At 74.4% G+C, this 57671-nt stretch carries 46 protein-coding genes, 1 pseudogene and 1 riboswitch (2 of these 48 only partly in view); of the genes and pseudogenes, 29 read left to right on the forward strand and 18 right to left on the reverse strand.

The window, feature by feature from the left end:
* Positions 1-335, forward strand: partial view of a hypothetical protein gene (locus ACFZCD_RS20210; RefSeq protein WP_391832667.1) — the end only. The gene continues 865 nt to the left of window position 1, outside the view; 335 of the gene's 1200 nt are visible here — the last part of the coding sequence; its start codon lies off the left edge, out of view; its stop codon occupies positions 333-335.
* 21 nt (positions 336-356) lie between these two features.
* On the opposite strand, the gene ACFZCD_RS20215 is transcribed toward ACFZCD_RS20210, so the two are convergent.
* Complete coding sequence (locus ACFZCD_RS20215) at positions 357-1181, reverse strand: SAM-dependent methyltransferase (RefSeq protein WP_391832669.1); 825 nt, start codon at positions 1179-1181, stop codon at positions 357-359.
* A gap of 177 nt (positions 1182-1358) precedes the next feature.
* On the opposite strand from ACFZCD_RS20215, the gene ACFZCD_RS20220 reads away from it, so the two are divergent.
* The 3 genes from ACFZCD_RS20220 (at position 1359) to ACFZCD_RS20230 (ending at position 3374) form a co-directional block, all read left to right on the forward strand.
* Positions 1359-1964, forward strand: a complete 606-nt coding sequence (locus tag ACFZCD_RS20220; protein WP_391832671.1) for an RNA polymerase sigma factor — start codon at positions 1359-1361, stop codon at positions 1962-1964.
* Entirely contained in the window at positions 1964-2653 is a 690-nt protein-coding gene (locus ACFZCD_RS20225) for a hypothetical protein (protein WP_391832673.1), read from the forward strand. Before ACFZCD_RS20220 ends, ACFZCD_RS20225 begins: the two co-directional genes overlap by 1 nt.
* Positions 2654-2825: 172 nt before the next feature.
* Positions 2826-3374 carry a cupin domain-containing protein gene (locus ACFZCD_RS20230; RefSeq protein ID WP_391832675.1) on the forward strand — a complete coding sequence of 183 codons (549 nt, stop codon included), beginning with the start codon at positions 2826-2828 and terminating at the stop codon, positions 3372-3374.
* On the opposite strand, the gene ACFZCD_RS20235 is transcribed toward ACFZCD_RS20230, so the two are convergent.
* Positions 3334-4152 (reverse strand): ABC transporter ATP-binding protein, encoded by an 819-nt coding sequence (locus ACFZCD_RS20235; protein ID WP_391832676.1) that lies wholly within the window; start codon positions 4150-4152, stop codon positions 3334-3336. The genes ACFZCD_RS20230 and ACFZCD_RS20235 overlap by 41 nt on opposite strands.
* Positions 4153-4319: 167 nt before the next feature.
* Between ACFZCD_RS20235 and ACFZCD_RS20240 the strand changes: the two genes are divergently transcribed.
* Entirely contained in the window at positions 4320-5315 is a 996-nt protein-coding gene (locus tag ACFZCD_RS20240) for an ABC transporter substrate-binding protein (protein ID WP_391832678.1), read from the forward strand.
* Between the two features lie 50 nt (positions 5316-5365).
* On the opposite strand, the gene ACFZCD_RS20245 is transcribed toward ACFZCD_RS20240, so the two are convergent.
* Positions 5366-6493 (reverse strand): amidohydrolase, encoded by a 1128-nt coding sequence (locus ACFZCD_RS20245; protein WP_391832680.1) that lies wholly within the window; start codon positions 6491-6493, stop codon positions 5366-5368.
* Between the two features lie 137 nt (positions 6494-6630).
* Between ACFZCD_RS20245 and ACFZCD_RS20250 the strand changes: the two genes are divergently transcribed.
* From ACFZCD_RS20250 to ACFZCD_RS20260, 3 genes are read left to right on the forward strand one after another with little or no spacing between them, the layout of a single operon-like run.
* Complete coding sequence (locus tag ACFZCD_RS20250) at positions 6631-13887, forward strand: amino acid adenylation domain-containing protein (RefSeq protein WP_391832682.1); 7257 nt, start codon at positions 6631-6633, stop codon at positions 13885-13887.
* Positions 13888-13891: 4 nt separating this feature from the next.
* Entirely contained in the window at positions 13892-14095 is a 204-nt protein-coding gene (locus tag ACFZCD_RS20255; RefSeq protein WP_391832684.1) for an MbtH family protein, read from the forward strand.
* 5 nt (positions 14096-14100) lie between these two features.
* Entirely contained in the window at positions 14101-15510 is a 1410-nt protein-coding gene (locus tag ACFZCD_RS20260; protein WP_391832686.1) for a DHA2 family efflux MFS transporter permease subunit, read from the forward strand.
* Positions 15511-15581: 71 nt separating this feature from the next.
* On the opposite strand, the gene fes is transcribed toward ACFZCD_RS20260, so the two are convergent.
* The 4 genes and pseudogenes from fes to ACFZCD_RS20280 form a co-directional block, all read right to left on the reverse strand.
* On the reverse strand, positions 15582-16811 hold the full coding sequence (fes, locus tag ACFZCD_RS20265; protein WP_391832688.1) for an enterochelin esterase: 1230 nt from the start codon (positions 16809-16811) through the stop codon (positions 15582-15584).
* A gap of 106 nt (positions 16812-16917) precedes the next feature.
* A complete protein-coding gene (fhuB, locus tag ACFZCD_RS20270; protein ID WP_391832690.1) occupies positions 16918-19110 on the reverse strand; it encodes a Fe(3+)-hydroxamate ABC transporter permease FhuB in 2193 nt (730 codons plus the stop codon).
* A gap of 14 nt (positions 19111-19124) precedes the next feature.
* Positions 19125-19268 (reverse strand): annotated as a pseudogene (locus ACFZCD_RS20275) (short-chain fatty acyl-CoA regulator family protein); the annotation flags it as partial.
* A 143-nt stretch (positions 19269-19411) separates the two neighbouring features.
* Positions 19412-20014 (reverse strand): histidine phosphatase family protein, encoded by a 603-nt coding sequence (locus tag ACFZCD_RS20280; protein WP_391832692.1) that lies wholly within the window; start codon positions 20012-20014, stop codon positions 19412-19414.
* A gap of 287 nt (positions 20015-20301) precedes the next feature.
* Between ACFZCD_RS20280 and ACFZCD_RS20285 the strand changes: the two genes are divergently transcribed.
* From ACFZCD_RS20285 to ACFZCD_RS20320, 8 genes are all read left to right on the forward strand, one after another.
* Positions 20302-20529, forward strand: a complete 228-nt coding sequence (locus ACFZCD_RS20285; RefSeq protein ID WP_391832694.1) for a CbtB domain-containing protein — start codon at positions 20302-20304, stop codon at positions 20527-20529.
* A 21-nt stretch (positions 20530-20550) separates the two neighbouring features.
* Positions 20551-21312 carry a CbtA family protein gene (locus tag ACFZCD_RS20290; RefSeq protein WP_391832696.1) on the forward strand — a complete coding sequence of 254 codons (762 nt, stop codon included), beginning with the start codon at positions 20551-20553 and terminating at the stop codon, positions 21310-21312.
* A gap of 196 nt (positions 21313-21508) precedes the next feature.
* Positions 21509-22453 (forward strand): D-alanyl-D-alanine carboxypeptidase family protein, encoded by a 945-nt coding sequence (locus tag ACFZCD_RS20295; RefSeq protein WP_391832698.1) that lies wholly within the window; start codon positions 21509-21511, stop codon positions 22451-22453.
* A gap of 534 nt (positions 22454-22987) precedes the next feature.
* On the forward strand, positions 22988-25027 hold the full coding sequence (locus tag ACFZCD_RS20300) for an ABC transporter ATP-binding protein (RefSeq protein ID WP_391832700.1): 2040 nt from the start codon (positions 22988-22990) through the stop codon (positions 25025-25027).
* On the forward strand, positions 25005-25220 hold the full coding sequence (locus ACFZCD_RS20305) for a hypothetical protein (RefSeq protein ID WP_391832702.1): 216 nt from the start codon (positions 25005-25007) through the stop codon (positions 25218-25220). Before ACFZCD_RS20300 ends, ACFZCD_RS20305 begins: the two co-directional genes overlap by 23 nt.
* Before the next feature lie 438 nt (positions 25221-25658).
* Positions 25659-26309 (forward strand): DUF4360 domain-containing protein, encoded by a 651-nt coding sequence (locus tag ACFZCD_RS20310; RefSeq protein WP_391832704.1) that lies wholly within the window; start codon positions 25659-25661, stop codon positions 26307-26309.
* A 322-nt stretch (positions 26310-26631) separates the two neighbouring features.
* The gene (locus ACFZCD_RS20315; RefSeq protein WP_391832706.1) at positions 26632-27195 is read left to right on the forward strand and encodes an ATP-binding protein; all 564 of its coding nucleotides are present in this window, start codon (positions 26632-26634) and stop codon (positions 27193-27195) included.
* A gap of 161 nt (positions 27196-27356) precedes the next feature.
* Positions 27357-29447, forward strand: coding sequence for a SpoIIE family protein phosphatase (locus ACFZCD_RS20320; protein ID WP_391832708.1), 2091 nt, complete (start codon positions 27357-27359; stop codon positions 29445-29447).
* Here the strand turns inward: ACFZCD_RS20320 and ACFZCD_RS20325 are convergent.
* The 4 genes from ACFZCD_RS20325 to ACFZCD_RS20340 form a co-directional block, all read right to left on the reverse strand.
* Complete coding sequence (locus ACFZCD_RS20325) at positions 29410-30660, reverse strand: cytochrome P450 (RefSeq protein WP_391832710.1); 1251 nt, start codon at positions 30658-30660, stop codon at positions 29410-29412. The genes ACFZCD_RS20320 and ACFZCD_RS20325 overlap by 38 nt on opposite strands.
* 42 nt (positions 30661-30702) lie before the next feature.
* Positions 30703-31161, reverse strand: coding sequence for a hypothetical protein (locus tag ACFZCD_RS20330; protein ID WP_391832712.1), 459 nt, complete (start codon positions 31159-31161; stop codon positions 30703-30705).
* A 189-nt stretch (positions 31162-31350) separates the two neighbouring features.
* Positions 31351-32271 carry a ribokinase gene (locus ACFZCD_RS20335; RefSeq protein ID WP_391833116.1) on the reverse strand — a complete coding sequence of 307 codons (921 nt, stop codon included), beginning with the start codon at positions 32269-32271 and terminating at the stop codon, positions 31351-31353.
* Between the two features lie 139 nt (positions 32272-32410).
* Positions 32411-34909, reverse strand: coding sequence for a phosphoketolase (locus ACFZCD_RS20340; protein WP_391832714.1), 2499 nt, complete (start codon positions 34907-34909; stop codon positions 32411-32413).
* 383 nt (positions 34910-35292) lie between these two features.
* Between ACFZCD_RS20340 and ACFZCD_RS20345 the strand changes: the two genes are divergently transcribed.
* Together ACFZCD_RS20345 and ACFZCD_RS20350 are read left to right on the forward strand one after the other, a co-directional pair.
* Positions 35293-36102, forward strand: a complete 810-nt coding sequence (locus tag ACFZCD_RS20345; RefSeq protein ID WP_391833118.1) for a SigB/SigF/SigG family RNA polymerase sigma factor — start codon at positions 35293-35295, stop codon at positions 36100-36102.
* Between the two features lie 83 nt (positions 36103-36185).
* Entirely contained in the window at positions 36186-36407 is a 222-nt protein-coding gene (locus ACFZCD_RS20350; protein WP_391832716.1) for a hypothetical protein, read from the forward strand.
* Positions 36408-36471: 64 nt separating this feature from the next.
* Here ACFZCD_RS20350 and ACFZCD_RS20355 read toward each other — a convergent pair whose 3' ends face one another.
* Positions 36472-36714 carry a chaplin gene (locus ACFZCD_RS20355; RefSeq protein WP_391832718.1) on the reverse strand — a complete coding sequence of 81 codons (243 nt, stop codon included), beginning with the start codon at positions 36712-36714 and terminating at the stop codon, positions 36472-36474.
* Positions 36715-36970: 256 nt separating this feature from the next.
* Here ACFZCD_RS20355 and ACFZCD_RS20360 point away from each other — a divergent pair, with 256 nt between their 5' ends.
* Positions 36971-38464 (forward strand): SDR family NAD(P)-dependent oxidoreductase, encoded by a 1494-nt coding sequence (locus ACFZCD_RS20360; RefSeq protein ID WP_391832720.1) that lies wholly within the window; start codon positions 36971-36973, stop codon positions 38462-38464.
* 9 nt (positions 38465-38473) lie between these two features.
* Positions 38474-39130, forward strand: a complete 657-nt coding sequence (locus ACFZCD_RS20365; RefSeq protein WP_391832722.1) for a PhzF family phenazine biosynthesis protein — start codon at positions 38474-38476, stop codon at positions 39128-39130.
* Positions 39131-39378: 248 nt separating this feature from the next.
* On the opposite strand, the gene tsaD is transcribed toward ACFZCD_RS20365, so the two are convergent.
* Positions 39379-40428 carry a tRNA (adenosine(37)-N6)-threonylcarbamoyltransferase complex transferase subunit TsaD gene (gene tsaD, locus ACFZCD_RS20370; RefSeq protein ID WP_391833120.1) on the reverse strand — a complete coding sequence of 350 codons (1050 nt, stop codon included), beginning with the start codon at positions 40426-40428 and terminating at the stop codon, positions 39379-39381.
* Positions 40429-40572: 144 nt separating this feature from the next.
* Here tsaD and cbiE point away from each other — a divergent pair, with 144 nt between their 5' ends.
* The 3 genes from cbiE to ACFZCD_RS20385 are packed head-to-tail and all read left to right on the forward strand — an operon-like array spanning position 40573 to position 43876.
* Complete coding sequence (gene cbiE, locus ACFZCD_RS20375) at positions 40573-41841, forward strand: precorrin-6y C5,15-methyltransferase (decarboxylating) subunit CbiE (protein ID WP_391832724.1); 1269 nt, start codon at positions 40573-40575, stop codon at positions 41839-41841.
* Positions 41838-42593: a precorrin-4 C(11)-methyltransferase gene (gene cobM / locus ACFZCD_RS20380; protein WP_391832726.1), complete on the forward strand. Its 756-nt coding sequence runs from the start codon at positions 41838-41840 to the stop codon at positions 42591-42593. The genes cbiE and cobM overlap by 4 nt, the downstream gene beginning before the upstream one ends.
* A 47-nt stretch (positions 42594-42640) precedes the next feature.
* Positions 42641-43876 (forward strand): serine hydrolase domain-containing protein, encoded by a 1236-nt coding sequence (locus tag ACFZCD_RS20385; protein WP_391832728.1) that lies wholly within the window; start codon positions 42641-42643, stop codon positions 43874-43876.
* Here ACFZCD_RS20385 and ACFZCD_RS20390 read toward each other — a convergent pair.
* The gene (locus ACFZCD_RS20390) at positions 43873-45063 is read right to left on the reverse strand and encodes a cobalt-precorrin-5B (C(1))-methyltransferase (protein WP_391832730.1); all 1191 of its coding nucleotides are present in this window, start codon (positions 45061-45063) and stop codon (positions 43873-43875) included. The genes ACFZCD_RS20385 and ACFZCD_RS20390 overlap by 4 nt on opposite strands.
* Before the next feature lie 93 nt (positions 45064-45156).
* Between ACFZCD_RS20390 and ACFZCD_RS20395 the strand changes: the two genes are divergently transcribed.
* Positions 45157-45915 (forward strand): cobalt-precorrin-6A reductase, encoded by a 759-nt coding sequence (locus ACFZCD_RS20395; protein WP_391832732.1) that lies wholly within the window; start codon positions 45157-45159, stop codon positions 45913-45915.
* Between the two features lie 86 nt (positions 45916-46001).
* Here ACFZCD_RS20395 and ACFZCD_RS20400 read toward each other — a convergent pair whose 3' ends face one another.
* From ACFZCD_RS20400 to ACFZCD_RS20410, 3 genes are read right to left on the reverse strand one after another with little or no spacing between them, the layout of a single operon-like run.
* On the reverse strand, positions 46002-47516 hold the full coding sequence (locus ACFZCD_RS20400; protein WP_391832734.1) for a precorrin-2 C(20)-methyltransferase: 1515 nt from the start codon (positions 47514-47516) through the stop codon (positions 46002-46004).
* Positions 47513-48154 (reverse strand): precorrin-8X methylmutase, encoded by a 642-nt coding sequence (locus ACFZCD_RS20405; RefSeq protein ID WP_391832736.1) that lies wholly within the window; start codon positions 48152-48154, stop codon positions 47513-47515. Before ACFZCD_RS20405 ends, ACFZCD_RS20400 begins: the two co-directional genes overlap by 4 nt.
* A complete protein-coding gene (locus ACFZCD_RS20410; RefSeq protein WP_391832738.1) occupies positions 48151-49710 on the reverse strand; it encodes a cobalamin biosynthesis protein CobG in 1560 nt (519 codons plus the stop codon). The genes ACFZCD_RS20405 and ACFZCD_RS20410 overlap by 4 nt, the downstream gene beginning before the upstream one ends.
* A 148-nt stretch (positions 49711-49858) precedes the next feature.
* Positions 49859-49932, forward strand: a riboswitch (cobalamin riboswitch).
* 112 nt (positions 49933-50044) lie between these two features.
* Between ACFZCD_RS20410 and cobN the strand changes: the two genes are divergently transcribed.
* From cobN to ACFZCD_RS20425, 3 genes are all read left to right on the forward strand, one after another.
* A complete protein-coding gene (gene cobN / locus ACFZCD_RS20415) occupies positions 50045-53662 on the forward strand; it encodes a cobaltochelatase subunit CobN (RefSeq protein ID WP_391832740.1) in 3618 nt (1205 codons plus the stop codon).
* 121 nt (positions 53663-53783) lie between these two features.
* A complete protein-coding gene (locus tag ACFZCD_RS20420; protein WP_391832742.1) occupies positions 53784-55055 on the forward strand; it encodes a VWA domain-containing protein in 1272 nt (423 codons plus the stop codon).
* The gene (locus tag ACFZCD_RS20425; protein WP_391832744.1) at positions 55055-55816 is read left to right on the forward strand and encodes a hypothetical protein; all 762 of its coding nucleotides are present in this window, start codon (positions 55055-55057) and stop codon (positions 55814-55816) included. Before ACFZCD_RS20420 ends, ACFZCD_RS20425 begins: the two co-directional genes overlap by 1 nt.
* A gap of 40 nt (positions 55817-55856) precedes the next feature.
* On the opposite strand, the gene ACFZCD_RS20430 is transcribed toward ACFZCD_RS20425, so the two are convergent.
* A complete protein-coding gene (locus ACFZCD_RS20430) occupies positions 55857-56795 on the reverse strand; it encodes a trypsin-like serine peptidase (protein ID WP_391832746.1) in 939 nt (312 codons plus the stop codon).
* Between the two features lie 332 nt (positions 56796-57127).
* On the opposite strand from ACFZCD_RS20430, the gene ACFZCD_RS20435 reads away from it, so the two are divergent.
* Together ACFZCD_RS20435 and ACFZCD_RS20440 are read left to right on the forward strand one after the other, a co-directional pair.
* Positions 57128-57610, forward strand: a complete 483-nt coding sequence (locus ACFZCD_RS20435) for a helix-turn-helix domain-containing protein (protein WP_391832748.1) — start codon at positions 57128-57130, stop codon at positions 57608-57610.
* Positions 57607-57671: the 5' end (the start) of a hypothetical protein gene (locus tag ACFZCD_RS20440; protein WP_391832750.1), read on the forward strand. It continues 622 nt past the right edge of the window; 65 of the gene's 687 nt are visible here — the first part of the coding sequence; the start codon lies at positions 57607-57609; its stop codon lies off the right edge, out of view. The genes ACFZCD_RS20435 and ACFZCD_RS20440 overlap by 4 nt, the downstream gene beginning before the upstream one ends.

Consider the following 57671-nt stretch of genomic DNA (forward strand, 5'->3'; position numbering starts at 1 on the left):
GCGAGACGCTGCACCGGGGCGACGGCTGGATCCCGGTGAGCACCGCCGTGCTCCTCCTCGCCCTCCTCTGCACCACCTTCCTCACCTGGCACCGCGGCACCTGGCCGCCGCTGCTCGTGTACGGCACGGGCATCGTGGTCCTCACCCTGGCCCAGAGCAACTACTCGCACTCCAAGCTGCGGCTGCTCATACCCGCGGTCCTCTTCCTCGTCCCCGTCGCCCGCGGGCTGGCGGCGGCCCGCACCCGTACGGCGGTGACCGTGCTGTGCGCGGCCACGCTGTTCGGCTGCTGGTACGGGGCGTTCATGCTCACGGTGTGGAAGTACGCGATATGAGACGGCCGCGGTGCCGTGCCGCTACGGCTTGACGGCGATCGCCGCGTAACAGATCGCCTCCGCCGCCGTGGGCCGGCCCGCGCCCCCCGTCTCGCCGGGGCGCCAGCGGTGGGCGAGCGTGACGCCCGGCTCCACCAGCTCCCAGCCGTCGAAGAACCGGCGGAACTCGGCCTCGCTGCGCAGCTGGAGCGGCGTCCCGGCCCGCTCGTAGATGTCCGTGATCCGGTCCGTCACCGGTGGGGAGAAGTCGGAGGTGCCGTGCGTGACGACGAGCGCGCTGCCGCTGGGCAGCGCGGCCTTGAGCCGCTCGACGAGGGCGTGGGCGCGGTCCCGGCCGTCGTCGGGGACGAAGTGCAGCACGGCGTTGAGCGTCAGGGCCACCGGCCGGTCCAGGTCGAGGGTCGCGAGCAGCTCCGGCGCCCGCAGGATGCTGTCGGGGACGGTGGCGTCGGCCTGCACGTACGTCGTGCGGCCCTCCGGGCGCCCGCGCAGCAGCGCCGCGGCGTGCGCCAGGACGATCGGGTCGTTGTCGGTGTAGACGACGCGGGCCGCGGGGGTGATCCCCTGCACGATCTCGTGCAGGTTGGGCGAGGTGGGGATGCCCGTGCCGATGTCGAGGAACTGGGTCAGGCCCTCGCGCGCCAGGTGGCTGACGGCCCGGTGCATGAACGCCCGGTTCATCCGGGCCGCGTCCCCGGCCGCCGGGAAGACGCGGAGGACCTGCTCCCCGGCCTCGCGGTCGGCGGCGAAGTTCGTCCGGCCGCCCAGGAACCAGTCGTAGATGCGGGCCGAGTGGGCCCGGTCCAGCCGGAGGTCGACCACGGCATCCTCGCGGGTCTCGCCCATCTTCTCTGCCTCCCCTTGGCGTTACGGCTGCCCCGTACCTGTCCCCGGTCACAGGCGGGTAACCCCACCGGGGCGGAGAACCGGGTTTTTTACGGGGTTGCGGCACGGCGGGGGCTGCTTTTCCGGTTCATTGGAAGGACGCAGCGCAGACACCAGGACACGCGACGAGAGGCGCCCATGAGAGACAGCGGTCGGACCACCGCGCCCGCCGGGACCCCGGTCCCCTCCGAGCGCCGGATGGAGATCGCCTTCACGGCCTTCCGCGAACTGCACGAGTGCAGGTGGGGCGCCTACGCCTTCATGCACACCGGAAGCGCCGAAGCGGCCGCGGACATCACCGAAGCGGCCTTCGACCGGCTGTGCGTCCAGTGGCCGCACGCCCTGCGCCAGCCCTCCGCCGACTCCTACGCCTGGTCGCTGCTCAAGGAGCACGTCGCCGGCTGGCTGGCCCGGAACCGGCGCGGCACGGCCCTCGCGACGGCCGCCTTCCACCGCGCGGCGCAGGCCCGGGGGCCGGAGCGCGCCCAGCGGTTCCGGCTCCTGGAGAGCCGCATCGCGCTCTACGCGGCGATAGCCCGGCTGCCCGAGCGGCAGTGCGACGCGCTCGTCCTCCACCTGGTGATCGGCTACAGCGTGGGCCAGGTGGCCGACCTGCTCGGTGCCGACCGGGCGGCCGTGCGCTCCCTCATCGGCCACGCCAAACGCAAGGTCGCCGCAGCCTTGTCCGCATTAGAGGTCCAGCACTCCGGGCCGGAGGCCCGGGATTCCGGCAGGGGGAAGTAATGCCGCGCAGCCACGCCAGCGAAGGTGACGTCATCGAAGCCATGCTGACCTCGGACGCCCGCTCCATCGCGGTGGCGTTCGAGAGCCGGCGCCGCCCGCGCCGCCGGCCGGCGGGCCCGGCGCACCGCCCCGCGAGCGCTCCCGCCCCGGCGAGCGGCCCGAGCGCCCGCGACGAGGCCACCCACGAGCTCGACCTCGCCTGTGTCCTGGTGATCAACGCCGTCGAGGCGGCCGCGAGCCTCGGCCGGTTCGTGGACGACCGGGGCATCGACCCCGAGGGCGCCCTCGTCTTCGCCTGCCTGCTGCACGTCGCGGGGCACACCGCGGCGGCCGACTTCTGGTGGCAGTTCGCCGCCGGCGGCGGCAGCCGGACCGCCGCGTACTGCCTCCACCTCTCGCACCGCCGCAAGGGCGAGTTCCGCGACGCCGCGTTCTGGCGGGCCCAGGCCGCCCACGACCCGCAGGAGCGGCCCCGCCCCGCCTCCCGGGCGGACGGCCGCCGCCTGCTCCTGTCCGATTCCGCCCGCCACGAGCTCCTCGTCCAGTGGCACCGCGGCCTGACGCCCCACCTGCCCGCCGCGCTGGAGAGCGTCATCAACCGCCTCGCGGTCGACAGCGACGACGAGGACTTCGGCGAGGTCCCGCAGCCCGACCCGGGGCTCGTGGAGCGGCTCTCCCGTGACGTCTGAGCCGTACGGCCGGGCGGCGGAGGCCGCGGGGGCGGGGTGAGCGGCCGGGGCGGGCGTGCCTTACCCGTACGGGTGACGGACGGATGCCGTTCGCGGCGGACGGGAATTCTCCGGAGTATCGGACGACGTGGTTCCGCCACGTCGTGGAGCTCCGCCGGGAAGGACTGCCGCGATGACCCTCATCTCCGCCAGGGACGGTCTCGTCGTGCCACCCGGCGGGGGCCGCACCCTCGTCAACCCCGCCCAGCAGGTCACGTTCAAGGTGACGGGGGAGCACTCGAGGGCCGCCTCCAGCTTCGAAGTGGTCGTCCCGCCCGGCTTCGACGTCGGCGCGCACCTGCACACCCGCAGCGAGGAGCTCTTCTACGTGCTGGAGGGCGAGCTGGACGTCCTCGCCTTCGAGCCGCTGGTCCGGACGCCCGACCACTGGCGGGAGTGGCGCTCCGCGGCCGGCGACCGGTACGCGCGGGCCACGCCGGGCACGGTGATCCTCGTGCCGCCGGGCTGCCCGCACGCCTTCGCCAACCCGACGTCCGAACCGGTGCGGATGTTCTTCCAGGCCTCGCCGCCGCCCGACCACGAGCGGTACTTCGAGGAGCTGTTCGAGATCCTGGAGGCGGCCCCGCCGGTGGACCACGAGGCCATCGCGGCACTGCGCGTCCGCTACGACATCGAGCAGCTCACCCCGCTGCGGACAGCCGGGCCCGCGGCGGGCTCGTGACGGGTCCCCGGCGGGCGGGGACCACGACGGGGGAGCCGTCGGCGGGGGCCTCCAGGATGTCGGCCTCGATGCCGTACAGCTCGCGCACGAGAGCGGCGTCGACGACGTCGCGCGGCGCGCCGTGGGCGACGACCCGGCCGTCCTTCATGGCGACGACGGTGCCGGCGTAGCGGGCGGCGCTCGCGAGGTCGTGCAGGACCATCACGACCGTCCGTCCGGCGAGGGCCACCTCGCGGGCCAGTTCGAGGACTTCGACGGCGTGGCCGATGTCGAGCGCGCTGGTGGGCTCGTCGAGCAGGACGACCGGCGTCTCCTGGGCGAGGACCATCGCGAGCCAGCAGCGCTGGCGCTGGCCGCCGGAGAGCCGGTCGAGCCGGCGGCCGGCGAGCGCGGCGACGCCGGTGGCGCGCAGTGCCTCCGCGACGGCCCGCTCGTCGTCGCGCGACCACTGGCGGAACAGGCCCTGGTGCGGGTGGCGGCCGTAGCGCACGAGCCCGGCCACGGTGACGGCCTCGGGGGCAAGCGGTGACTGGGGGAGCAGGGCGATGCGGTGTGCCGCCTGCCGCTGCTTGAGCTGCCAGACGTCGGCGTCGCCCGCGTACACCCGGCCCGACTCGGGCCGGTGGAGGCGGGCGACGGAGCGCAGCAGCGTGGACTTGCCGCAGCCGTTGGGCCCGACGATCGCGACGACCTCGCCGGAGGGGATCGTCAAGTCGACCCCCGCCACGGCGCGGTGGCCGGGGTAACCGGCGACGAGCTGTTCGACGCGGAGCTCCACGGGCGGGCCTTTCCAGAAGATCGCCGGTTGTGTGGACCCTTCGGAAGGAGGGTCGTAAGGTAAGGCTAACCTAATGTCTATTGCGGGTCCGTGCGAGGGGTTTCCCGCACTTCCTGCCGGCCCCCTCCTTCCTTTCCATCCCTTTTTCCTCACGCCCGGAGTTTTCGATGACCGCATCCACCCGCCTCCTCCCCTTCGCCCCGCGCCGCGCGGTGCAGGTGCTCGCCGCCGTGGGGGCGGCCGCGCTGCTGGTCACCGGATGCGGATCCGGTTCGGACGAGGACGGGGGTGGGAAGTCCGGCGGCACCTCCGGAGCGAGCGGCGGCACGCGTACGGTCAAGGACGCGACCGGCACCGCGGTGAAGGTCCCGGCCAGCCCCAAGCGCATCGTGACGCTCACCCAGGAGGACCTGGACGCGGTGCTGGCGCTCGGCGTGAAGCCGGTCGGCATCACCAACGGCCAGGGGCTGAGCAAGCCGCCGGCCTACCTCGCGGCCAAGGTCAAGGACATCAACGTCGTCGGCAACCTGCTGCAGCCGGTGATGGACAAGGTCGTCGCCGCCAAGCCCGACCTCATCCTGGCCGGCGACATGCAGGACGAGCAGATGCTCAAGCAGCTGCGCGAGATCACCCCGGCCACACTCGTCACCATGGCGCCGGCCGACGACTGGAAGCTTTCCTTCCGCGGTATCGGCAACGCCCTGAACAAGATGACCGAGGCCAACAAGGTCATCGGCGACTACGAGGCCAAGGCCAAGCAGGCCGGCGAGGGCCTGGGCGGCAACAAGGGCGCCGAAGTCAGCATCGTCCGCTGGAACCCGGACGGCCCGAGCTGGATGGAGAAGAAGCAGTTCGCCAGCGGCGTCGCCCTGGACATGGGCCTCAAGCGCCCGAAGAACCAGGACAAGGACGGCAACGCCCACACCCCGGCGCTCAGCCTGGAGAAGATCAATGAGATCGACGGCGACTGGCTGTTCCTGTCGACCCTCACCTCCGACGGCGAGAAGGCGCTGAAGGACGTCCAGGAGAAGCCGGCGTACAAGGACCTGAACGCGGTCAGGAAGAACCACGCCGTGACGGTGGACGGTTCGGTGTGGTCGACGCGGGGCGGCCCGATCGCGAGCGAGGTCGTCGTGGACGACATCGTGAAGGCGCTCAAGTAACGCTTCCGTGTGCCGGACGGGCCCGGATGCCCGCCCGGCACACGGCCTTTTCAGCGGCTGCTCGCGAAGTCGGCGGCCGTCCAGGCCATTCCGACGGCTCCGTCGAGAAGGGCCTGCTCGCCGCGGGGCGAGACCGCCGCGTCGGCGAACTCCGCCTCGTGCGGCCCGCAGGCGCCCCCGGTGATGTCGAGCACCGGATGGATCGACGGCACGGCGTGCGAGACGTTGCCCATGTCCGTGCAGGCGAAGGGCTCCCGCTGCAGCGGCTCCGGCCGGCCCAGCGCGCGGGCGTTGTCCCGCCAGAGCGCGATGAGCCCCGCGTCGGTGCGGAAGTCGAGGTAGTCCGGCTCGGGGCGGGTCAGTTCGACCTCGCAGCCGGTGGCCAGGGCGCCCGCGCGGAAGCAGGCCTCGACACGCTCGCGCAGCTCCCGCAGGTCCTCCGCGGCCGCGGCGCGTATCTCGTACTCGGCCGTGGCCCGGTCGGGGATCAGATTGGGTGCCGTGCCCGCACCGGTGGTCACCCCGTGCACCTTCCACTGCGGCGGCAGGTGCTGGCGCAGCAGCCCGAGGGCGACCTGGGCGACGGTGAGCGCGTCGGCGGCGTTGCGGCCCTCGTGCGGGTCGAGACTCGGGTGGGCGGCCTTGCCGGTGTACGCGACGGAGAGCGTGCCGAGCGCGAACGACCGGAACTCGGCGACCTCGAACGGGCACGGGTGCACCATCATCGCGGCGTCGGCCCCGTCGAACGCGCCCGCCTCCAGCATGAGCGCCTTGCCCGCGCCGCGCTCCTCGGCGGGCGTGCCCAGGACCCGTACGGTCAGGCCCAGTTCGCCGGCGTGCGGGGCCAGGGCGAGGGCCGCGCCGAGGCCGGCGGCGGCGATCAGGTTGTGCCCGCAGGCGTGCCCGAGGCCGGGCAGGGCGTCGTACTCGCAGACGATCGCGACCGTCACGGGCCCGCTGCCCGCGGTCGCGGCGAACGCGGTGCCGAGACCGTAGGCGGGCGCGGTCACCTCGAAGCCGTGCCCGCGCAGGAAGTCGGCGCACCAGCCTGCGGCGCGGTGCTCGGCGAAGGCCGTCTCGGGGTGCGCGTGGATGCGCCGGCTCAGCGCCACGAGGTCCCCGCGGTGGGCGAGTACGCGTTCGCGCAGGGCGGTTTTGAGGCCGTCGGCCGCGGTCATGGTGGGTGCTCCTGTTCGGTCCGCACGGTGGGGCGGGGCTCACGGATGAGGTAAAAATTAGCTTAGGCTTACCTAAGTCGACCTGCCGGGGTGCCGGTGGGGCCAGTTCGCTGTCATCCAACGGGAGTCCCCACGCCATGCGTCACCACGAGGCCGAGACGGCTCAGGCCGAGCTGCCGCTGCTCGCCGCCCAGGCCGGAATCCTCTACGCCCAGCAACTCGCCCCCGGCAACCCCGTCTACAACACGGGCGACTGCGTGGAGATCCGGGGCCCGCTGGACGAGGAGCTCTTCGCGCAGGCCCTGCGCCGCACCGCCGGCGAAGCCGAGACGCTCTCCCTCCTCGCCGTCCCGGCCCACCCCGCCGACGAGCACGCCGTTCCCACTCAGCGCATCACCCCCTCCCCGGAACCGGCGCTCCACCGGATCGACCTGCGCACCGCCGGCGACCCCCGGGCCGAGGCCGAAGCGTGGATGCGCGCCGACCTCGACCGCCCCGTCGACCTCACCCGCGGCCCCCTCGTCACCCAGGCCCTCTTCCGCATCGGCGACGAAACGCACTGGTGGTACCAGCGCGTCCACCACTTCGCCGTCGACGCGTACGCCCTGACCCTCATCGGCCGCCGCGTCGCCGAGGTCTACACCGCCCTCGCCGGCGGCGGGCAGCCCGCTCCCGCCCCCTTCGGCACGCTGCGCGAACTCACCGACGACGAGGCCGCGTACGTCGCGAGCGAACGCCACGCCGCCGACCGCGACCACTGGCGCGCCCGCCTCGCCGACCGGCCCGAACCCGCCTCGCTCTCCACCGGCCCCGCCGCGCCCGCGACCACCGTCCTGCGCCGCACCGCCACCCTCCCCGCCGGCACCCGCACCCGCCTGCAGGAGGCGGCCGACACGGTCAAGGCCACCTGGGCCGAGCTCGTCCTGGCCGCGACCGCCGGCTACGTGCACCGCATATCCGGCGCCCAGGACGTCCTCCTGGGCCTGCCGCTGACGAACCGCCGCACCCCCGCCGCCCTGCGCACCCCCGCCATGACCGTCAACGTCATGCCCTTGCGCATCGCCGTGCGCCCCCACGACAGCGGCGCCGCGCTGCTGCGCCGCGTCGTCCTCGAAGTCCGCGCCGTCCGCCGCCACCAGCGCTACCGCCTGGAGGACCTGCGCCGCGACCTCGGGCTCGCGGGCAGCGACCGGCCGCTGTTCGGGCCGATGGTCAACATCAAGCCCTTCGAGGGCGACCTGGACTTCGCGGGCCTGCCCGGCACCGTCCGCAACCTCGCGGCCGGCCCCGTCGACGACCTCGCCGTCACCGTCGTCCCCGGCCCCGGCGACTCGCTGGTCCTCGGCCTGGACGCCAACCCCGGGCGCTACGACGCCGCGTCGCTCGCCGCCCACGAACACGCCTTCCTGCGCTACCTCGACGCCCTGGCCGGCCTCCTCCTGGACGACCCGGAGCGGCCCGTCGGCACCCTCGACCTCCTGGACGCCGACGAGATCCGCAGGGTCACCGCCGGACGCGCCGAGCCGCCCGCCCGGCACACCCTGCCCGAGCTCTTCACCGCGCAGGCCGCCCGCACCCCCGACGCCACCGCCGTCCGCAGCGCCGGCGAGACCCTCGCCTTCGCCGAGCTCGAAACCGCCGCCAACCGCCTCGCCCACGAGCTGACCGCCGCCGGCGTCACCGCCGAAACCCCCGTCGCCCTGGCGCTGCCCCGCAGCGCGGCGACCGTCGTCGCCGTGCTCGCCGTCCTCAAGGCCGGCGGCGTCTGCCAGCCCCTCGACCTCGGCCACCCCGGCCGGCGCATCACCGCCGTCCTCGACGACGCCCGCCCCGGCCGCCTCGTCGGCACCGCCGACGCCGTGCGCGGCCTGCCCCCGCACACCGTCCCCACCCTGCTGCTCGACGACCCGGAGACCCGGGCCCGGATCGACGCCCGCCCGGCGACCCCGCCCGCCGCGCCCACGCCCCGCCAGGCCGCGTACATCATCCACACCTCCGGCTCCACCGGCCGCCCCAAGGGCGTCATCGTCACCCACGCCTCACTGGCCAACCTCCACGCCGGGCACGGCAGCGACCACATCGCCCCCGCCGTCGCCCGCACCGGCCGCGACCGCCTGCGCATCGGCCACAGCGCCTCCTTCGCCTTCGACGCCTCCTGGGACCCGCTGATCTGGCTGGTCCACGGCCACGAACTGCACCTCCTGGACGACGCCGGCTACCGCGACCCCGCCGCCCTCGCCGCCTACGTCCACGACCAGCGCCTCGACTACCTCGACGTCACCCCCTCCTACGCCGAAGCCCTCCTCGCCGAAGGCCTCCTGGACGAGGGCCGGCACCGCCCGGCCGTCGTCGTCGTGGGCGGCGAGACCGTGCCCGGCCCGCTCTGGTGCCGCCTCGCCGGTACCGATGGCCTGGGCCCCGTCAACCTCTACGGCCCCACCGAGACCACCGTCGACGCCTATTACTGGCTGCCCGGCGAAGACGGCACCCCGCAGGGCAGACCCGTCCGCGGCTCGCGCGCCTACGTCCTCGACACCTCCCTCCGCCCCGCATCCGCCGGCGTCACCGGCGAGCTGTACATCGCCGGGGCCTGCCTCGCCCGCGGCTACCTCGGCCGCCCCGACCTCACCGCCGAGCGCTTCACCGCCGACCCCTTCGGCGCCCTCCACGGCGAGCCCGGCGCCGCCATGTACCGCACCGGCGACCTGGTGCGCCGCCGCACCGACGGCACCCTCGAATTCCTCGGCCGCGCCGACGACCAGGTCAAGATCCGCGGCTTCCGCATCGAACTCGGCGAGATCCAGGCGGCCCTGGCGGACCACCCGGCCGTCGACCGGGCCGCCGTGATCGCCCGCGACACCCCGGCCGGCAAGCGCCTCCTCGGCTACGCCGTCCTCACCGCCGGCGCCACCGCCGATGCCGAGGCCCTGCGCACCCATCTCGCCGCCCGCCTGCCCGGCCATATGGTGCCCTCGGCCGTCGTCCTCCTGGACCGGCTGCCGCTCACCGCCAACGACAAGCTCGACCACCGCGCCCTGCCCGACCCCGGGCCCGGCCCGGACGAGGCCCGGAGGGCGCCCCGCAGCCCGCGGGAAGCCGCGCTCTGCGGCCTCTTCCAGGACGTCCTCGGCCTGGACGCACCGCCGTCCCCCGACGCCGACTTCTTCGCCCTCGGCGGCCACTCGCTGCTCGCCGGCCGCATCGCCGCCCGCCTCCGCGAGAGCGCGGGCGAGGGCTTCGGCCTCGCCGACGTCTTCCGCAACCCCACCCCTGCCGCCCTCACCGCCCTCCTGGAGAACGCCAAGAACAGCAAGAACAGCAAGAACAGCAAGAACAGCAAGAACGCCGGGAACGCCCTCGCGGCCCCCGCCGGCGACCGCCCCGCCGTCGCACCCGCGCCCGTCCCCGTGCCCCGCACGGAGCGGATGCCGCTCTCCCCGGCCCAGAAGCGGCTGTGGTTCATGCACCGGCTCGAAGGACCCAGCCCCACGTACAACATCCCCCTGCTCCTCACCCTCACCGGCCCCCTCGACCAGGACGCACTCCGCCTCGCCCTCCGGGACCTCACTGAGCGTCACGAAACACTCCGGACCGTATACCCGGCCACTGACAACGAGCCCTACCAGCGGATCCTGACGCCGGACGAGGCGCACCCCGAGCTGCACCTCGCGCCGCCGAGCGGCGACCTCACCGCCGCCGTCCGGCACTGCTTCGACCTTGCGGCCGAACTCCCGCTGCGCGTCACGCTCTTCACCGACGGCGGGGAGCGGCACACCCTGCTCCTCCTCCTGCACCACATCGCCGGCGACGGCGCCTCCACCACGCCCCTCGCCCGCGACCTCGCCACCGCCTACACCGCACGCACCGCGGGCCGGGCCCCCGCATTCCCGCCGCTGCCCTTCCAGTACGCCGACCACACCGCACACCGGCAGCAGCTCCTCGGCACCGCCGGCGCCCCCACCCCGCTCGCCGCCCGCCAGACCGAGTACTGGAAACAGGCCCTCGCCGGCCTGCCCGACCAGCTCGGACTCCCCACCGACCGGCCGCGCCCCGCCGTCGCCTCCGCCGCCGGTGACACCGTCCCCTTCCACCTCGGAGCGGACGCCCACGCCGCCGTCGAGAGGCTCGCCCGCACCACCGGCACCAGCGTCTTCATGGTCGTCCAGGCGGCCCTCGCGGCCCTCCTGACCCGCTACGGCTGCGGCACCGACATCCCCCTCGGCACCCCCGTGTCCGGGCGCGACGACGAGGCGACCGCCGGCCTCGTCGGCTTCTTCGTCAACACCCTCGTCCTGCGCGCCGACACCTCCGGCGACCCCGGCTTCCGCACGCTGCTCGACCGCGTCCGCACCACCACCCTCGGCGCGTACGCCCACGCCGACCTGCCCTTCGACCGGCTCGTCGAGGAGCTCAACCCCCCGCGCTCGCTCGCCCGGCACCCCCTCTTCCAGGTGATGCTCGCCTGGCAGTCCCTGCCCGACGAGGCGTTCGCCATGGGCCCGGAGCTGACCGCCACGATGACGGCCACCCCGTCCGGGACCGCCAAGTTCGACCTCACCCTCAACGCGGGCGAGCAGCCCGGCGGCGGCATCGCCGGTTTCCTGGAGTTCCGCACCGACCTCTTCGACCGCGCCACCGCCGGACGCCTCTCCGCCCACCTGGCCCGCCTGCTGACCGAGGCCGCCGCCGACCCCGGCGCGCCCATCGGCCGGCTGCCGCTGCTCGGCGACGACGAGCGCCACCGGCTGCTGGTCGAGTGGAACACCGGCACCCCCGCCCCCGCGCCCTCGAAGCAGACCCTCGTGGAGCTCTACGAGGACGCCGCCCGCCGCCACCCGGTCCGTACGGCCGTCACCTGGGACGGCACCGCGCTCACCTACGCGGAGCTGTCCGCTCGCGCCAACCGCCTCGCCCGGCTGCTGGCCGCCCGCGGCATCGGCCCCGGCTCCGTCGTCGCCCTCGCCCTGCCCCGCTCCCCGGAACTGGTCACCGGCCTGCTGGCCGTCGCCAAGGCCGGCGCCGCCTACCTCCCGATGGACCCCGGCTACCCGGCCGACCGCCTGGCGTACATGCTCCGCGACGCCGCACCCGCCGCCGTCGTCACCGACAGCGCGACCGCGGCGTGCATACCCGCGCACGACCTGCCCGTCGTCCTCGTCGACGGCACCGAGGCCGGCGCGTACGCGCCGGCCGACCTGACCGACGACGACCGCACCCGAGCCCAGCGCCCGGACGACGTCGCGTACGTCATCTACACCTCCGGCTCCACCGGACGCCCCAAGGGCGTCCCCGTCACCCACCACAACGTCGCCCGCCTCTTCTCCGCCACCGACCACTGGTTCGGCTTCGACGAGAGCGACGTGTGGACGCTGTTCCACTCCTACGCCTTCGACTTCTCGGTGTGGGAGATGTGGGGCGCGCTGCTGCACGGCGGCCGGCTCGTCATCGTCCCGCACCTCGTCAGCCGCGACCCGGGCGCGTTCCTGCGCCTGCTGGAGGAGGAGCGGGTGACCGTCCTCAACCAGACGCCGTCCGCGTTCTACCAGCTCATGGCCGCCGACAAGGACCGGCCCGGCACGGAACTCGCCCTGCGCTACGTCGTTTTCGGCGGCGAGGCCCTCGAACTCGGCCGCCTCGACGACTGGTACGCCCGCCACGCCGAGGACGCACCGACGCTGGTCAACATGTACGGCATCACCGAGACGACCGTGCACGTCTCGTACATCGCCCTCGACCGGGAGAAGGCCGCCGCAGGCGCCTCCAGCACCATCGGCGTCAACATCCCCGACCTGCGCGTCTACGTCCTCGACCCGTACCTGCAGCCTGTCCCGCCCGGCGTCACCGGTGAGATGTACGTCGCCGGCGAAGGACTGGCCCGCGGCTACCTCGGCCGGCACGCCCTCACGGCGGAACGTTTCGTCGCCGACCCGTACGCCTCCCTCTTCGGCGAGAGCGGCACCCGCATGTACCGCTCCGGCGACCTCGCCCGCCGCCGCCCCGACGGCAGCCTCGACTACGTCGGCCGCGCCGACCACCAGGTCAAGATCCGCGGCTTCCGCATCGAACCCGGCGAGATCGAGGCCGTCCTCGCCGACCACCCCGACGTGGCCGACGCGGCCGTCGTCGTCCGCGAGGACACCCCCGGCGACAAGCGCCTCGTCGCCTACGCCGTCCCCGCCCGCGCGACCACCCCGGCCGCGCTCCGCGAGCACGCCGCCGCCGGGCTCCCCGTCCACATGGTGCCCTCGGCCGTCGTCCTCCTGGACCGGCTGCCGCTCACCGCCAACGGCAAGCTCGACCGCAAGGCCCTCCCCGCCCCCGACCTCACCACCGCCGTCACCGCGGGCCGCGCCCCCCGCGGCCCCCGCGAGGAACAGCTGTGCGCGGTCTTCGCCGACGTCCTGGGCCTGCCCCGGGTCGGCGTGGACGACAACTTCTTCGACCTCGGCGGCCACTCGCTGCTCGCCGTACGCCTCGCCGGACGCATCAAGGACGCCCTCGGCGCGGACGTCGGCATCGGCACGATCTTCCAGGCGCCCACCGTGGCCGCCCTCGACGCGGCGATCGACGCCGCCGAGCGCACCGACGCGCTGGACGTGCTGCTGCCGCTGCGGCCCGCGAAGGCCGGGGACCGGGCCCCGCTGTTCTGCGTGCACCCCGCCGGCGGCCTCAGCTGGTGCTACGCGGGCCTCATCCGCCACCTCCCCGCCGACGTGCCCCTCTACGGCCTGCAGGCCCAGGGCGTCGGCCCGGCCACCGCCGCCGAGCCGCTGCCGCGGACCCTGGAGGAGCTCGCCGCGCACTACGCCGACCGGCTCCGCGAGATCCAGCCGGAAGGCCCGTACCGCCTCCTCGGCTGGTCCACCGGCGGCATCATCGCCCACGCCATGGCCACCCGCCTGCAGGACCTCGGCCACCGGGTCGAGCTGCTGGCGATCCTCGACGCCTACCCCGCCGAAGGCTTCCGCGAGTTGCCCGTGCCCGACCAGGCCGAGGCCCTCGAAGCACTCCTCGCCATGGGCGGCTACGGGCCCGACAGCCTGGACGGCAAGCCCTTCGAGCTCGCCCACGTCACCGACGTGCTGCGGCGCGAGGGCTCCCCGCTCGCCAGCCTCGACGACGCCACCATCGAGGCCCTCAATCGCACCTACCTCAACACCAACCACCTGGTGCGCGCCTTCGACCACCGCGTCCACGAAGGCGACGTGCTCTTCTTCCGCGCCACCGTCGACACCATCGACGACGAACTCACCCCCGGCACCTGGGCCCCCTACGCCACCGGGCGCATCGACAACACCGACGTCGCGTGCTCGCACAAGGACATGACCCTGCCCGAGCCGATCGCGCACATCGCGAGCGTCATCGCTGACCGCCTGCAGAACCTGGAGAACTGACACCATGAGCGACGCACCCGCCAACCCCTTCGACGGCGACGGCCCCTTTCTCGTCCTCGTCAACGCTGAAGGCCGGCACAGCCTCTGGCCGGGCTTCGCCGCCGTACCGGACGGCTGGACCACCGCCCACGGCCCCTGCGAGCGGCAGCGGGCCCTGGACTGGATCACCGAGCACTGGACCGACCTGACCCCGGCGGCACAGGGGTGAAGAGCGTGCACCCGCGCACCGCCGTCGTGATCGTGTACACGGCGGCGATGTGCATGAACGGCCTCGACTCCACCATCGTCAACCCGGCGCTGCTCACCATCGCCCGGGACTTCGGCGAGCCGGCCTCCGCCGCCAGCACCGTCGAGGTCGCCTTCCTGGTGGCGCTCGCCGTCGCCCTGCCCGTCGCGGGGCGGCTCGGCGACCGCTTCGGCACCAAACGCGTCTTCCTCGGCGCCCTCGCCGTCTTCACCGCGGCGTCGGCCGCCTGCGGGCTCGCCCAGGGCCTCACGGCGCTGGTCCTCGCGCGCGTGGTGCAGGGCCTCGCGGGCGGACTGCTCACCCCCGTCGGCATGACGCTCCTCTTCCGCGCCTTCGCGCCGCACGAGCGGACGAAGCTGTCGAAGGTGCTCATCGTGCCGACGGCCCTCATGCCCGCCCTCGGGCCGCCGCTCGGCGGCTTCCTGACCGAGCACCTCTCCTGGCACTGGCTGTTCTTCGTCAACGTGCCGGCCGGCGCGGCCGCGGTGCTGCTGGGCGCGGCGGGGCTGCGCGAGCACAAGGAGGAGGCGGAGGGCCGTTTCGACGTCACCGGCTTCCTCCTCGCCACCCCCGCGCTCGGCCTGCTCACCTACGCGCTGGGCTTCGGCCCCGCGCACGGCTGGACCTCGCCGTCCGTCGCCGTGGCCGGCCCGCTCGGGCTCCTCCTGCTCGCCGCCGCGTGCGTGCACCAGCTCCGGGCGAGACACCCGCTGCTGGAACTGCGCCTCCTCGCCGGCAAGGCGTTCGCCTCGGCCACGGTGCTCGCCCTGGTCACCTCGGCCGGGCTGATGGGCGTCCTCTTCGCCTTCCCGCTGCTCCACCAGGCCGCGCTCGGAGCCTCGGCCCTGGACGCGGGCCTGAGCGTCTTCCCCGAGGCGCTCGGCCTGATGCTGGCCTCGCAGGTCACCGACCGGCTGCTGCCGCGGACGGGCCCGCGCCTGCTGGCCGTGCCCGCCCTGCTGCTGGCCACGGCGGTGTTCGCCGCGCTGGCCGTGCCGGGCGTGGCCGAGAGCGCGTGGGCGGTGCGGGTGCTGATGTTCTGCGTCGGTCTCGTGCTGGGCACGGCCGTGCTGACCGTGCAGATCGCCGGGTTCGGGGACGTCCCGCCGCCGGCCATGGGGCAGGCGATGGGCCTGTTCACGATCGTGCGCACGCTGGGCGGCGCGCTCGGCATCGCCGCCACCGCCGCGGTGATCGCCGCTTCCGGCGGCTCGCACGCGCAGGACGCGGACCCCGGCCCGTACCGGGTGGCCATCCTGGTCACGGCCGGACTGATCGCCGCCGGGGCGCTCGTCGCACTGCGCATGCCCAAGGACGCGCCGGCACCGCCGCCGTACGACGACGAGCCGCAGGAGGCACGGGCCGTGGCGGCCTGACGGGCCTTCCGGCGTACTGCGGGCCGGGACCGGTGCTCATGTGCCGGTCCCGGCCCGCAGTTACGCCGGTGTCAGGAGCCGCCCAGCAGGGCGGCCAGCCCCGAGGCGAGTCCGCCCCGCCAGCACGCGTAGTCGTGCCCTCCGTTGAACTCGCCGTAGGCGACCTCGTAGCCCCGGGCGTCCAGGACGTTGCGCAGGTGGCGGTTCTGGGGGAGGAGCATCCACTCCTGCAGCCCCACCTCCAGGCGGAAGCGGGCCGGGCGCTTCTCCGTGACGGCGAACTGCCGGGTCAGCCACTCGCTGCCGCTGCCGAACTCGGTCCCGTCCGGCCACCAGAAGGAACCCGACTGCGACAGGGCGTTGCCGAACCGGCCGGGCCGGTGGAACGCCGCGAACGCGGCCGTCAGCCCGCCCGCGCTCTGCCCCGCGACGACCGTACGGGCCGGGTCGTCCGTCGCCCCGCAGGCCTGCGCGGCCCACGGCAGCAGGACGTCCGCCAGCCAGTCCACGAACCCCTCGCTGCAGCTGAGGTCCGCCATGCGCCGCTCGCGGCCCATGGTGTCCACCATCAGCGTGACGGCCGGGGGCAGTTCCCCGTCCGCGTACAGGTTGTCGAGCGTGGTGCCGAAGTCCAGGACCGGCCCCCACATCTCGCCGTCCAGGAGCACGACTACGGGGTACGGGCCGCCGTCCGCCCGGTGCCCGGCGGGCAGGTGCACATGGATGCGGCGCCCGCCGACGACGGTGGCGGCGCGCTCGCCGCGTGCCGTCCCGGGGCGCGGGGCGGCCCACGCCTGGGCGGGCGCGTCCGGGAGCTCCAGCACGGAGGACGGGTTGCGCCCGTCGCGCGAAGGCAGTTGCGGGCGCGCGCTGAGCGGGTCGGGCACCGCCGCGTCCAGGACGCGCAGCCAGGACTCGCGGTCGGTGCGGAGCGTCTCCTCGCGCGGGCCGCGGGCCGCGTAGAACTGGTACGAGGCCCGGTGGTCGCCGCGCAGCCGGTGGCTGATGGCCCACACATCCGTGCCGGGCAGCTTCTCCATCAGGTGCGGTGCCAGGTTCCCCGCGTGCCGGTCCTTGTCGGTGACGGTGTGGAGGAGGGCCAGCACGTCGGTGGCGGGGCAGGCGGGGGCATCGCGCCAGACGAAGGTGACGAGCCGCCGGGCGGGGTCGCCCTCGGGGTCCGGCTCCACCAGGGGGGTGCCGGCGGTGGCGGCATGCCGCCAGAAGGTGCCGAGGGCGTCGGGTGCGCCGTGGCGGACGGCGTCGGCGAGCTCGCGGAGGGCGGGACTTTGCAGTGGCATGGTGCTCCCTGGTTCAGCCCGGCCGGCGATTGAGGCCGAGCGCGTTCAGCGCGATACGGGGCCCGGTTACGGGGAGGGGCGGGGTGGGGAAGGAGCCCCGCAGGGCCTACACCCGCGTCGCCGACGACCGCCCCAGCAGCACCCACAGCAGGAACGGTCCGCCAAGGACGGTGCTGACGATCCCGACGGGAATCTCCGTCCCGTCGAGCGCAACGCGCCCCACCGTGTCCGCAAGGACGACGAGCGTCGCACCGACGAGCATCGACCCGACGACGGGCACCCGCAGCGGCCCGGCCAGCCGGCCGGCGATCACGGGCGAGGCGAGGGCGATGAAGCCGACGGGCCCGCAGATGCCGACCGCGAGGCCGGCGAGGCCGACCGCGAGCAGCATGCACACCAGCCGCACCCGGCCCGGCGCGACGCCCAGCGAGGCCGCGGTGGAGTCGTCGAACCGCAGCACGTTGAGGTGGCGCGCGACGACGAGCGCGAGCGGCACGAGCACGGCGAGGCCGGTGAGGACGGGGACCGCCACGGAGTAGCTGCGGCCGTTGAGGCTGCCGGAGGTCCACACGTACAGCGAGCTCGCCGAGTTCAGCGAGCGGCGCGAGAGCACGACCTGGGTGACCGCCGAGGCCAGCGCCGACATGGCGAGGCCGACGACGAGGACGCGGTAGCCGCGCTGCCCGAGGCCGCCGGACACGGCGGTGACGACGAGCACGGCGGCCAGCGCGCCGAGCGGCCCGGCCCACCAGGCGCCGAACGTGCCGCCGAGCGTCGCCGACAGCAGCACGGCGGCGGTGGCGCCGTCGTTGACGCCGAGCAGTTCGGGCGTGGCGAGCCGGTTGCGGGCGAGGGTCTGCGTCAGGCAGCCGGCGAGGCCGAGGGCCGCGCCCGCGGCCAGCCCGGCCACGATCCGGCCGAGCCGGAACTTCTGCACGAGCAGGACGTCGAACCGGTCGCCCGATCCGAAGACCGCGCTGACCGTACGGCTCAGGCCCATGTCGCTCTGCCCGGCGTACGCGGACAGCACGACGGCTGCAACGAGCAGGGCGGCGAGGACGGTCGCGGCGACGGCGGCGCGGCGGTGGAGGAGCAGTGACAGGGCGTCGGCCCGGCCAACGAAGCTGTCGCCGTCTCCCTCTCCCTTGCGGGGCCGCGGCAGCCGGACGGCCGCTCCGCGCCCGGACTCCGGGCCGTCCTCCGCCGCGGGGCCGGTCATGCCCGCCGAGGCCATCCGCCGCGAACGGACGATGCCGATGAGGACGGGCGCGCCGAAGAGGGCGATGATGACGGAGACGGGCGCCTCGAACGGCCGGGAGACCACGCGGGCGAGGACGTCGGAGCCGGTCAGCACGCCCGCGCCGATGAGCCCGGCGAGCAGGATCTGTGCCGTCAGGCGGGGCCCGGTGACGGCCCGCGCGAGGAATCCGGCCAGCAGGCCGAGGAACGAGACGGGCCCCACGAGTGCCACCGACGCCGCGGTGAGCAGCGTCACGGCCACGGCCACCACGGTGCGGATGACGCCGGGCCGGTGGCCCAGCCCCTTGGCGAGGTCGTCGCCGAGGGCGAGGGCGGACAGCGGGCGGGCGATCAGCAGGGCGACGACGAAGCCGGCGGCGAGGACGGGGGCGAGGCTCGTCAGCCGGGTGAGGCCCTCGACGCCCGCGAGCGAGCCGAGGACCCAGAAGCGGAAACGGTCGTAGGTCTCGGCGGAGTTGACGACCAGCACGCTGGTGATGCCGCCGAAGGTGGCGCCCAGCGCGGACCCGGCGAGCACCAGCCGCATCGGGGAGCCGCCGCCGCGGCGGTTCGCGACGAGCAGCACCAGGGCACTGGCCAGGACGGCGCCGCCGAAGGCCCACAGCAGGTAGCCGTAGCCGCTGTGCACGCCGAGGAAGGCGATGCCGGTGACGACGCCGAGCGAGGCGCCGGCGTTGACGCCGAGCAGGCCGGTCTCGGCCAGGGGGTTGCGGGTGACGGCCTGCAGCAGGCAGCCGGCCGTGCCGAGCGCCGCGCCGACGGCCAGCGCGGTGAGCGTCCGGGGGAGGCGCAAGTCCCCCACGACCAGCGACAGACGGGAGTCGTCCCGCGCCCCGTGCCGGCCGAGGACGTAGTCCAGCACGTCCCCCGCCCCGACCTCTCCCGCCCCGGTGGACAGGGAGAGGGCGGACAGCACGAGGACCACGGCCGCCAGTGCGACCGAGGCGGTCAGGACGGTCCGGTTGCCCTGCACGCGTCCCGCCGGGGCCTGTTGGCCGGCGAGCTGTACCTCCGGAGGGCCGGCTTGCGAGACAATCATAAGGTAAGGCTAACCTAATAAATCTCTGTTTCCGCGGGCGAGCCGGGATGCGGCGCCACCGGATACGGAACGAACGTCGTCCGGTTCTCGTCCACGGCCAGGCGCCGGCCGAGCGGCGGAACGGCCCGCTGCGGGCAGTCCAGACGTCCGCAGGCCCGGCTCGCCTGCCGCGGGCACCGCCGGTGAGGCCGAACCGGGCCGATCGCCATTGCGGCGGAGGGTTTCGCCTGCGGCGGCGCGTGCAAGGACAGTCCGGTCTGCCGCGCCGCCCCCTTCCGTCGCCGCGGCGCTCAGCCCCCTGCTACGCCTCCGGCGCTGCCGGAGACTCCCCATGTGCGGGTCCCGGCACGGCCAGCGGCGCCCCGCACCGGAGGTTCCACCTCCCCCCGCGGCCCGACAGTTCCGTCAGGGTCAGCGGCTGGACGTCCAGGCGCCAGAAGGACTCGGCGGGCAGGGCCAGTGCGTGGACGAGTGCGGCGCGGATCACCGCGGGGGTGGTAACGGCCAGGACCCGGCCGTCGGGCAGGCCGTCCAGCCACGTCCCGGCGCGGGCGACCACGTCCCGGACGGATTCGCCGCCGTGCGGCGCCGCGCCCGGGTCGGTCAGCCACGCGGCGAGCGCCCCGGGTTCGGACGCGCTCAGCTCCGTCAGCCCGCGGCCCCGCCAGCGGCCCGCGTCGAGGTCGCGGAGGGCGGGTTCGGCGCGGGCGTCCGCGCCGAGGGCCGCCGCGGTGTCCCGGCAGCGGGGGGACGGCGCGGTCAGCACCAGCCCCGCCGCCGGCACCGCGCCCGCGGCCCCGCGCGTGCGGCGCAGCCCCGCCGCGTCGAGCGGTCCGTCGTCCCCGAACCGGGCCTCGCGGGAGGCGGTCACGGCCGGTGAGATCAGCATCACACGGACGGTCACGGTGGTCCAAGTCCCCCTTCGGTCAACGGGCGGTGTGCGCCGCGCAGTAGCAGACCACGGGCGTCACCGGGCCCGCGCGCCGGGGTGCGCACCCGTACGCCGTGGCGCGGGCGACCGGCGCGCGGTACGGTCGCGTGGCAATGACGACGGTGTGACGGAAGCCCGGTGAGAACCCGGCACGGTCGCGCCACTGTGTACCCGGCGGAAGGCCCGCAGGGAAGTCAGACCCCGCACTGTCGTCCTAAGCCCCAACAATCGGGACGCGTGTTTCCCCAGGAGGTTCTGCCATGGCCCAGTCCACCGCCCCCGCCACCGCTGCGCCCGCCGCCATACCCGCGGTCGCCCCCATCTCGCTGAAGGCGATCGCCCCGTGGGCGCTCTTCGCCGGCATCCTCATGCTGGTCCTGCTGTACTTCGTCGGCGCCGAGCAGGGCGCCACCTCCGTCGTCTCCGGCGAGAACGTCCACGAGTGGCTCCACGACGGGCGCCACCTCCTCGGTTTCCCCTGCCACTGACGACCCGCCAGGGGTACCACCGTGAACTCGATCTCCGTCAGAGCCCTGCTCGTCCGCGGCATGCTCGCGGGCCTCGCAGCCGGCGTCCTGGCCCTCGTCGTCGCCTATCTGCTCGGCGAGCCCCATGTGGACTCCGCCATCGCCTTCGAGGAGGCGCACAGCCATGACCACGGCGGGGGTGACGAGCCGGTCAGCCGCACCCTGCAGTCCACGGCCGGGCTGGCCACCGGCATCCTCGTCTACGGCGTCGCCCTGGGCGGCATCGCCTCGCTCGTCTTCTGCGTGGCGCTGGGCCGCATCGGCCGTTTCGGCCCCCGGGCCACGGCCGCCCTGGTGTCGCTCGGCGCGCTCCTCGCCGTCTACGTCGTGCCGTTCCTCAAGTATCCGGCCAACCCGCCGTCCGTCGGCGACCCCGACACCATCGGCAAGCGCACCGCGCTCTACTTCCTGATGATCGCGCTCAGCGTTCTGCTGGCGGTCGGCACGGTCATCCTCGGCAAGCGCCTCGCGCCCCGTCTGGGCAACTGGAACGCCACCGTCGCGGCGGGCGCGGCCTTCGTGGTCGCGGTCGGCCTGGCGTACGCGTTCCTGCCCTCGGTCAACGAGCTGCCCGACGACTTCCCGGCGGGCCTGCTCTGGAAGTTCCGCATGTCGGCGCTCGCCATGCAGCTCCTGCTGTGGACGGGCTTCGGCCTCGTCTTCGGCCACTTCGCCGAACGGCTCCTGGTCCCGCGGGCCGGGTCGCCGGAGAAGCCGGCGCGGACCGCGGCCACGGCAGGCTGAGGCCGCGCGGGAGAGACCGCCGTACGAAGAGCCCGCCCGGGTGCACCCGGGCGGGCTCTTCCGTTGCAGCAGGCCCCCGCGCTCCCGTCAGCCCCTGAAGTGCCCTTCACCCACGCGTGTTCGGGATTTCTTCTCGTGCCCGGGCCGGTGCGACGATGCCGTCCGCCCGACCCGACACCAGAGGAATGGAGCCTTGATGCAGCGACGTGGGGGAGAGCAGGACCGCCGCCGGGGAACGTGGGGAGCGCCCCTGGCGGCAACGGTGACGGCGACGGCCGCGGCGGTCGCCGCCGCCCTCCCGGCACCGGCGGCGCACGCCGCGCCCGGCCCTTCGGTCGGCGCGAAGGGCGCCTATCTGATGGACGCCCGCTCCGGTCGCCCACTGTGGGGCAAGGCGGCGACCGTCGAGCGGCCCATGGCCAGCACCACGAAGATCATGACCGCGGTGGTGGTCCTGGACACTCCGGGCGCGGACCTGGAACGGCAGATCGAGATCAAGCAGGCCTACCGCGACTACGTCCAGCGGACCGGCGCGAGCACGGCCGACCTGCGCACCGGCGACAAGCTGACGGCACGTCAGCTGCTCTACGCGCTGATGCTCCCCTCCGGCTGCGACGCGGCCTACGCCCTCGCCGACGCCTTCGGCACCGGCCCCGACGAGGCGGCCCGCACGAAGTCCTTCATCGCCAAGATGAACGCCAAGGCCCGGCAGCTGAAGCTGACCGGCACCAACTACGACTCCTTCGACGGCATCTCCTCCGCGGGCGGGAACCACTCCACCCCGCAGGATCTGGCCAGGCTCGCCGCCCACGCCCTGAACAACAGCACCTTCCGCACCGTCACCGGAGCGCTGAACACCCAGCAGAAGGCCGCGAACGTCAACCGGCTCTACACCTGGTACAACACCAACAAGCTGCTCGGCTCGTACGGCGGCGTGACCGGGGTCAAGACCGGGACCACCACGGCCGCGGGCCCCTGCCTGGTCTTCGCCGCGCGGAACGGCGGCCGGACCGTCGTCGGCGTCCTCCTCAACGACGCCGCGAACCGCTATCCGGACGCCGCGAAGATGCTCGACTACGCCTTCGGGAAGCACACGCCCCTGAAGCTGCGCCGGCTCCCCTCCATGGCGCACGAGGACTGACCGCCCGCCCCTCCCGAAGGATTTTCCCGAGCCCGGACCCCCGCCGAGGGTCCGGGCTCGCGTTCTACCAACTCCCGCGAAGCCGCGGTGATTTATACCTGAACGAGTGAACAGTCTGCGCGTAACTGCGGGATGGCGAACGCTCCCCCCGGCCGGGGCGGATAGAGTCCTACCTGTCCGGAAACGGGCACCGGAAAGCCGCGGACACCCCGACGGCGTCGGGCGAGCAGCCGTCCGCCGGGGGCCCGCCCACCACCCTCAGCCCGACCCCACGGCACGTCGCCGCGTACCGCAGCGCCGGCGTGTCCCTCGGCCATGCCCTTGGCACGGATCGGTTCACCGACGCGTCTCGCCGCCAAGCACCAGCGCCCTCCTGCCCGCACCCGCCGGCCAGCCCCACCGTCCTCAGGAGGCTTCCATGTCCCGCTCCACGTCCCCCGCGGCGTCCGCCCACGCGTCCCCCGGAGCGTCCTCCGGCGCGTTCCCCGCCGCGCCCGCGACCGGCCCGCGAGCCTACCGCGTACCGGAGGGGCGGTGACGCCCTTCGCGCGGCGCCCGCCGCGCACGATCCCCGTCTCGGAGAGCGAACTCCTCCTTTTCGGCGGTGCCTTGCGGCCCGACAAGGCCTTCGTCGCCCACGAGCGGCCGCTGCTGCGGCTGTCCTTCTGGTCGATGGCCCGTCAGCTCCCGGCCATGGTCGCCACCGTAGGCCGGGCCGCCTGGCGCGAGGACCGCCCGGCGCTGTGCGTCCTGCTGGGCGCCGAGCTGGGCCAGGGCCTGACGCGCGCCTTCGGGCTGGTCGCCGCCAACCGGGTGCTGACCGCCCTCTTCACCGCCGGGCCCACCCCCGGGCGGCTGCGCGAGGCCCTGCCGTCGCTGCTGGCGATCACCTCGGTCGCCGCCGCCACCGCCCTGCTCTCGGCCGTCTCCCTGGCCGCCGCGGGGCAACTGGAGCCGAAGGTGGAGCGGGTGTGCACCGCCCGCTTCTACCGCGGCGCGGTCCGTGTCGAGCTCGCGGTCCTGGAGGACAAGGACTTCCACCGCCTGCTCGACGCCGGCCGGTTCGGCACCGACTCGGTCCGGCTGATGATCGGATCGACCGTCACCGTGGTCAACGCCCTGGTGGGGCTGGCCGCTTCGGCCGGAGTGCTCGCGCTGCTCCACCCGTCGCTGGTCCTCATGCTCGTGCTCGTCGCGGCCCCCAAGGGCTGGGGCGCGGTCGTCACCGCCCGCCGGCAGTACGCCTCCCGGCACGCCTGGATCGAGCACCGGCGCGCCATCTCCGTCCTCACCTCCACGCTCACCGGCCACGACACCGCCGCCGAGATCCGCGTGCACGGCGCCGGCCGCATGCTCGTCGGCGCCTACGACGACATGGCCGCGACCGTGGAGCGGGAACAGCAGCGCCTCGCCCGTGCCGAGGCGGTCACGCGCAGCGCCGCGTCCGCCCTCTCGGGGGCCGCCGCCCTCGCCGTCTACGGCGTGCTGTGGCTGCTGCTGGCGTCGGGAGGAATGCCGCTGGCCGTCGCCGGCACCGCGGTGATCACCGTGCGGACCGCCGGTGCGAGCCTCACCGCGCTGGTGACCCAGACCAACCGCCTCTACGAGGAGGCCATGTACCTCGGCGACCTGGAGCGCGCCTGCGCGGAGGCCGAGCGCCGGGCCATCCCCACCGGCGGCACGCCGCTGCCGCGCGGCGTGAAGGAGATCCGGCTGGACAAGGTCACCTTCGTCTACCCCGGTGCCACGGCGGCAGCGCTCAGCGACGTGAGCCTGACCGTCCCGCCGGGGAAGGTCGTCGCCCTGGTCGGCGCCAACGGCTCGGGCAAGACCACCCTGTCCAAGCTGGTCGCCGGGCTGTACCTGCCGACCTCCGGGCAGTTGTACTGGAACGGCGTCGAGATCCGCGAAGCCGATCGCGAGCAGCTCTTCGAGCACGTGGCCGTCCTCTCCCAGGACTTCCCCCGCTGGCCCATGACCGCCCGCGCCAACGTGCACATCGGCCGCCCCGCCGCGCCGCCGGACCAGGCCCGCATCGAGCGCGCGGCCGCCGAATCCGGTGCCACGGGCGTCATCTCGTCCCTGCCGCACCAGTGGGACAGCCTCGTGGTCAAGGGCTTCGAGCGCGGGACGCAGATCTCCGGCGGCCAGTGGCAGCGGCTGGGCAGCGCCCGCGCGCGCTACCGCCGCGCGCCGCTGCTGATCGTCGACGAGCCGACGTCGGCCCTCGATCCGCGGGCCGAGGCCGAGGCGTTCCAGTCGCTGCGGACGCTGACCGACGACGGAACCACCGTCCTGCTGATCACGCACCGGCTCGCCGCGACGGCCACCGCCGACCTCATCTACGTCCTCGACCGCGGCCGCGTGGTGGGGGAGGGCACGCACGAGGAGCTGATGGCCGTCGAAGGCGGCCTGTACCGGTCGATGTACGAGCTCCAGGCCGCCCAGTACGGCTTCGGTGCGCCGCAGTCCGGGGGCGCCGGTACCGCTCCGGCCCCCGCGCCCGCTTCCCCCCGGGGCACCGCCCCGGGTCTGCACACGAGTTCGTCCCATGCACAGCCCGCCCAGACCTGAGGACCGGGCGGCCGCCCCGACCGCACCACCCGTCCCGCCCGCACCGCTGCCGGCCCCGCCGGAGCCGCTGGGCCCGCTGGCGAGCACCCTGCGCGACGTCCTGGGGTGCCTGGGTGTGATCACGGCCGCCGTTCTGATCTCCATGCTCTGCGTCCATCTCGGGCAGGCCTTTCCGGGGCTGGCCGACAAGTAAGACCGGCGGCCGGGGAATCCCGGCCGCCGGAGTTACGCCCGGCGCCGTCCGAATTCCGGAACGCTGCCGCGCCGGTGACCGGTGCCGGGAAAACCGGGGTGAATTCACGGTTCCGGGTATGGCCCCGCCTCGCCGATTTCCCTGTATTGAGCATGTGTCTACAGGCGGGCGGCGCTTGTGACGGCCCGCGGACCCCGGCCACCTGGGCTTCTCCGGTGCCGTGAGAACCGGGGAACGGTTGTCCGACGCGGAGTCTGGCGCACTCGGGTGGCGACTCCTACCATTCGAACGCTCCCCGTCCCCAGGGGTTCTTGGGAGGCAGGGCATGGCATGTGCATGCCCTAACCGTTCCATGCTCCCACCCATTCCGGTCCGGCGCCCCGCGCGGTCCCGGCCGGAATGCAGTCGCTCATTCCGAGGACAACCGATTGGAGAGCCATGCCCGGCGCCCTCATCGCAGGAGCCGCGCTCGCGGCGCTGTTCGCCTCACCGTTATCCACGTACGACGCGTCGATCATCGTCAACCCGCCCCCGGACAAGATCGTGATCGAGATCGCCACGGTCAACGGCTCGGGTTGTCCCGCCGGGACGGCCGCGGTGGCCGTCGCACCCGACAACACGGCCTTCACGGTCACCTACAGCGACTACCTCGCCCAGGTGGGCGTGGGGTCCAAGCCGACCGACTTCCGCAAGAACTGCCAGCTCAACCTGATCGTGCACGTGCCGCAGGGCTTCACGTACGCCATCGCCAGCGCGGACTACCGCGGGTACGCGAAGCTGGAGCCCGGGGCGACCGGCACGGAGAAGGCCTCGTACTACTTCCAGGGGTCCTCCGTGACCACGCCCATCAGCCACACCTTCCGCGGCAACTTCGCGGACAACTGGCAGGCCACCGACCGCGTCGACGTGGCCGCGCTGGTCTGGGCCCCCTGCGGCGAGAAGCGCAACTTCAACATCAACACGGAGCTGCGGGTCAACGCGGGCACCTCCGACCCGGCCAAGACCACCAGCTTCATGACGATGGACTCCACCGACGGTGACATCAACACCGTCTACCACCTGGCCTGGAAGGAGTGCCCGAGAAAGTAGCGGCCCCGCACCTCCGGGACGCAGGGGCCGGCGGGCCCGCCGCACCCATCGCGGAGTCCGCCGGCCCGGGCGCGAATTTATGCCGCCCTCACCCGTTCCCACCTGCGCTGATAGCGCTCCGCTCGGGAGCCGTGACCAAGTGGGTATAGACCTCTGGCGAAAATCAGGCGACTGTGGGGGGAACCACACAGCGGAGACCCGCGGCCCGCACAGCTTCCAGGGCCGTGGCGGCGACGGGGACGAGCTCTCGTCCAGCGCCCTTCGCGCCATCCCGATTGCACTGAGCCACATGTATGCAACCAGCCGCGACACCGCGAGTCCCTTGCATTCGGCTGACGCCCTCATCAGCGCCACCGACCCGGCGGTAGCCCTTCCGGGCGCCTTCCCGCGGAAGCTTCCCGGTCCCTGGGACCAGCACATCCATCAGATCCCCCTGTGCATGCACGGCCCGCTCGCCCGGCGGCACTCCCACGTGAACCCGCCGCACGGCATCCCGGCGCCCGGCCGCGCCACGCACGCCCTCTCGCTCCCGGCGACGGAGCGCTCCGTGGCGGCCGCCCGCCGGTTCTCCCGGCAGCTGCTGGCCGAGTGGGGCCTCCACGACCTCGCCGACGACACGGCCCTCCTGCTCTCCGAGCTCGTCACCAACGCCGTCGTGCACGTCCCCGGCACCTCCCGGGGCATCCAGCTCGTGCTGAGCCGGAGCCAGGGCCATCTGGTCGCCCAGGTCACCGACACGGGCGGCTACCTGCCCCGCTGCGGCGAGGCCGGGCCCGACAGCGAGAACGGGCGCGGCATGTGGCTCGTCGAGCAGATCGCCGCCCAGTGGGGCCACCACGCCTCCGGCAACGGCAAGACGGTCTGGTTCACGCTGCGCCTTCCGTAATCCGGAACGCGCGGCGCCGCAGGTGATCCGCCCCGCACGATGCGCACCTGCCCGGTTCGGAGAGACCATGGAGTCGCTGCGGTGTCACGGCGACGAGGGACCGGCGGACCGGGCCGGCCGGTCCGTGGCCGCACCACTCCGGCGGGCGGAAGGAGGCCTCGATGGGCGCGACCGACGCATTCCGGGCCCGCCCCGTCCGGCCTCCCGGCCGCGCGTCCGACGTGCCCGGCGGTCTGCTGGACGTCCTGGGCGTGGCCGCCGGCGTGCTGGACCGCGAGGGCCGGATCGTGCTGTGGAGCCCGCAGGCCGAGCAGCTCTTCGGCTGGAGCGCCGCCGAGGCGCTCGGCGAGCACGCCGCCCGGCTGCTCGTCGCCGAGGAGGACGTCGACGCGGTCCTGCAGCTGTTCGCCGAGGTCATGGGCGCGGGCGAGACGTTCGCCGTGGTCTTCCCCGCGCGCCACAAGGACGGCGGCACCCGGCTGATCGAGTTCCGCAACGTGCGCCTGGAGGACCGGCACGGCGACTTCTTCGCCCTCGGCATCGCCACCGACCGGGAGGTCCTGCGCAAGGTGGAGCGGGACCTCGCCCTGTCCCTGGGGCTGGTCACCCAGTCCCCGATCGGGCTCGCGGTCCTGGACACCTCACTGCGCTACGTCATGGTCAACCCCGCGCTCGAACGCATCTACGGGCTGTCCGCCGAGGCGTGCGTCGGCAGCACCGTCCGCGAGGTCCTGCCCCGCGCGGACACCGGCGCCATCGAGGCCGCCATGCGCGAGGTCCTGGCCACCGGCGTCCCGCTGCTCGACCGGTTCGCCGTCGGCCACGAGGGCGGCGGCGCGGCCGAGGCGCAGGCGCAGCTCGTCTCGTACTACCGGCTGGAGGACCCCGGCGGCCGGATCCTCGGCGTCGCCACCTCGCTGGTCGACGTCACCGACCGGCACCGCGCCAACGAGGAGGCCCGCCGCCGCACCGCGCTCATCGCCGACGCCTCCGTGCTGATCGGCACCACGCTGGAGCTGGAGCAGACCGCGCGCGAGCTCGCCGACGTCGTGGTGCCCCGGCTGGCCGACGTGGCGGCCGTCGACGTCCTCGACACCGTCGTCGACGGCGACCGCTCCGCCGCCCCGGAAGGCCGGGGCGCCGTCTTCCGGGCGCTGGCCGTCGCCGCGGCGGACTCGGCGGCCGCCTCCGACGCCGTGCGGGCGGCCGACCGCCCGGGGCAGATCGCCAAGTACGACCACGACCGGCTCGTCACCCGCTGCGTGACCACCGGCCGCCCGGTCAGGGTGCCCCGCGTGCACGCCGAGGACCTGCCGGAGATCGCCCGCGACGACGAGGCGGCCCGGCTCCTGGCCCGCGCCGGCCTGCACTCCTACCTGGCCGTGCCGCTCATCGCCCGCGGCGAGGTGCTCGGCGCCCTCGACCTCAAGCGCATCGGCAACGCCCGCCCCTTCGACGAGGACGACGCCGCCCTCGCCGCCGAGCTCGCCGCCCGCGCCGCGGTCTCCATCGACAACGCCCGCTGGTACCAGCGCGAGCGCGCCACCGCCCTCACCCTCCAGCGCACGCTGCTGCCCCAGCGGCCCCAGGACGCCGCCGGCCTGGAGATCGCCTTCCGTTACCAGCCCGCCGGCACCGCCAGCAGGGTCGGCGGCGACTGGTTCGACGTCATCCCGCAGGACGGGGAGAAGAGCGCCCTGGTCGTCGGCGACGTCATGGGCAGCGGCATCAACGCCGCGGCCGCCATGGGCCAGCTGCGCACCGCCGCCCGCACCCTCTCCCAGCTAGGCCTCGACCCCGCCCGGGTGCTGCACCACCTCGACCGCACCGCCAGTGGTCTGGACCAGATGATCGCGACGTGCCTGTACGCCGTCTACGACCCGCGGAGCGGCCGCTGCCGGGTGGCCAACGCCGGCCACCTCCCGCCCGTCCACCTGCGCCCCGGCCGTCCCCCCGCCCTCGTGGACCTCCCCGCCGGAGCGCCGCTGGGCGTCGGCGGCGTGCCCTTCGAGAACACGGGCGTGGACCTCGCGCCCGGCGACGGCCTCGTCCTCTACACGGACGGTCTGGTGGAGACCCGCGACGCCGCCATCGACGCCCGGCTCGAAGCGCTCCTCGCCGTCCTGGACGACGCCCCCGCCGGTCTGGAGGCGACCTGCGACCTGCTGCTGACGTCCCTGCGTTCGGACAACGACCAGGACGACGTCGCCCTGCTCATCGCCCGCGCCCTCCCGGCCGTCCCGCCACCGTGACCGGCAGCTCCCGCAGCGCGTGCGAGCGGAAGGACGCCCGCCACCGCAGCTCGCCGGGCGGCACCGCGAGCGCGATGCCCGGCAGCCGGCGCAGCAGCGTGGCCAGGGCGATACCGGTCTCCATCCGGGCCAGGGGCGCCCCGAGGCAGTAGTGCATGCCCTGGCCGAGGGCCAGGTGCGCCTTGTCCGCGCGGTGGACGTCGAAGCGGTCCGGGTCCGGGTAGCGGGCCGGGTCCCGGTGTGCGGAGGCGAGGCAGAGCAGGACCGTGTCGCCCGGCGGTATCAGGGTCCCGCCGATCTCCACGGGCTCGACCGGAAAGCGCCGGACGGCCATCTGGTTCGGGTGGCCGTGGCGCATCAGCTCCTCGACGGCCGCCGGCCACAGCGCCGGGTCCGCGCGCAGCGCGTCCAGCTGGTCCGGGTGCCCGAGCAGGGTCAGCAGGCCGCCGCTGATCAGGTGCTGGGCGTTCTCGCTGCCCGCCATCAGGATCAGGAAGGCCAGGGAGACCAGTTCGTCCTCGCCGAGCCGGTCGCCGTCGTCGCGCGCGGCGATCAGCGCGGACAGCAGGTCGTCCGCGGGCGCGGCCCGGCGCGCGGCGACGAGGTCCAGCAGGAAGCGGTGGATGCGGCCCACGGCCTCCCCGATCTGCGCGGGGCGCTCGGGCGCGAGCATCGTGCCCACGTCCGCGGAGAACGGCCGCCGGTCCGCCTCCGGCACGCCGAGCAGGTCGCCGATGACGGTCAGCGGCAGCGGATTGGCGAATTCCGTCACCAGGTCGGCGCTTCCCCCGGCGGCGATGCGCCCGGCGAGGGCAACGGCGAGCCGGTCCGCCGCGCCCTGGACGCGGCCGCGCAGGTCCTCCACGCGGCGCGGCGTGAACCCCTTCGACACCAGGCGGCGCAGCCGCAGGTGGTCGGCGGGGTCGATGTTGAGCAAATTGGCGTCCAGGGCGGGCGGCAGGGCGAAGCCCTGGTAACCGTTGGTGGAATGCGCCTTGTTCACCGACAGCCGCGGGTCGGTGAGCGCGGCCCGCACGTCGGCCTCGTGGGTGACGAGCCAGACGGGAGAGCCGTCGGGGAGCGCGATCCGGTGCACGGAGCCCGCCGCCCGCAGCCGGGCGTAGACCGGGTAGGGGTCGGCGAAGAACGCGGCGTCGAACGGGCGGGGAAGGGCGGCGGTGCCGGTGGGCCCGGTGGTGTCGGCGGTGTCCATCGTCCGAGCGTAGGACGGGCACCGGTCCGCGCCTTCCCGAGGTCACCTCAGATGAACGCGGTAGGCCGTCCGCCCGCTCTCCACGGTCAGCTGCACCTCGCCCTTGGCGCCCGCGTACGCTCCCGTGCCGCCGACGACGGCCGCATCGGCGCGGTACGGCCCGCGCCCGAAGCGGTTCTCCATGGAGTCGAGGACCAGCGTGCCGTCCGGTGCCCGCAGCACGTACCGGCACTGGGCGACCACGCCCTCGTACCGGGTGAGCACCACCGTGCAGACGGCACTGCCGTCCCCGGCGGGCTCGCCGCCCGGGCCCCGCAGGTCGGCGTAGACGGCCCAGGTGTCGCCCGCCTTGGGGTGCTCGGGCGGGCCGCCGGTGCGGTGCACGGCGGTCCAGGCGAGGGTCTTCTCCCCGTCGGCCGCCGCTGTTTGCGGGGACGGCAGGGCGACGGCAGTGGCGGCCACGGCAGCAGCGGCGGCCACTGCGGCGGCGTGACGGCGCATCAGGCGCATCGGGCACCTCCGGCTCGTAGGGACTTGTGGGGACTCACAGGGACGGTCGGGCACCTGCGTACCCGATCCTGCTGCGTTCACCCCACTCTGCCTATGGCACCCGTGCAATTCCCGTCACGAAGGCTTCACCCGCCGGGGAAGGCAGTTCCTTCCGGAGGGTGAAGCCCTGGACTCTCGAAGTCAGCCGAACGAACCGCTCTCCGGCGGCAGTTCCTCAAGGGTGGGGTACGACGGCTGCGCGCCGGGCCGGGTCACGGACACGGCCCCGACCCGGACGGCGAAGCGGGCCGCCTCGGTCAGGGAGTCACCGGCGGCCAGCCGGGCCGCCAGCGCGCCCGTGAAGGCGTCCCCCGCGCCCGTGGTGTCCACGGCATCGGCCTTGACGCCGGGCACCGCCACCGGCTCCCCGGCACCGGCCTCCAGGCACAGCGCTCCCTCGGCCCCCAGGGTGACCACGACGGAGCGGGCGCCCTGGCCGAGCAGGGCACGGGCCCAGGCGCCGGGCGTGCCGTCCACGAGCTGCGTCAGGTGCCGGGCCTCGTGCTCGTTGACGACCAGCGGGTCGGCGGCCACGAGGAGTTCGGTGTCCAGGCGGTCCGGCGCGGGCGACGGGTTGACCACCACGCGCGTGCCCGTGTCCGCGGCGACCTCGGCGGCCGCCCGTACGGTCGCGGGCGGGATCTCCAGCTGCAGGGACACCACGGCCGAGGCGGCGATCACCTCGCGGGCCGCTTCGACGTCCTCCGGCAGCAGCCGGGCGTTCGCCCCCGGCGACACCACGATGCTGTTGTCCCCGTCCGGGCCGACGACGATCATCGCCGTGCCCGTCCGGGCGCCCGCCTCGACCAGCACGTGCCGCAGCTCCGTACCCGCCTCGCGCTGCCCGGCCAGCAGCAGCTCGCCGAACGCGTCGTCACCCACCTTGGCCAGCAGGGCCGTCCGGGCGCCGAGGCGGGCCGCCGCCGCGGCCTGATTGGCGCCCTTGCCGCCCGCCGACTCGACCAGATCCGTCCCCAGGACGGTCTCGCCCGCGCCGGGCCGGCGCTCCACCCGGACCGTCAGGTCCGCGTTCGCCGACCCCACCACCAGTACGTCGTACATCCGCTCGTCACCCATCGAACTCCGCCGCATCGTCCTCGGTCACCGGCACCTTCACCGGTGCGGCCAGCTTCTCACCCCGCGGACACGGCCGGCGGGCCGCCCGCAGGGCTGCGGCGGGCGGGGGCGGGCGGGGGCGGCGTCAGCCCTGCCAGGTCCAGTCCGCCACCTCGGGCATGTCGACCCCGTGCTCCCGGATCCACGCGTGGTGCCGCGTCCGCGCGTCCGCCATCGCCTGCCGTACGGACGCCGCGCGGACGCCCAGCCCGGGGACGCGGTCGATGACGTCCATGACGAGGCGGTAGCGGTCGAGGTCGTTGCGGACGACCATGTCGAAGGGCGTGGTCGTCGTCCCGGCCTCCTTGTAGCCGCGGACGTGCAGGTTCGCGTGGCCGGTGCGCCGGTAGGCGAGGCGGTGGATCAGCCACGGGTAGCCGTGGTACGCGAAGATGACGGGCTTGTCGGGGGTGAACAGCGCGTCGTACTCCGCGTCGGGCATGCCGTGCGGGTGCTCCTCCTTCGGCAGCAGCCGGGTCATGTCGACCACGTTGACGACCCGCAGGGCGAGCTGGGGCAGCTCGTGGCGGAGCAGGTCCGCCGCGGCCAGCACCTCCTGGGTGGGGACGTCGCCGGCGCAGGCGAGGACGACGTCCGGGGGCCGGTCGCCGGTCTCGGTGCCCGCCCACTCCCACACGCCCGCGCCGCGGGCGCAGTGCGTGCGGGCCTCGTCCAGGGTCAGCCAGTCGAAGCAGGGCTGCTTCCCGGCGACGACGACGTTGACGTAGTCGCGGCTGCGCAGGATGTGGTCGGCCACCGACAGCAGCGTGTTGGCGTCCGGCGGCAGGTAGACGCGCACCACTTCGGGGCTCTTGTTGAGGACGTGGTCCACGAAGCCCGGGTCCTGGTGGGAGAAGCCGTTGTGGTCCTGGCGCCAGACGTGCGAGGTCAGCAGGTAGTTGAGCGAGGGCACGGGACGGCGCCACGGCAGGGCCCGCGAGGTCTTGAGCCACTTGATGTGCTGGTTGACCATCGAGTCGACGATGTGGATGAACGCCTCGTAGCAGGAGAACAGGCCGTGCCGGCCGGTGAGGGTGTAGCCCTCCAGCCAGCCCTGGCAGAGGTGTTCGGAGAGCACTTCCATCACCCGGCCGTCGCGGGCGAGGTGTTCGTCCGTGGGCCGCTCCTCGGCCTGCCAGGCGTTGCCGGTGACGCCGTAGAGGGCGCCGAGCCGGTTGGAGGCGGTCTCGTCCGGCCCGACGACGCGGAAGTTCCGGCTGCCCGCCGTCTCCGCCATGACCTGGGCCAGCAGGCCGCCGAGGACCCGGGTCGGCTCGTGCATCGCGGCGCCGGGCTTGTCGACGGGCACCGCGTAGTGCTCCAGCGGCGGCACGGGCAGGGAGCGCGTGAGGCGGCCGCCGTTGGCGTAGGGGCTGGCGCCGAGCCGCCGGTCGCCCTCGGGCACGAGGGCGAGGACCTCGGGCCGGGGCCGGCCGTCCTCGTCGAAGAGCTCCTCCGGCCGGTAGGAGCGCAGCCACGCCTCCAGCTGCCGCAGGTGGTCCGGGTTGTCGCGGACGCCCGCGAGCGGCACCTGGTGCGAGCGCCAGGTGCCCTCCACCGGCAGCCCGTCGACCTCCGCGGGCCCCGTCCAGCCCTTGGGCGTACGGAGCACGATCACCGGCCAGTGCGGCCGGGCGGTCACGCCCTCCTCGCGGGCGACGCGCTGTGCGAGGGCGATGTGGTCCAGGGCCCGGTCCATGGCGTGGGCCAGGGCTTGGTGCACCTCCTGCGGGTCGCTGCCGGTGACGTGGAGCGGCTCGTGGCCGTAGCCGCGCAGGAGCTTGTCGAGCTCGCCCTCGGGCAGCCGGGCCAGCACCGCCGGGTTGGCGATCTTGTAGCCGTTGAGGTGGAGGATCGGCAGGACGGCGCCGTCGTGGACGGGGTCGAGGAACTTGTTGGAGTGCCAGGACGCGGCCAGCGGGCCGGTCTCCGCCTCGCCGTCGCCGATGACGCAGGCCACCAGCAGGCCGGGGTTGTCGAGCGCGGCCCCGTAGGCGTGGGCGAGGGAGTAGCCCAGCTCGCCGCCCTCGTGGATCGAGCCGGGCGTCTCCGGGGCGACGTGGCTGGGCACCCCGCCGGGGAAGGAGAACTGCCGGAACAGCCGCTCCATGCCCTCGGCGTCGCGGCTCACGTCCGGGTACACCTCGCTGTAGCTGCCCTCCAGCCAGGAGTTCGCGAGGACCGCCGGCCCGCCGTGCCCCGGGCCCCAGATGCAAATCGCGTCCAGCCCGCGGGCCTTGACGACGCGGTTGAGGTGGGTGTGGATCAGGTTGAGGCCGGGGGAGGTGCCCCAGTGGCCGAGCAGCCGGGGCTTGATGTGCTCGGGCTCCAGGGGGACGGTCAGCAGCGGATTGCTCATCAGGTAGATCTGGCCGGCGGCCAGGTAGTTGGCGGCGCGCCAGTGGGCGTCGAGCGCGGCCAGCTCGGTGCCGGAGAGCCCGTCCGGCCGGGGGTCCGCGGGCCCCTCGGCCGGAGGGGGCGGGTGCGCGGGCCGGCCCGTCCGTGGCTCGGCGGGCCCGTCCGTCCGTGGACCGGCGGCTCCGTCCGCTCCCGGTCCGGCGATACGGTCGGCGTGCTCGGGCATACGGCCTCCTCGGGACGGGGTGCCGGGTACCCGCCGGCGGGCCCGCGAAACGGGCTCGCTGCCCGGCACCCGACACGCTGGCAGCCGCCCCGGGCCCGCGCGTAGGGCCGGTCCGGCCAGGTTCGGACCCCGTCCGGCCCGGGGCGGCCGGGGGCACGGGAGCGGCGTCACCCAGCGTCGCGGCCCCGGCGCTCCGAGTCGCGGGACCGGCCCGCCCGAGTGATCCTGAGGACTGCAGCCGGCCCCCGGCCGCCGCCCCCGAGCCGCGGAGGTGGTCCGCCGACCTGTGCGTTTGCGGTGGCCCCGCGGGGGCAGCCGCACCTACCGGAAGGTGCTTCCGGCCGGCAGGCACTCTTTGCCCAGGAGCGAGGAGAACCGTGACCATGGCCCAGACGATGCGCCGGCGCAACCGTGACGCCCCCGACACCGCCGACTCCTTCATCCGCATGGCGGACCTGCCGGCCGGTGCCGAGCGCGACCGGCTGCGGCAGGACGTCATCGCCGCCTGGCTGCCCATGGCGGAGCGCATCAGCCTGCGCTTCCGCAGCAGCGGGGAGAGCCCGGCGGACCTGCGGCAGGTCGCGGCGCTCGGGCTGGTCAACGCCGTGGACCGGTACGACCCCCGGCTCGGGCACGCCTTCGAGACCTTCGCCGTCCCCACGATCGTCGGCGAGCTCAAGCGGCACATCCGCGACCACGCCTGGTCGCTGCACATACCCCGGCGGGACCAGGAGCTCCGCACGGCCGTGCGGACCGCGCAGACGGCCCTCGGCCAGCGCGACGCCCGCACCCGGCCCAGCCCGGCCGAGCTGGCCGCGGAGAGCGGCCTGTCCGAGGACGAGGTCCGCCGCGGCCTGGCCGCCGAAGGCGTGCACAACACGCTCTCCCTCGACCACCCGGTGCTGGGCGCCGACGACCTCGCGCTCTCCGACACCCTCGGCGCCCTGGACCGGGCGCTGGACCTCGTGGTCGACCGCCAGTCCCTCAAACCGCTGCTGAGGGCGCTGCCCGAGCGGGAGAAGTACGTCCTGTACTGGCGGTTCTTCGGCAACCTCACCCAGAAGCAGATCGGCGCGCGGCTGGGCGTCTCCCAGATGCAGATATCCCGCATCCTCAGCCGGACCTGCGCGCGGCTGCGCGAGGAGCTCCTCGGCCCCGCCGGGACCCCGCAGCGCACCCCGGCGCCCGGCTGAGCCCGGCCCCGCGCTTCCCCTCCCCACTTCTCTTCCCGGCCTCCCCGACCTCCCCGATCTTTCCGACGAAGGCAGGACCAGCGATGACCGCAGGGCATACGCACTTGACCCCCGACCTCCCGCCCCTCGTGGAGACCCCCGACCTCCCCGGCGCCCAGCGGCCCGGCCGCACCGTGACCGGGCGGGACGGGGAGGGGGACGCGGACGGCGAGGACGGGCGGAAGGGCGCCGGACAAGACCATGGCGCCCACCACGCCGAGCGTGATGGGCGCCACGAAAGCGCAGGTCAGGATTCCGGCGGCTGACTGTGACCCTTCCCGCGCCTGCCGCGCGGGCGGATCCGGTGGTCCCGCCCGGGCGCGGGGGTCACTAGTCGGCGTTGACGCAGGTGTTGCCGAAGGTCGGATTCAGGAGGGCAATGATGTCGATCGTGTTGCCACACAGGTTGATCGGCACCTGAATCGGGATCTGAATGGTGTTGCCGGAGATGACGCCGGGTGAGCCGACGGCCGCGCCGCTCGCTCCTGCGTTGGCGGAAGCGAGCCCCGCGGCGCCGGTGACGGCGACGCCGGCAGCGGCGGTCAGTGCGGCGGCCTTGGCGATACGCGACATGGCTAAACCTTTCTCATGGGTGGTGAGCGGCAATTGTGTCCGGTGTAACTGGGGAGAAAGGTCGGATATCGACGCTGAAGGGAGTAATTAACCCGGAAGACCCAATAAGTGGTATGTGATGCCCGGGGTGCGTGCGACGCGCGGGAAGCGCGTGCTATAGGGCCCCGCGCCTGCGGGTTTGGTGTCACCACCCCTGTCTACGTACAGTTTCCCGGAAGCTTCATTCGAACAGACGAACTGGGAAACAACAGCGGCGATGACGGTCACCGAGGTCACTGAAGACAGCCGCCACGGCGCAGGCGCGGACGACGAGTACGGGCCGGGCATCGACCCGCAGCGGATGGCGGTCTGCCTGAGCGTGCTCGAGGAGCTCGACGAGCTGCCGGTCGACCACCCCGACGCGATAGCCGTCCGCCGGGCCACGGCCGGCATCTACCGGACGGTCAAGCAGCGCCGCCGCCAGGAGCGCCGGGCCGCCAAGACCGCCCACGACAAGGCCGTCACCGAGGCCACGGCCACCGGCGCCGCCGACCGGATCGACGACGAGACCCGCGGCATACCGCTCGCCGCCAGCGCCTCCACCCAGATCGTCGGCATCCTCGAGCGCCCCCGGTCCTGCTACATCTGCAAGGACCGCTACACCGAGGTCGACGCGTTCTACCACCAGCTCTGCCAGCCCTGCGCGGCCGAGAACCGGGCCCGCCGCGACGCCCGCACCGACCTCACCGGCAAGCGGGCCCTGCTCACCGGCGGCCGCGCGAAGATCGGCATGTACATCGCGCTGCGGCTGCTGCGCGACGGGGCGCACACCACGATCACCACGCGGTTCCCCAACGACGCCATCCGCCGCTTCAAGGCGATGGAGGACAGCGCGGACTGGCTGCACCGGCTGAAGGTCGTCGGCATCGACCTGCGCGACCCGGCACAGGTCGTCGCGCTCGCCGACTCCGTCGGCGCCGAGGGCCCCCTCGACATCCTGATCAACAACGCGGCCCAGACCGTACGCCGCTCCCCGGCCGCCTACCGCGAGCTGATCAGCGCCGAGTCCGCCCCGCTGCCCGCCGGCGAGCTGCCCGCCTCGGAGGTCTTCGGGGCCTTCGGCAGCGGCGCCCAGCCCGAGCTGCCCGCCCCCGCCGGCAGCAAGCACGACGCGCTCACCCCGCAGGCCCTCACCGAGCTCGCCCTGACCAGCGGCTCCGCGTCCCTGGCCCGCGTCGAGGCGGGCACCGCCATCGACGCCGGCGGGCTCGTCCCCGACCTGGACCCCACCAACACCTGGATCCAGGCCGTCGGCGACGTCGACCCCGTCGAGCTGCTCGAAGTCCAGCTGTGCAATGTCACGGCGCCGTTCGTGCTGGTCAACCGGCTGCGGCCGGCGATGGCCGCGTCGCCCGCGCGCCGCAAGTACGTGGTCAACGTCTCCGCCATGGAGGGCGTCTTCAGCCGTGGCTACAAGGGCGCGGGCCACCCGCACACCAACATGGCCAAGGCCGCGCTGAACATGCTCACGCGCACCAGCGCGCAGGAGATGTTCCAGACCGACAGCATCCTCATGACCAGCGTCGACACCGGCTGGATCACCGACGAGCGCCCCCACCCGGACAAGGTCCGCCTCGCCGAGGCCGGCTTCCACGCCCCCCTCGACCTGGTCGACGGCGCCGCGCGCGTCTACGACCCGATCGTGCGCGGCGAACAGGGCGAGGACCTGTACGGCTGCTTCCTCAAGGACTACCGCCCGGCGGGCTGGTAGGCGGCCCGCGTGGACGTCCGCGTACTGAGGGTGTTCACGGGCCCGGACGGCTCCGGCGGCAACCCGCTGGGCGTCGTCTATGACGGCCCGTCCGTTCCGGACTCCGGTGCCCGGCAGCGCCTGGCCGCGGAACTGGGCTTCAGCGAGACGGTGTTCGTCGACGACCCCCTGCGGGGTGAGGTCGACATCCGCACGCCCGGAGGGCGCCTGGCTTTCGCCGGGCACCCGCTGGTGGGTGTGGCGTGGCTGCTGCGGCAGTACGGGCACGCGGCGGACGTGCTGCGGCCGCCGGCGGGCGACGTGCCGTCCTGGACGGCGGACGGCGTCACGTGGATCCGCGCCCGTGCGTCCTGGGCCACGGGCCGCCGCCTCCAGCAGTACGCGACCCCGGCCGCCGTCGACGCCCTGCCGGCGCCCCCGCCCGGGGAGGGCTGGCTCTACGCCTGGTCCTGGCAGGACGAACCGGCGGGCCGCGTCCGCGCCCGCGGCTTCCCGCGCCGCGGCGACGGCATCACCGAGGACGAGGCCACGGGCGCGGCGGCCCTGTCCCTGACCGCCGAACGGAAACGGGACCTGGACATCGCCCAGGGAAGGGCGTCGAGGATCCGCACGCGCTACGAGGGCGAGGGCGTGGTGGCCCTGGGAGGCCGCGTTACCGAGGGGTGACGGGCCCGGCCGGGGGAGCGGGAGGGTTCGGCACCGCCGGATTCCGCCGTGGTGGTGACGCGCCGCCGCGGCGGACGGCCTTCGGCAGGCCGGAGCGGAACGGCCGCGCGCGTCGCCCTCCGCCGGATCGGCGACCGGCCCGCGCCGGCGGTGGTACGGGGGCTCGGGGGCCGGGGTTTGCCGGAGGTGTTTCAGTTGCCGTCGCGACGATCAGCTCGTACCGGCGCGATCCGGCGCCTCGGGGCCCGTTACGCGGCAATCCGTGCCGACGGGTGGAGCGTCGCGTACTCCAGGGGCGCCGACGGGTCGATCGAGACGTCCAGCGGGGCCGGGGGCGCGCCCGCGCGAGCGAGGAGGTCGCCGACGGCGGCGATCATCGCGCCGTTGTCCGTGCACAGCCGCAGCGGCGGCACCCGCAGCGTGACGCCCGCGGCGGCGCACCGCTCCTCCGCGAGGGCCCGGACGCGGGAGTTGGCGGCGACGCCGCCGACCACCACCAGCGTCCCCACCCCGTACTCCCCGCACGCGGCCACCGCCTTGCGCGTGAGGACGTCCGCCACCGCCTCCTGCAGCGACGCCGCCCCGTCCGCGACCGGCAGCGGCCGCCCCGCCGCCCGGTGCTGCTCCGCCCACCGTGCGGCGGCCGTCTTCAGCCCGGAGAACGAGAAGGCGTACGGGTCGTCGCGGGGCCCCGTGAGCGGCCGCGGGAACGGCACTGCCCGCGGATCGCCCTCGTGCGCCGCCCGGTCGACGGCAGGCCCGCCCGGATAGGGCAGCCCGAAGGCCCGGGCGACCTTGTCGAAACACTCGCCCGCCGCGTCGTCGAGCGTGTCACCGAGGTGCACGATCGGATCGCGGGCCAGGTCCCGTACGAGGAGCAGCGACGTGTGCCCGCCGGAGACGATGAGCACCATGCAGGGGTCGGGCAGCGGCCCGTGCTCCAGCGTGTCCGCGGCCACGTGCCCCGCGAGGTGGTGCACCCCGTACAGCGGGACGTCCAGCGCGTAGGCGAGCCCCTTCGCCGCGGCCAGGCCGACCTGGAGGGCACCGGAGAGGCCGGGCCCGGTGGTCACGGCGACCGCGCCGATGTCACGCATCGTCAGCCCCGCGTCCGCCAGCGCCGCCCGCACGACGGGCGCCGCCGCGTGTACGTGCGCGCGGGCGGCGATCTCCGGGACGACCCCGCCGAAGCGCGCGTGCTCGTCCATGCTGGAGGCCACCGCGTGGCCCAGCAGCTTCCCGTCCCGCACCAGACCGGCACCGGTCTCGTCACACGACGACTCGATACCCAGCACCACCGGTGAACGCCCCACGCCGCGCCTCCTGCCTTCTATTCGTAATTGCACAGCATATGCAATAAGGGCCCGCATGCCGCCCGGCCACCGGTGGTCAGTAGAGTTCCCGTGCCCCCTGCCTGCCGCGAATGCCGAGGTGACAGCCCTGTGAGCCCCGCCCCCGCCGCCGTCACCGTCGTCGGTATCGGTGCCGACGGCTGGCCCGGCCTCGCCCCCGTCTCCCAGGAGGCGCTGAGCGACGCCGAGGTGATCATCGGCGGCCCCCGCCAGCTGGACCTGCTGCCCGCCGGCTGCCGCGCCGAGCGCATCGCCTGGCCCTCCCCGCTCCGCCCGGCCGTCCCCGGCCTGCTGGCGGCGCACGCGGGCCGCCGCGTCTGCGTGCTCGCCAGCGGCGACCCCATGTTCTTCGGCATCGGCCGCACCCTTGCCGAGGAGCTCGGCCCCGCCCGGCTCCGCGTGCTCCCGCACCCCTCCTCCGTCTCGTACGCCTGCGCCCGGCTCGGCATGCCGCTGGAGGAGGCGGAGGTCGTGAGCCTCGTCGGCCGCCCGATCGCCGCCCTCACCGCGGCGCTCCACCACGACCGGCACCTGCTCGTCCTCAGCTCCGGCGCCGCCACCCCCGCCGAGGTCGCCGCGCACCTCCGCGCGCACGGCTACGGCCCGAGCCGCATGACGGTCCTGGAACAGCTGGGATCCCGGGCCGAACGGCGCGTCGACGGCACGGCCGACGACTGGCCCCACGCCCCCGGCGACGCCCTGAACGTCATCGCCGTCACCTGCCGCCGCGCCCCGGGCGCCCTCCGCCTCCCCCTCACGCCGGGCCTGCCGGACGAGGCCTTCGAGCACGACGGGCAGCTGACGAAGCGTCACGTACGAGCGGTGACGCTCGCCGCCCTGGCCCCGGCCCCCGGCGAACTCCTGTGGGACGTGGGCGGCGGCTCCGGCTCGATCGCCGTCGAATGGATGCGGGCCCACCGCACCTGCCGCGCCATCAGCATCGAACGCGACCCCGTACGGGCGGCCCGCATCACCCGCAACGCCGAACGGCTGGGCACGCCGGGCCTCCGCGTCGTCACCGGCCCGGCACCCGCCGCACTTGCCGGACTGCCGTCCCCCGATGCGGTCTTCATCGGCGGAGGCCTCACCGCCCCCGGCCTCCTGGACGCGTGCTGGGAGGCGCTGCCGGCGGGCGGGCGCCTGGTGGCCAACACGGTCACGCTCGAATCCGAGGCGCTGCTCACCGACCGCTACCGCCGCCACGGCGGCGAACTGACCCGCCTCGCCGTCGCGCACGCCGCCCCGGTCGGCGGCTTCACGGGCTGGCGCCAGGCGATGCCGGTCACGCAGTGGTCCGTGGTGAAGCCCGGGCCGCAGACGCAGGACGACCCCCGACCGACAGGAGACCCCGCCCCGTGACCGTCTACTTCATCGGCGCCGGCCCCGGCGCCGCCGACCTCATCACCGTGCGCGGCGCCCGCACCCTGGCCCGCTGCGGCGTCTGCCTCTACGCGGGAAGCCTCGTCCCGCGCGAACTCCTCGCCGAGTGCCCGCCGGACGCCCGCCTGGTCGACACCGCGCGCCTCGATCTCGACGCCATCACCGAGGAGTTCGTCCGCGCCCACGAGGCGGGCCACGACGTGGCGCGCCTGCACTCCGGCGACCCGTCCGTCTTCAGCGCCGTCGCCGAGCAGATGCGCCGCCTGGACGCGGCCGGCATCCCGTACGAGATCGTGCCCGGCGTCCCCGCCTTTGCCGCGGCCGCCGCCGCCCTCGGCCGCGAGCTGACCGTGCCGACGGTCGGCCAGACGGTCATCCTCACCCGCATCGCCCGCCAGGCCACCCCCATGCCCTCCGGCGAGGACCTCGCCACCCTCGGCCGCAGCGGCGCCCTGCTCGTCCTCCACCTCGCCGTCCGCTACACGAGCCAGGTCGTCGCCGAACTCCTCCCGCACTACGGCGCCGACTGCCCCGCCGCCGTCGTGGCGATGGCCAGCCGCCCGGACGAACTGGTCCTGCGCGGCACGCTCGCCGACATCGCCGCGCAGGTCGAAGCGGCCGGGGTGATCCGTACGGCGGTCATCGTCGTGGGCCGCACGCTGGCCGCGGAGCAGTTCCCGGACAGCTACCTCTACTCGGCGGACCGGGACCGGGACCACTGCGCGAAGTGAGGTTAGCCTATGCTTACCTCGACTTGATCATCCCAGGGGGGAAGCGCATGCCCAAGGTCCTGCGAGCAGCAATGCTCATCACCCTGGCGGCAACAGCCGTCACCACCACGGCGACCGGCCCGGCCGCCGCAGCGGCCCCGCCGGCCCCGGCCGGCGCCGAGTCCCACGCGGCCACCCAGGCCGCCCTGAACGGCCTCGTCGCCGCCGGCATGCCCGGTGTCGCCGCGGGCACCCTCACGCCCAAGGGCACCTGGTCCGGCTCCGCCGGCTACGCGGACACCGCCGCGCAGCGCAAGCGCACCGCCGCCGACCACTTCCGCGCGGGCAGCATCACCAAGTCCTTCGTCGCCACGGTCCTGCTGCAGCTGGAGGCGGAGGGGAAGCTCCGCCTCGACGACTCGCTGGAGCACCATCTGCCGGGCGTGGTCAAGGGCAACGGCTACGACGCCGGCAAGATCACGATCCGTCAGCTCCTCAACCACACCAGCGGCATCCACGACATGGTGTCGACGCCCGAGTGGAACGAGCAGATGAACGGCCAGGGCTTCTTCGCCCACCGCTACGACGTCAAGACGCCCCGCGAGATCGTCGCCATGGGCGTCAAGTACGGCCCGGACTTCGAGCCCGGCAAGGGCTGGCGGTACTCCAACACCAACTTCGTCCTCGGCGGCATGATCATCGAGAAGGTCACGGGGAACCCGTACGCCCGCGAGGCCGAGCGCCGCATCGTCAAGCCGCTGGGCCTCAAGGAGACCACCTTCCCCGGCACGGACCCGAAGCTGCCCGCCCCGCACCCGGTCGGCTACTCGAAGCTCTACGTGCCGGACCCGGGCCCGGAGGTCTACGACGCCACCGAGTACCGGCCGTCCTGGTCCGGCGCCACGGGCGAGGTCGTCAGCACCAGCGGCGACCTCAACCGGTTCTTCAGCGGCCTCCTGCAGGGCAAGCTGCTGCCGAAGAAGCAGCTGGACGAGATGCTCACCACCGTCGAGACGGGCGAGCACTACACGTACGGCCTCGGCATCATCTCCCGCAAGCTGAGCTGCGGAGCTCAGGTGTACGGCCACGACGGCGTCGTCTGGGGCTCGCTCACGGGCGCCGCCGGCACGCGCGACGGCAAGCACATGCTCACCTTCAACATCAACGGTGACTGGCTCAACGAAAGCCCGCCCTTTGAGAACATGTTTGAGGGCGAGTTCTGCGGGGCGCTGCCGAAGGCGGCGGCGGACAAGCCGGCGAAGAACGCACCGGTGACCGCGGCAGCGGTGAACACGCTCCGCTAGTCGCTATGGGGCCCCACCGGCCCCGCCCGTCCCACGATCGCGCCCGCGCGGTCGATGCAGATGACGTCGACCGCGACGGGCGCGCCGCGCAGCACGGCCAGCGCCTCGTCGCGGGCGGTGGCGGCGACGAGGTCACCGAGCGGAACGCCGGCGGCCTCGCACAGCCGCAGGGCCTCCAGCCCCGTGTTGGCGGAGGCGACGGCGGCCGCCAGCTCCTCACCGGCGCCCCCGTGCCGGGCCAGCTCCGCGAGGAACCCCTTGTCCACCTGGGACCGCCCCGAGTGGAGGTCGAGGTGGCCCGCGGCCAGCTTCGACAGCTTGGCGAACCCGCCCGCGACGGTGAGCCGGTCCACCGGGTGCCGGCGGATGTACTTGAGCACCGCGCCCGCGAAGTCGCCCATGTCCAGCAGGGCGTCCTCCGGCAGGCCGTGCACGGCGACCGCGACCTTCTCCGACGTCGACCCCGTACACCCCGCGACGTGCGTACGGCCCGCCGCGCGCGCCACGTCCACGCCGCGCCGGATGCTGTCGATCCAGGCGGAGCACGAGTAGGGCACGACGATGCCCGTGGTGCCCAGGATGGAGATGCCGCCCAGGATCCCGAGGCGCGGGTTCCAGGTCGAGCGGGCGATCTCCGCGCCGTGGTCGACGGACACCTCGATCTCGACGTCGCCCGAGCCGCCGTACCGGGCCGCGACCTCGGCGACGTGGTCGCGCATCATCTGCCGCGGCACGGGGTTGACGGCCGGCTCGCCGACGTCCAGCGGCAGCCCGGGGCGGGTGACGGTCCCCACGCCCGGCCCGGCCCGGAAGACGACTCCGGAGCCCGGCGGCAGCACCCGTACCGTCGAACGCACCAGCGCACCGTGCGTGACGTCCGGATCGTCACCGGCGTCCTTGACGATGCCGGCCATGGCCGAGGGGCCGCCCTCGGCGTCACTGCCGGACAAGGCCTCCGCGGCGAGCGCGAACGCGGGCGTCTGCCCCTTGGGCAGGGTGATCGTCACGGGGTCGGGGAACTCGCCCGTGAGGAGCGCGGTGTACGCGGCGGTGGTGGCGGCGGTGGCGCAGGCGCCCGTGGTCCAGCCGTGCCGCAGCCCGGTGTGCTGCAGCTGCGCGGCGCGCCCGCCGGTGGCCTTGCCGGCTGCTCCGGGCGAACCGTCGGTGGTGGCTGCGGTGTCGGTCACGGCTGCCTCCGGCCGTAGGGTGGGTCGCCGGCCGGGCGGAACGCCGGGCCGGGTCCGGACGGAACGGCAGAAACCCGAGCAGAAAGGCACCACGTGAGCGACCGGCGCCACATCCTGATCCTGGGCGGCACGACCGAGGCGCGCTGGCTCGCCGGCGAACTCGACGCGGACCCCGGAATCCGGGTGACCACGTCCCTCGCAGGGCGCGTGGCACAGCCGCGGCTGCCCGCCGGACAGGTCCGCATCGGGGGGTTCGGAGGGGCCGAGGGCCTCGCCCGGTGGCTGCGCGAGCAGCAGGTGGACGCGCTCATCGACGCCACCCATCCTTTCGCCGGCACGATCAGTTTCAACGCGGCGGAGGCCGCCGCCGCCGTCCCCGTTCCCCTGCTGGCCGTGCGCCGCCCCGGCTGGGAGCCCGGCCCGGGGGACCGCTGGCACGAGGTCGCCTCCCTGGCGGAAGCCGCCGGGGTGCTGCCCGCGCTGGGGGAGCGCGCGTTCCTGACCACGGGCCGGATGGGCCTGGCGGCCTTCGCGCACCTCGAGGATATGTGGTTCCTCGTCCGCTCCGTGGACGCCCCCGAGCCGCCGGCCCCGCCCCGCATGGAAGTCCTTCTCGACCGCGGCCCGTTCACGCTCGACGGCGAACGCGAGCTGCTGCGCCGCCACCGGATCGATGTCCTCGTGACGAAGGACAGCGGAGCGTCGGCCACATCGGCCAAACTGGCCGCGGCCCGCGAGGCGGCCGTCCCGGTCGTCGTGGTCCGCCGCCCCGCGGCCCCGGAGGGCGTCCCGACCGCCGCGGACCCGGCGGAGGCCCGGGAGTGGCTGCGGCAGCAGTTCCCCGGCGGCTGAGCCGGGTCCGGCACCCTAGGCGAGCGCCGCGCACCGGGCCGGCGGTGCCGGCCCGGCCGCTGTACTGACCTGTCAGGCGTACGGCGTCACCCCTCCGGATACCGTCGCGGCGTCCAGACGATCTTTTCCGGGGAGCCGTCCGCCGTGCGGTGGGCCACGCGGGTTTGCGTCGAGCCGACGAGGAGGATCGTGCGCATGTCGACCTCGGCGGGGTCGAGTTCGCCGAGGGGAACGATGCGGACGGACTCCGACGGGCCGCCCACGTCGCGGGCGACGACCACGGGCGTGTCCGGGGCGCGGAACTCCAGCAGCAGGTCGCGGGCCTTGCCGACCTGCCAGACGCGGCTGCGGGAACCGGGGTTGTACAGGGCCAGGACCAGGTCCGCGGAGGCGGCGGAGCGCAGCCGTTCCGCGATGACCTCCCACGGCTTGAGCCGGTCGGAGAGCGAGATCACCGCGTAGTCGTGGCCCAGCGGGGCGCCCGCGCGGGCGGCCGCCGCGTGGGCCGCCGTCATGCCCGGCACCACGCGCACGGGGATGTCCCGGTACGGGCCCTCCGAGGCCACCTCCAGGACCGCCGTGGCCATCGCGAAGACGCCCGGGTCGCCCGACGAGACGACGGCGACCCGCCGCCCCTGCCGCGCCAGGTCCAGCGCGAACTCGGCGCGCTCCGACTCCACCTTGTTGTCGGACGCGTGGCGGCGCTGGCCGGGACGGGCCGGCACCCGGTCCACGTACGTGCTGTAGCCGACGACGTCCTGCGCCGCCGCCAGTTCGCCGCGCGCCTCGGGCGTGAGCCACTGCGGGCCCGCCGGGCCGAGCCCGACCACGACGACCTCGCCCCGCCCCGCGCGCGGCGCGGCGTCGGCACGGCTCGGCAGCACCGCGACGGAGAAGTACGGCACGGACTCCGGGTCCACGTCCGCCAGGCGCCCCGTGCGCTCGCCGCTCATCGTCGCGCGCTCGACGTAGCGCGCCTCGGCCAGCCGGCCGGACCGCTCCAGCGCACCCCGCACCGCGGGGAACGTGCGCCCGAGCTTTATCACGACCGCCGAGTCCGTGGCGGCGAGCCGCGCCGCGAGCTCCTCCTCGGGCAGCGTGCCCGGCAGGATCGTCAGGATCTCCTCGCCCTCGACGAGCGGCTCGCCGAGCCGGGCGGCCGCGGCGCTCACGGAGGTGACCCCGGGGATCACCTCGGTGGGGTAGCGGTCCGCGAGGCGCTTGTGCATGTGCATGTAGGAGCTGTAGAAGAGCGGATCGCCCTCCGCCAGGACCGCCACCGTGCGCCCGGCGTCCAGGTGCGCCGCCAGCCGCGCCGCGGCCTCCTCGTAGAACTCCTCCATCGCGCCCCGGTATCCGCCGGGGTGGTCCGTGGTCTCCGTCGTCACCGGGTAGACCAGGCGCTCCTCGATGTGCCCGGGGCGCAGGTGCCGCTCGGCGATGGAGCGCGCGATGGAGCGGCCGTGCCGGGCGCTGTGGTACGCGACGACGTCCGCCGCCGTGATGACCTCGACGGCCCGTACGGTCATCAGGGACGGGTCGCCGGGGCCGAGACCGACCCCGTACAGCCTGCCCGTCGTCTGCGGATGCTGCTCGCTCACTCTTCCTCGCTCGCTATCGCGTTGATCGCGGCCGCGGCCATGGCGCTGCCGCCGCGCCGCCCCCGCACCACCAGGTACTCCAGCCCCAGCGGGCTGTCCGCCAGGGCGTCCTTGGACTCGGCGGCGCCGATGAAGCCGACCGGTATGCCGAGCACGGCGGCCGGCCGCGGCGCGCCCTCGGCCACCATCTCCAGCAGCCGGAAGAGCGCCGTGGGGGCGTTGCCGACGGCAACGACGGCGCCGTCGAGCTTGTCGCGCCACAGCTCCAGCGCGGCGGCGCTGCGGGTCGTCCCCATGCGCTGCGCCAGCTCCGGCACGGCCGGGTCGGCGAGCGTGCACAGCACCTCGTTGTCCGCGGGCAGGCGCTTGCGGGTGACGCCGCTGGCGACCATGTTCGCGTCGCACAGGACCGGCGCCCCGGCGAGCAGCGCGGCGCGCGCCTTCGCCACCACGCCGGGGGAGTAGGCCAGGTCCTTGACGAGGTCCGTCATCCCGCAGGCGTGGATCATGCGCACCGCGACCCGGCCGACGTCCGGCGGCAGCCCGCCGAGGTCCGCCTCGGCGCGGATGGTGGCGAAGGACTGGCGGTAGATGGACGCGCCGTCCTTGTCGTAGTCGAACACTCTGTCCTCGTTCATGTCGTGGTACGTGCCGCCGCCACCGCGCCGGCGAGTCCTGCCGCCGTCACCGTCCGGGGCCCGGCGTCCTGCCTGCCGTCCTGCTTGCCGCCGTGCTGCTCACTGCTGCTGCCGCCGCTGCTGCCCCGGCCGCCGCCGTCCTGCACCGTCACCCGGTAGCCGCCCTCCGTCGCCAGCACGTCGACCCACGGGCCGCCCCCCGGATGCCCGCAGCGCCGCTCGCACCCGGACCAGTACACCGGGAGCAGCGGGAGCACCGGGCCCACCGGGAGCGCCGCCGCACCGGAAGGCTGCCCGCCCGCGAGGCAGGCCGCCGCGTCCGCCCGCACGTCCGCGAGGGACTTGGCGCATCCGGGACGCCCGGCGCACGCGCCCGCGCGGTGCCAGGCGGACTCCGCGGAGGTCACGAACCCGGCGTGCGCGAGGTCCGCCAGGAGCCCCGCTGCCTTCGCCGCCGGGAAGCCGGGGACCACGAGACCACGCCAGGGCGTCACCCGGATCGTCCCGTCCCCCTGCTCGCCGGCCATGCGGGTGACGAGCCGCCACTGAGCGGCGGTCAGCCGCCCCAGCGGTGCCGTCACCGACAGCGCGCAGACCCCGTCGGGGCCCGTCACCAGGCCGGGACCGGTGGGCTCGCCGAGGGGGATCCGGAGGGAGGGGAGCGGCGTGCAGGTGATGCCTGCCGTGGTGAGCCGGTCCGCCAGCCGGGCCGCGGACGGCCGCTGTTCGGGAGGCAGCTCCCGCACGCGCCACGCCGTGCTGCCGCAGGCCTCCCGCACCGCCAGGAACTCGGCCGCAGCCAGCACGGCCGCACGCGGGGCGTCCGCGGCGGAGATGCGGACGCCCGGTCCTTCGGTGCCGAAGCACAGGGCGGCCCGCCCGGAACCGCTTGCGATCAATGTCACATCGGGCCGCAGCGCCGCGATGTCGCCCCGCCCGTCGTCCAGCCCGAAGAGGAACCTGCCGGAGAGGCCGGCCAGATTCGCGGAAACACCCGGAACGGCCTCGGAAATGTCCTCGGCGCAGAGCAGTCCGTCCAGTTCACGGGCCCAGGCCTGGACGTCGGCCGGGGCGGCACCGAGGCCCGCCGGAGCCCCGTCCGGCCCGGAAACGGAATCCGCCTCGGCCAGGGGGTCCGGCCCGGAAGCGGGACCCGGGGGCCGGCCGTCCAGGCCGCACAGCGGCGAGGCCGCCACGTTACGGATCCGGTCGTGCCGCTCCGACGGCAGCAGTCCGCCCGCCCGCAGCCGCCCGGCGAGCCGCCCGCCGCAGCCCGCGGGAAGGCCGCGCAGCTGGACGTTGCCGCGCGAGGTGAGGTCGAGGTGCCCGTCGCCCAGCTCCTCCGCGAGCGCGCCCAGCAGCTCTGCCTGACGGGCCGTCAACAGGCCGCCGGGCAGCCGGATCCGGGCCAGTGCACCGTCGTCCGCGGCGTGCAGGCGCAGCGCGCCGGGGCAGGCGTCGCCCCGCTCGCGGACGGGCCCCGCGGAGGGCGCGCCGGCGCCGGACGCGGCCCGGTCCGGAGGAGGTGCGGGGGTGGTGGACATGGCGGCGAGCATACCGACGCCCCTGCCCGGCGCACGGCCCCGTACCGCACGCCCCGCACACTCCCGTACCGCCGTCTGCCTGGGCTTTACTATGCTCCACGGTGGAACAGTGCCCGCTCCGCGAGCACCGCTCCGCCAAACGCCAGCGACGGCGACAGGGGAGGAAGCCGGTGAGACTCCGGCACGGTCCCGCCACTGTGAGCCCGGCCCTCCCGCCGGGCGAGTCAGGAACTCCCGCCGTCCTCCGACCGCCCGGGGCGCGGACCCCGAGGAAGGCTTGCCGCCGCATGCGCACATTCCGGTGCCGGGCACCCCGGGCGACCCACGATGCCCTGGGGAGCGCCGCGTGATCCTTCTCCTGTCGACGTCCGACACCGACCTGCTCAGCGCCCGCGCGGCTGCTGCTCAGGGCGGCCCGGTCCCGTACCGGCTCGCCAACCCCGCCCGGCTCGCCCTCGACGACCTCCCGGCCCTCCTGGAGGGCACCGACCTCGTCGTCGTCCGCCTCCTCGGCGGCATCCGCGCCTGGCAGGAGGGCCTGGACCTGCTGCTGGCCGGCGACCGCCCGGTCGTCGTCCTCACCGGCGAACAGGCGCCCGACGCCCAGCTGATGGAGGCCTCCACCGTCCCCGTCGGCATCGCCGCCGAGGCCCACGCCTACCTCGCCCACGGCGGCCCGGCCAACCTCGAACAGCTCGCCCGCTTCCTCTCCGACACCGTGCTCCTCACCGGCCACGGCTTCGAACCGCCCGCCGCCGCCCCCGCCTGGGGCGAGCTGGAGCGCACCCCCAAGCCCGGCGCGAGCGGCCCGCTCGTCGCCGTGCTCTACTACCGCGCCCACCACATGAGCGGCAACACCGCCTTCGTGGACGCCCTCTGCGACGCCGTCGAGGACGCCGGCGGCCGCGCCCTGCCGCTGTACGTGGCCTCGCTGCGCGCCCCCGAACCCGAGCTGATCGACGCCCTGCGCGGCGCCGACGCCGTCGTCACCACCGTCCTCGCCGCCGGCGGCACCAAGCCCGCCGAGGCCTCCGCCGGCGGCGACGACGAGTCGTGGGACGCCGGCGCCCTCGCCGCCCTGGACGTGCCGATCCTGCAGGCCCTGTGCCTGACCGGGCCGCGCAGCGCCTGGGAGGAGAACGACGAGGGCCTCTCGCCGCTCGACGCCGCCACCCAGGTCGCCGTGCCCGAGTTCGACGGCCGCATCATCACGGTGCCGTTCTCCTTCAAGGAGGTCGACGAGGACGGCCTGCCCGCCTACGTCGCCGACCCCGAGCGCGCCGCCCGCGTCGCCGGCATCGCCGTCCGTCACGCCAGGCTGCGCCACGTCCCCGCCGCCGAGAAGCGGATCGCGCTCGTCCTCTCCGCGTACCCCACCAAGCACTCCCGCATCGGCAACGCCGTCGGCCTCGACACCCCCGCCAGCGCTGTCGCCCTGCTGCGCCGCCTGCGCGACGAGGGCTACGACTTCGGTGCGGAAGCGGTCCCCGGCCTGGAGTCCGGCGACGGCGACGAGCTCATCTACGCCCTCATCGAGGCCGGCGGCCACGACCAGGACTGGCTCACCGAGGAGCAGCTCGCCCGCAACCCCGTCCGCATCCCCGCCGCCGACTACAAGCGCTGGTACGCACGGCTGCCGCAGGAGCTGCGCGAGTCCGTCGAGCAGCACTGGGGCCCGCCCCCGGGCGAGATGTTCCTCGACCGCAGCCGCAACCCCGAGGGCGACATCGTCCTCGCCGCCCTGCGCCGCGGCAACCTCCTGATCCTCATCCAGCCGCCGCGCGGCTTCGGCGAGAACCCCATCGCCATCTACCACGACCCCGACCTGCCGCCCTCGCACCACTACCTCGCCGCGTACCGCTGGATCGCCGCCTCCCGCGAGGACGGCGGCTTCGGCGCCGACGCCATGGTGCACCTCGGCAAGCACGGCAACCTGGAGTGGCTGCCCGGCAAGAACGCCGGCCTGTCCGCCGCCTGCGGCCCCGACGCCGCCCTCGGAGACCTCCCGCTCGTCTACCCCTTCCTCGTCAACGACCCCGGCGAGGGCACCCAGGCCAAGCGCCGCGCCCACGCCACGCTCGTCGACCACCTCGTGCCGCCGATGGCCCGCGCCGAGTCCTACGGCGACATCACCCGCCTCGAACAGCTCCTCGACGAGTACGCGCAGATCTCCGCGATGGACCCGGCCAAGCTGCCCGCCATCCGCGCCCAGATCTGGACGCTCATCCAGGCCGCCAGGCTCGACCACGACCTCGGCCTGGAGGACCGCCCGGACGACGACGGCTTCGACGACTTCCTGCTGCACGTCGACGGCTGGCTGTGCGAGGTCAAGGACGCCCAGATCCGCGACGGCCTGCACGTCCTCGGTGGCGCGCCCACCGGCGAGGCACGGGTGAACCTCGTGCTGTCGATCCTGCGCGCCCGCCAGATCTGGGGCGGCACGGCGGCCCTGCCGGGCCTGCGCGAGGCCCTCGGCCTGGACGAGTCGGCGGCCACCCGGACGACGGCGGACGCGGCGGAGGCCGAGGCCCGCGCCCTGGTGGAGGCCATGGAGGCCGCGGGCTGGGACCGTGCGGCCGTTGCTTCCGTGGCCGCCGGCCACGGCGAACACGTCGCCGCCATCCTGGACTTCGCCGCCCGCGAGGTCGTCCCCCGGCTGGCGGGCACCACCGCCGAACTCGGCAACGCCGTCAAGGCGCTGGCCGGCCGCTTCGTTCCCGCGGGCCCCTCCGGCTCGCCCCTCCGCGGCCTGGTCAACGTCCTGCCGACCGGCCGCAACTTCTACTCCGTCGACCCCAAGGCCGTCCCCAGCCGCCTCGCCTGGGAGACGGGCCAGGCCCTGGCCGACTCCCTGCTGGAGCGCTACCGCACCGACAACGGCGAGTGGCCGCAGTCGGTCGGCCTGTCCCTGTGGGGCACGAGCGCGATGCGCACGGCCGGCGACGACGTGGCGGAGGCCCTGGCACTGCTCGGCGTCCGCCCGGTGTGGGACGAGGCGTCGAGGCGGGTGACGGGACTCGAACCCGTCACTCCCGAGGAGCTCGGCCGCCCCCGCATCGACGTCACCCTCCGCATCAGCGGCTTCTTCCGCGACGCCTTCCCGCACGTCATCGGCCTCCTCGACGACGCGGTACGGCTCGTGGCCGCCCTGGAGGAGGGCCCGGAGGTCAATTACGTCCGCGCCCACGCCCAGGCCGACCTCGCCGCCCACGGCGACGAACGCCGCGCCACCACCCGCATCTTCGGCTCCCGGCCGGGCACCTACGGCGCGGGCCTGCTCCAGCTGATCGACAGCCGCGACTGGCGCACCGACGCCGACCTCGCCGAGGTCTACACGGTCTGGGGCGGCTACGCCTACGGCCGTGGCCTCGAAGGCCGCCCGGCGCGCGAGGAGATGGAGACGGCGTACAAGCGCATCGCGGTCGCGGCCAAGAACACGGACACCCGCGAGCACGACATCGCCGACTCCGACGACTACTTCCAGTACCACGGCGGCATGGTCGCCACGGTCAAGGCGCTCCGCGGCCGCGCCCCGGAGGCGTACATCGGCGACTCCACCCGCCCCGAGACGGTCCGCACCCGCACCCTCGTCGAGGAGACGTCCCGCGTCTTCCGCGCCCGCGTGGTCAACCCCCGCTGGATCGAGGCCATGCGCCGCCACGGCTACAAGGGCGCCTTCGAACTCGCCGCCACCGTGGACTACTTGTTCGGCTACGACGCCACGACCGGTGTCGTCGCCGACTGGATGTACGACAAGCTCGCCCAGACCTACGTCCTGGACCCGGAGAACCGCGCCTTCCTCCAGGAGGCCAACCCCTGGGCCCTGCACGGCATTTCCGAACGCCTCCTGGAGGCCGAGAGCCGCGGCATGTGGGCCAAGCCGGACGCACAGACGCTGGAAGCCCTGCGCCAGGTCTTCCTGGAGACGGAGGGGAACCTGGAGGAGGGCGCGGGCGGCGAGTAGCCCGGACACGCCTCGGACATGGCCCGGGCGTGACCCTCACCGGCCTGATCGGCGTCCCCCGTTGCGGGGGCGCCGATCGCCGTTTTGAGCCGGAGCACCGGCGGTCAGTAGGATCGTTTGGATGATCATCAGAAAACGGCTGGCAGTGGGCGCCTGTGCCCTCCTCGCCGCCCTGGCCGGGGGGATCGCGCCGGCGCACGCCGCCGACGGCCCCCCGAAGGACTCACCCAAGGTCGAGCTGGTGCTGGACGTCAGCGGCTCGATGCGCGCCCAGGACGTGGACGGCGGTACCCGTACCCGCATGGCGGCCGCGCAGCAGGCGTTCAACGAGGTCATCGACGCGGTGCCGGAAGGGGTACGGCTCGGCATCCGTACGCTCGGTGCCGACTACGGCGGTGACAACAAGGAGCTGGGCTGCCGGGACAGCAAGCAGCTCTACCCCGTGGGCCGGGTCGACCGCACCGAGGCCAAGGCCGCCGTGGCGACGCTGCGGCCCACCGGCTGGACGCCCATCGGCTACGCGCTGCGCGGTGCCGACCAGGACCTCGGCACGGACGGCGGCACCCGCCGCGTCGTCCTCATCACCGACGGCGAGGACTCCTGCGGCCAGCCGGACCCGTGCGACGTGGCGCGCGAACTCGCCGCGAAGGGCACGCACCTGACGGTCGACACCCTGGGGCTGACCCAGGACGACAAGACGCGCGAGCAGCTCAGCTGCATCGCCGAGGCCACCGGCGGCACGTACTCCACCGTGCGGCACACCAAGGAGCTGTCCGGCCGGATCAAGCAGCTCGTGCGCCGGTCCGAGACGCCGGTCGAGACCCCGAAGGCCGTCCAGGGCGCCGGCGAGTGCGCCAAGGCGCCCGAGATCGGCGCCGGTCTGTGGACCGACCGGGAGACGTTCTCCGAGCACCGCTGGTACCGGGTCAAGGTGAAGCGGGGTCAGGAACTGCGGACGTCGGTGAGCATCGGCGCGGACCGCGCGGTGGACCGTGACTACGGCGTGCTGGTGCGCGCCGTGAGCGAGGGCGGGCAGGAGCTCGTCCGCGGCGCGGAGGCGGGCAGCGGGCGCACGGACGTGATCTCGTCCGGCCTCCGCTACCCGTACGGTCAGTCCGGCGACAAGGACGAGAAGGGCAAGGAGCCGCGGACCGTGTGCCTGGAGGTCTCCAGCTCCTTCTCCGCCCCCGCGAACGTCAAGCGCGACCCCGGCCTGCCCGTCGAGCTGGCCGTCGACCTGGTGGACGCCCCGGACGACCCCTCCGACCTGGCGGCCTTCGGGCTCGGCCGGGGCTGGGTGCTGCTGGGTGTCCTGGCCCTGACCGGGCTGATCGCAGGGCTGGTGTGGGGCTGGGTCTCCCGCTGGCGCGTCTCGGTGTGGAGGGCGAACTGATGAGACTCACCCGTACGGCCCGTGCGGCCGCGGCAGGACTGCTCGCCGCCGCCGCACTGTTCACCTCGGCGGGCGCCGCCGCGGCCGCCTCCCCGTCGCCGGGCGCTTCGGCCGACGAGGACGGCGCCCCCACGGAAGCCGGAACGGGCTTCCGTACCGCCACCGCCCTCAAGCAGGGGCAGAAGGCCACGGCCGACGCCTCCACCGGCGACTACCTGTACTGGCAGTTCCCGGCGGGCGCCGGGCAGCAGCCGCAAGTGAAGGCGACCGTGAACCTGCCGGAGGCGTCCGCGCGGCACGGCGCCGCCGTCTGGCAGCTCGACGTCTACGACGGGCTGCGCCGCCACCAGGCCTGCGCCTCGGGCGAGCCGGTGCAGCGCGCCTCCGCGCAGGACGCCTCGGTGACGCTGACCTGCACGCTGCGGACCGTCCGCCCGTGGTCCGAGCGGTGGGCGAACGATCCGCTGCCCGGCGCGTACTACGTCCGCCTCACCCTCACCGACGCCCCCGACCGCGACCACGGGCTGCCCGTGAAGGCGGAGATCGAGGCGACGGCGAAGGACGCGGGCGGTGCCCGCGCCGAGGGCGGCGAGGTGGCCCCGCTGCACGCCGCGGCCGTCAAGGAGCCCGAGGACGGCTGGAACGGCAGCTGGTGGACGGACCGCTGGGCGTGGACCGTGGGCGGTGCCGTGCTCGGCGCGCTCGCGGCCATCGGCGGCTACGTGCTCACCCGCCACCCGCGGCGCCCCGCGCAGCAGTAGCGCACCGCACGCCCGGTGGGCGGGAGCTCCGGCCTCCCGCTCACCGGCGTGCGGGCCGGTCGCCCTCCACGGCGTCCGCATACAGGTCCATCAGGTCCTCCGTGAAGTACGAGCTGTACGAGATGTCCGGCGTGTCGCCCCCCGTGTGGTAGCCGCCGATCACGCCGATGACCTCGTACCCGTCCTCCCCGCGGACGAGGAACGGCCCGCCCGACGTACCGCCGACGTAGCCCGCGCAGGCGATCTCCAGGAAGTCGCCCGGGGCGTTCGGGTCGGTGCTGGTGTAGCGGTGCGTGGAGGAGGAGCAGTCCAGCGGCTTGGGGTACTTGGCGTCGCTGCTGCCCGGATAGCCGATGAGCCGCACGTCGCGGTGCGTGTAGCCCGGTCGGATCGCCAGCTCGAAGCCGCCGACGGCTTCCTCCACGCTGTCGCCGTCCGCGCGCTCGCCGAGCCGGAGGACGGTGAAGTCCCAGCGGGCGCCGCGGTCGGTTCCCAGGTCGTAGTAGTGCTGGTCGATGTAGATGTCCTCCACGGGGAAGACGCCGTGGGGCTTCAGCCCGTCGTGGTACTGGGGCACGAACGTCAGCCGCTTCTTGGGGTCCGGCGAGCGCAGGCAGTGGGCCGCGCTGACGGCAAGATCCCGGTGCGGGCTGCGGACCACCGTGCCGCCGCAGAAGCGGCCGGTGTTGTTCCCGTCGGTCCAGAAGAACGTGCCGACCTGCGGCAGTCCGTCGAACGGATGGCTGGGCGGCACGGGACCGGCGTGCGCCCGGCTCTCCGCTCCTCCAGCGCGCTGTCCGGCCGGCAGGGCCGCCACCATGCGCTCGGGCGTCCAGTAGGCGTCGGCCTCGGCCGCCGTGCGTCGCGGTGGTGCGCCGGCGGCCGCCGCACCGGTTCCGGACGCGGCGACGGCCAGCAGCCCCGACAGCAGGGCGGCGGCCAGCCCGCGCAGGGAGCGGGGTCTGTGAGGTCTGGGCATGGTCGGATACCTCCTCGTGGCGAGCGTGTCATCGTCCTACGGACGGGACCGGGGTGAACAGGCCAGGACGCGACAGGATTCACGAGGACGTGGGACACGCCGGAGAGGCTGTTCCCGGCTGACCGGAATGCTTGCAGCCACCTCGGCGTTTCCTTGCCGGGAAGCGGAACCACCCCCGCGCATCAACCCGTGGTTAAGTCCATCACCAGCTGAAATGCCCAGCGGACTAGTGCTACGGGTTCAACCCGTGACAGGATGCCTCTCGCAGTCACTTCCGGCTTAACTGGCCGTGAGGTGCCGTTGAGGAACATCGGCCGGTGAGGACGGAGCAGATGGCAGTCGGGGGCGACAGGGCGGCAGGTGACGCGGGCAGCCCGCTCGCGGCACGGCTCAACTACCTGTTCGCGAACATGCACCCGCCCGGCGCGCCGTACACCAACGCCCACGTCGCCGAGGAGATCACCAACGGCGAGGAGTACGGCGAGACCGGCCTCACCGAGCAGTATCTGTCGATGCTGCGCAACGGCCGCCGCGCCAACCCCAGCCCGGACGTGCTGCGCGCCCTGGCCAAGTTCTTCGCCGTGCCCGTGGGTTACCTGATGGGTGACCTCTCGGCCTCCCAGGCCGAGCGCGTGGAGGAGGAAGTGCGCTTCCTCGTCGCCATGCGGGACCAGCGGGTGCGGGCCATCGCCCTGCGCTCGGTCGGGCTGCCCCCCGAGGTGCAGGACAGCCTGACCACGATCATCAGCCAGTTCCGGCAGCAGATGAACCTTCCGTCCGACCCGCCCGACGCGGGTGGTGAGGAGCGCCCGTGACCGTCACGGCGGATGACCGGCTCTTCACTTACTGGCGGCGTACCGAGGACGAGGACGGTGC

Origin of the sequence: Streptomyces sp. NPDC008001, from assembly GCF_042958085.1 — a bacterium.
Classification (GTDB): domain Bacteria; phylum Actinomycetota; class Actinomycetes; order Streptomycetales; family Streptomycetaceae; genus Streptomyces.

Coding starts and splice junctions, on each gene's coding strand:
- ACFZCD_RS20215 (WP_391832669.1), bottom strand. CDS start 1,181: ATGGGCGAGACCCGCGAGGATGCCGTGGTCGACCTCCGGCTGGACCGG.
- ACFZCD_RS20220 (WP_391832671.1), top strand. CDS start 1,359: ATGAGAGACAGCGGTCGGACCACCGCGCCCGCCGGGACCCCGGTCCCC.
- ACFZCD_RS20225 (WP_391832673.1), top strand. CDS start 1,964: ATGCCGCGCAGCCACGCCAGCGAAGGTGACGTCATCGAAGCCATGCTG.
- ACFZCD_RS20230 (WP_391832675.1), top strand. CDS start 2,826: ATGACCCTCATCTCCGCCAGGGACGGTCTCGTCGTGCCACCCGGCGGG.
- ACFZCD_RS20240 (WP_391832678.1), top strand. CDS start 4,320: ATGACCGCATCCACCCGCCTCCTCCCCTTCGCCCCGCGCCGCGCGGTG.
- ACFZCD_RS20245 (WP_391832680.1), bottom strand. CDS start 6,493: ATGACCGCGGCCGACGGCCTCAAAACCGCCCTGCGCGAACGCGTACTC.
- ACFZCD_RS20250 (WP_391832682.1), top strand. CDS start 6,631: ATGCGTCACCACGAGGCCGAGACGGCTCAGGCCGAGCTGCCGCTGCTC.
- ACFZCD_RS20255 (WP_391832684.1), top strand. CDS start 13,892: ATGAGCGACGCACCCGCCAACCCCTTCGACGGCGACGGCCCCTTTCTC.
- fes (WP_391832688.1), bottom strand. CDS start 16,811: ATGCCACTGCAAAGTCCCGCCCTCCGCGAGCTCGCCGACGCCGTCCGC.
- fhuB (WP_391832690.1), bottom strand. CDS start 19,110: ATGATTGTCTCGCAAGCCGGCCCTCCGGAGGTACAGCTCGCCGGCCAA.
- ACFZCD_RS20285 (WP_391832694.1), top strand. CDS start 20,302: ATGGCCCAGTCCACCGCCCCCGCCACCGCTGCGCCCGCCGCCATACCC.
- ACFZCD_RS20295 (WP_391832698.1), top strand. CDS start 21,509: ATGCAGCGACGTGGGGGAGAGCAGGACCGCCGCCGGGGAACGTGGGGA.
- ACFZCD_RS20305 (WP_391832702.1), top strand. CDS start 25,005: ATGCACAGCCCGCCCAGACCTGAGGACCGGGCGGCCGCCCCGACCGCA.
- ACFZCD_RS20310 (WP_391832704.1), top strand. CDS start 25,659: ATGCCCGGCGCCCTCATCGCAGGAGCCGCGCTCGCGGCGCTGTTCGCC.
- ACFZCD_RS20320 (WP_391832708.1), top strand. CDS start 27,357: ATGGGCGCGACCGACGCATTCCGGGCCCGCCCCGTCCGGCCTCCCGGC.
- ACFZCD_RS20325 (WP_391832710.1), bottom strand. CDS start 30,660: ATGGACACCGCCGACACCACCGGGCCCACCGGCACCGCCGCCCTTCCC.
- ACFZCD_RS20330 (WP_391832712.1), bottom strand. CDS start 31,161: ATGCGCCGTCACGCCGCCGCAGTGGCCGCCGCTGCTGCCGTGGCCGCC.
- ACFZCD_RS20335 (WP_391833116.1), bottom strand. CDS start 32,271: ATGTACGACGTACTGGTGGTGGGGTCGGCGAACGCGGACCTGACGGTC.
- ACFZCD_RS20340 (WP_391832714.1), bottom strand. CDS start 34,909: ATGCCCGAGCACGCCGACCGTATCGCCGGACCGGGAGCGGACGGAGCC.
- ACFZCD_RS20345 (WP_391833118.1), top strand. CDS start 35,293: ATGGCCCAGACGATGCGCCGGCGCAACCGTGACGCCCCCGACACCGCC.
- ACFZCD_RS20350 (WP_391832716.1), top strand. CDS start 36,186: ATGACCGCAGGGCATACGCACTTGACCCCCGACCTCCCGCCCCTCGTG.
- ACFZCD_RS20355 (WP_391832718.1), bottom strand. CDS start 36,714: ATGTCGCGTATCGCCAAGGCCGCCGCACTGACCGCCGCTGCCGGCGTC.
- ACFZCD_RS20360 (WP_391832720.1), top strand. CDS start 36,971: ATGACGGTCACCGAGGTCACTGAAGACAGCCGCCACGGCGCAGGCGCG.
- ACFZCD_RS20385 (WP_391832728.1), top strand. CDS start 42,641: ATGCCCAAGGTCCTGCGAGCAGCAATGCTCATCACCCTGGCGGCAACA.
- ACFZCD_RS20405 (WP_391832736.1), bottom strand. CDS start 48,154: ATGAACGAGGACAGAGTGTTCGACTACGACAAGGACGGCGCGTCCATC.
- ACFZCD_RS20410 (WP_391832738.1), bottom strand. CDS start 49,710: ATGCTCGCCGCCATGTCCACCACCCCCGCACCTCCTCCGGACCGGGCC.
- ACFZCD_RS20420 (WP_391832742.1), top strand. CDS start 53,784: ATGATCATCAGAAAACGGCTGGCAGTGGGCGCCTGTGCCCTCCTCGCC.
- ACFZCD_RS20425 (WP_391832744.1), top strand. CDS start 55,055: ATGAGACTCACCCGTACGGCCCGTGCGGCCGCGGCAGGACTGCTCGCC.
- ACFZCD_RS20430 (WP_391832746.1), bottom strand. CDS start 56,795: ATGCCCAGACCTCACAGACCCCGCTCCCTGCGCGGGCTGGCCGCCGCC.
- ACFZCD_RS20435 (WP_391832748.1), top strand. CDS start 57,128: ATGGCAGTCGGGGGCGACAGGGCGGCAGGTGACGCGGGCAGCCCGCTC.